The organism is Flindersiella endophytica, from assembly GCF_054779015.1.
The window spans coordinates 155,365-210,311 of sequence record NZ_BAAGYY010000018.1; the positions used below are offsets into that span (position 1 = coordinate 155,365).

Here is a 54,947-nt window from a genome sequence, read left to right on the forward strand (position 1 = left end):
GGGCGCGGCGAAACAACGCCCGTCACGCTGCCGCACCGCTGGGAGGACCAGCCCGGCCGAGCCGCGTACTCCGGCTCCGCGACCTACGAGACCGAGCTCCGGATCGACGCTGGCCAGGCGACCGGCCGCATCCGCCTCGGCTTCGGCGCCGGCCGGACCACCGGCGAAGGCGTCCCGACCCGTACGACCAGGCCCGGGCACTCGTTCGTCGCCGAGCTCACGCCGCCGGTCGGTGTGGTCGCGGAGGTCGCGGTCAACGGCGAGCCGGCCGGCGTGGTCTGGTCGCCGCCGTACGAGATCGACCTGACCGGCCACCTCCGCGAGGGCTCCAACCAGCTGGCGATCACGGTCCACAACACGGCGGCGAACGCCCTGTCCGCCGACACCACGATCGGCGAGGTCGCCGAAGCGGTGACCGCCCAGTACGGCAAGCGCTTCGCGATGCAGCAACTCGACCTGGCCGCCGACACGGTGTCGTCCGGCCTGCTCACCACGCCCGCCCTCATTACCGAGTCAGAGGGCTGAGCTGGACCGGCGCCATCAGGGCGGCACAGATCCCAACGCCGGCTGGTAGCCCTCGGACCACGCGGCCGCAGATGGGACAGGATCAGGCCTCGGCTGTGGCGTCACGGACGCTCGCCTGGGCGCGCTGTCGTCCGGGTCAGGCTGCGGTGCTGACGATCTCTTCTTTCAGGGGCAGCAGTGCTGCCCCGATCTGGCCGATGATCTCGTCCGGTACCGACAACGACTGCAGGGTTGCCACCAGGTGTCCGACCACGCTGTCGAACGCCGCCGGTGTGATGTCGAGGCCGGCGTGGGCCTCGTCCATCGAGCGGCCTCGGTACTCCTGCGGCCCGCCCAGGGCCGTGGCGAAGAACGCGCGCTGGTGGGTCTTCAGCTTGTCGAGCTGGGCGTCGTCGAAGTAGCCCGTCAGCGACGGGTCGGCGAGCACTCTGGCGTAGAAGTCGTCGACGGCGAGTGCCACCGCGTCCGGGCCGCCGATCTGGTCGAAGATGGATCTCATCGTCACCACTCCTTCGCAGGCCGAAAGGTCACGACCATCGTCGGATCGGGGGATTGCTCACCGGTCACCCGGCCGCGAACGCGTCGTAACCCTGCCCCCACAACCGGTCAGCCGGCGTTGTGAGGAGAACGCCGCCGCCCCGGCACCGCGACGAGCGTCAGCACGATCGCGGCCGCCAGCAGGGCGGCGCCGATCCCGAACGCCAGTTGGTAGCCGCCGGTCAACGCGGCGGCCCGCGCCACGCCGGAGGCCAGCAGTAGGTCGGTACGCCCGGTCGCCAGCGTCGCCAGCACGCTGAGGCCGAGTGCGCCGCCCACCTGCTGCGTCGTGTTCAGTACGCCCGACGCGAGCCCCGCGTCGGCGCCCGCGACGTCCGACATCGCCAGCGAGGTCACCGCCGGCAGCGCCAGCCCGGCACCGACGCCGAGTACGACCAGCACCGGCAGCACGTCCGTGAGGTACCGCCCGTCGACCGGCACGCGCGCGAGCCAACCCAGGCCGGCGCCCAGCAGCGCCAGTCCGGCCAGCACCGCGAAGCGCACGCCGAACCGGTTGATCAGCCGCGCCGAGAACCCGAGCGAGAAGATCCCGATCGTCAACGTGATCGGCAGGAACGCCAGGCCCGTCCGCCCCGCGTCGAAGCGCAGCACGTGCTGCACGTACAACGCGACCAGGAACTGGAAGCCGAACATCGCCGCGACCATCAGCGTCTGCACCAGGTTGCCGGCCGAGATCCCACGCGAACGAAACAGCCGCAACGGCAGCAGCGGCTTGGCCGCCCGGGCCTGCCGCAGCACGAAGCCGGCCAGCAACGCGACCGCGCCGAGCCCGAAGCCGAGCGTGTGCGCGGACACCCAGCCGTACGTCGTCGTCTCGACGATCGTGTACACGCCGAGCATCAGCCCACCCGTGACCAGCAGCGCGCCCAGCCCGTCCGCACCCTCGCGCAGCCCGAGCCCGCGGTCGGACGAGAGGTACCAGCCGGCGAGTCCCGCGACCGCGACACCGATCGGCAGGTTGACGTAGAAGATCCAGTGCCAGCTCAGCCACTGAGTGAGCACGCCGCCGGCCAGCGCACCGATCGACGCGCCGGCCGAGCCGACGAACGCGTACACGCCGATCGCCTTGGCCCGTTCCCGTCCGTCCGGGAACAACGCGACGATCATCCCGAGCGCTACCGCCGACACCATCGCGCCGCCGGCGCCCTGCGCGAACCGCGCGGCGATCAGCAGCGCCGGCGTGGTCGCGAGGCCGCACAGCAGCGAGGCCAGCGTGAACACCGCCAACCCGGCGACGAACATCCGCTTGCGCCCCAGCAGGTCGCCGAGCCGGCCGGACAGCAGCAGGAGACCGCCGAACGGGATCAGGTAGGCGTTGACCACCCAGGCCAGGCTGGACTGGTCGAAGCCCAGGTCGGCCTGGATCGAGGGCAGCGCGACGGTCACGATGTTGCCGTCGAGGATCATCATGAGGGAGCCGGCGCACAACAGCAGGAGCGCGATCCAGCGCGAGCGCGGAGTGGCGGCCGCGGCGCGGGCCTGGTCGGAACGTTCGATCTGGTCGATCTGGTCGGTCATGGTCCCTGGTTTCTGGAAGTGCTCTTGGGTGAAGTTTTGTAACAGCGACCATCATCTGTGACTATTGAGCGAGGCGGAAGGAGGCACTTTTATGTCCCAGGGACACACCGATGTGACCGAGCAGGTCAACGAGATCTGCCCGGTTGTGGAAGTTCTGGATCACGTCGCCGGCAAGTGGAGCATCGGTGTGATCGTGGCCGCCGCGCAGGGACCGATCCGGTTCACCGAGCTCGAACGCACGATGGCCGGCATCAGCCGCCGGATGCTGACGCTCACGCTGCGCAAGCTCGAGCGCGACGGCCTGCTGACCCGCACGGTCTACCCCACGGTGCCCCCGAAGGTCGAATACTCCGCCACGCCGATGGCGATGGAGCTGTACGAGTCGCTGGTGTCGCTGACGAACTGGGCCGAGCGCCACCGCGCGGCGATCACGCTGGCACGGGAGGCGTACGACCGGGAGAACGCCGAGCCCGCGCCCGCCTAGATCTCGGCCTTGGTCTCCGCCTCAGCACCTGCGGCGACGGCCGAGGCGAGGTCGGCTATCAGCCCTGACTCCTGCCCGGCGTCCCAGGCCAGCGCGACCTGGCCGGGCGGGATACCCGTCACCGGCACGTACGCCACACCCTGCCGCGGATAGGCCAGCGTCACCGGCTCGGGCAGGAACACCACGCCCTGCCCCGCCCCAGCGCGGACCCGAGGTTCGTATCGAGCATGAACCCGATGGTCAGCGACCGCTCGCCGTCGCCCAGACCGGCACGGCGGACCCGTTCCAGCGTCGCCCGGCCCGCGGTCAGCAGCCGCCGGCCGTCGGCGAGGAAGTGGCGCAGTTTGCGCAGGTCCAGGTCGAGATCCATGCCGCCAGCTCCGTCGATGCTCGTAAGGCATTGATAGCGCCCGAACAAGCCTTGGACACATTCGCCCTGCCGTGGGCATGCTCACGTACATGCGTACCGCCATCGCCACTGGAGTGAACCAGCCGCTGTCCCTGTCGGAGCAGGATGTACCCGAGCCGGGCCCGGGCGAGATCCTGGTCAAGATCACCGCGTGCGGGGTCTGCTTCTCCGACGTCAGCCTGCTGCGCGGGGAGTACCCGTTCGCGCGGTTCCCCGTCATCCCTGGTCACGAGGTCACCGGCGTCGTGGCCGCGCTCGGACCGGACGTGATGTGGCCCGAGGTCGGCACGGCCGTCGGCGCGCAGTTCCTGTACAGCTCATGCGGCCACTGCGACTACTGCGTCCGCGGCGACCAGATCTTGTGTACGTCCAAGCAGGTCACCGGCGTCGTCCACGACGGTGGGTACGCGGAGTACGGCGTCTTCCGCGCCGGCTACCTCACGCCGCTGCCGTCCGGCCTGGACCCGGTGGCGGGCGCGCCGCTGATGTGCGCCGGGCTGACCGCGTTCAACGGGCTGCGCCAGGGCGGCATCCGGGCCGGCTCGCGAGTCGCGGTCATCGGCGCCGGCGGGATCGGGGCGCTGGCCATCCGCTACGCGCTAGCGATGGGCGCGCGGGTGGCGGTCGTCGGGCGGTCCGCGCGCAGCGCCGACCAGGCCAAGCAGCTCGGCGCCGAGCTGTACGTGGCCACCGAGTCGACCGACCCGGCGGCCGCGCTGAAGAACTGGGACGGCGGCGCCGACGTCATCCTCAACTCCGCCCCCTCCACCTCCGCCGCCGCGGCGACGCTCGGTGGGCTGGCGCCGGACGGGACGCTCGTCCTCTGCGGGTACAGCCCGGAGCCGCTCACCCTGCCGACCCAGCCGATGGTGCTGAACCGCCTGCACGTGATGGCCTCTCCGTCAGGCTCCCCCCACGACCTGCGCGACGCGCTGCAGTTCTCCGTAGCGCACGGGATCTTGCCCGAGGTCAGGCCGATCACGCTGGACCAAGCGCCCTCGACCCTCGACGCCATGGCCGCCGGCCGCGGCGGAGGCGTCCGCTCTGTGATCACGTTCACCTGATCGGAGAGTTCGCCGACGAGCGCGGCGGGGATCAGGTAGGTCTGGCGACACGAGAGCCCACGCCATCGGGGCGAGCAGCCAGCGCTCGACAGGTCGTCCATGTTGTCGGAGGCACAGTCCGCGCTGCGATTCCCTCGGAACAGCGGAACCAGTTTCTGGCCACTCGCCCCATCAACAATCGAAGGACAACGGCCTCTATCGCACTCGATCAGGACGGCGTGGCGCACGACAGACCGTGGGAGTAACAGGCGGTCGATGGACGATGCGCACGCCGATCCCGGAGTAGCACCTGCCGTTGCCAGGACCGCACGGGGTCGTCACGTTTGGACAGCGATCGAGAGTTCTGCCGCTTCCTGAGCGACAGAACGTCAGTCCGGCTGGGTGAGCTGGACGTCGCCGGTGCCGGTGGCTGGTGGGGAGAGGAAGGCCAGTAGGCGACCGGCTTCGGCGGTGACCTGGGCGGCGGTTCGCTTGGGGAGCTTGGTGAACGCCTGCACCTGCAGCGTCGCCGGGGTGCGGGTGGTCGGTTTGGTGAAGGACCAGGTGCCGCGGACCAGGCCGTCGACGAGGAAGGTGGGTTTGGGGCCGTCGTTCTTGGTCTTCAGCAGGGCCGCGGACTGCTCTGGCACGACGCGGAGGCGGTTGGCGTGGGAGCGCAGGCAGTTGTCGTACTCAGGCAGGAAGCGCACCGGGGCGGGCTGGTCGGCCGGTGGGCGTGGGGCGTCGGGCAGGTCGAAGAGCTCGGTGCCGTCGGCGGCGGCGAACGTGCGCAGCGACGGCCGCAGGCCCTCGAAGACCTCGCCGAGCTTGGTCAGGCCGCACCAGGCCTGGGCGTCCATGACCGAAGCCGGGCCGTAGGCGGCGAGGTAGCGGAGCACGAGGTCGGCCGGCGACGGAAACGCGGCCGCCGAGCGACCGATCCAGGCTTCGGCAGTGGTCACGACCGGCTGGCCGGACCGGCCCCACAGTCCACGCGGCGGCACCTGGACGCAAGGCAGGAGGTTGCGTACGGCACTCGCCAGCACGCTCGGATCGTGATCGGGCCAGCGCTCGCCGAGCAGGTCGCGCAGCTCGGCGTTGCCGCGCGGGCGTTCGTCCAGCAGCTCGCGGGCCACCACGGTCAGCTTGCCGAGGTCGACCCGCTCGAGCCCTTGCCGGAGACTCGCATTTCCCTGGATCGCGCGGTCGAAGAGCGGCTGCATCAGCGGACGCATCGTCAGGCAGTCGTCGGCGGCGAGCAGGTGGACGGTGCCGCGCAACGCGGCGATCCGGACGACGGAACGGGAGAGCAGCAAGGCGCCCAGCGCATCGGGAGCGAAGCCGGCCAGCCGGGCCCACAGCCCGGTGTAGGGCGCGAGCGGAACCTGCGCCTGCATGCCGTAGAGACGCCGGACGGCGTCGAGCACCGGGAGCTCGGCGCGCGCGAGCAGGTGCTGCCTCGCCAGCAGCGCACGCCCTGCCGCACGGTCGTCGAGCCGGTCAGCGCACACAGAACTCGTTGCCCTCGGGGTCGCGCATCAGCGTGTGGTAGTGGTTGGGCTCCTCGTAGCGGTCGACCACCCGGCCGCCGAGCGCCTCGATCCGCCCGACCTCCGCCTCGACCTCGGTCTTGCGCAGGTCGACCGGCGCCGCCTGGCCGCTGCTCACGTCGAGGTCGAAATGGATGCGGTTCTTGGTGATCTTGCCTTCCGGCACCTTCAGGAAGCACAGCTGCGGAGACCGGCCCTGGGGATCGGAGATCGCGGCGCCGTCGTTCCACTCTTCGGGTGGCACGCCCATGCGTTCGAGCCACTCCTCCCAGCTCGCGAAGCCCGCGGGCGGACCGGCAGGCTGGTAGTGCAGCACGTCGGCCCAGAACGTGGCCAGCTTGCCCGGGTCGGCGCAGTCGAACGTGATCTGGAATCCCATCGCCATGACGGAACCCTAGACGATCTGTTCCAAGGGGTCGCCGGTCAAGCGCGCGGCGGATGGCGCCGCGCTGGCAAGGCGGAGGAGGAGCCAGGAGGGGCCTCCGGCGATCGACGACAACGCAGCCAGCGTGGATGCCAGGCGTCGCGCGTCAGGCGACCCCTTGGAATAGATCGTCTAGACGCGAGCACCGACAGAACGGCTGACCTGCGCGTTCGGCGTGGCCGGACCAGCAAGCCCGATCAGCGCGCCAGCACCCGCTCCGACAACTGGACGAACAGCTCCCGCCGCCGCTCCAGGCTCACCGGCGGCGCCCACATGCCCCGCTCCAGCGCCGCGATCGACGGGTCGAGCGCGAACCGGCTCACCCAGTGCCGGATCCACTTCGGATACGGACAGTACTTACGCTCCGAGGCGAACCACGCCACCAGCGCGTGCCGCAGCATGTCGCCGAACACCTCGTGGAACAACCACCCGTCGCCGTTGCGGGCATAGCGCGCAAGGTCGTCGCCGTACGCCCGAAGGTCGGCCGACAGCACGCTCCTCGAACGCTCGATCAGCGCGTCCGGGAACGCCGCCAGCTCGTCCCGCCAAGCGCCACCGGACCCCGACTCGTCAGACAGCTGAGCGCCGTAGACGAGTCCGGCCACCGCGTACAGCGGCGTCGGCCGTACCACGTGCTCCCAGCCCCGCCCCGACTGCACCTCGTCGATCCAGCGCTTGACGTCGGCCATCGTGAAGTGCGAGACCACGACCTGCCGCGAACCGTTGGTGAACGTATCGCGCACCATGCCGAGCGCCGGGTGGTGCAGCCGGACGGGCAGATCCGTTCCCTGGTGGAGCTCCTTGACGGGCCGCGTCTCCGGGTCGGGAGGCTCGGCCCGGTCCCACACGGCTACCAGGTCCACGCCCGCACGCTCGCTGAATCCCGCGATCGCCGAGCCCTGGCCGTAGGCGAAGGCGAGCTCACCGAGCGCCCGGTATGCGGGAATCACTCGGTAGGCCACCTGGCGCGCGTCGTCCACGCCCCCATCCTCGCCGCTCACGCAGGGTCGGGAACGGCGGACCGGGAAATTGGGTGTCCACTTGCGGCGAGGCATGTTCCGACACCGGCGAAAAGGTGCTAACAGCAGAGGATCAGACTGAGCGCCAGAGCGGGCTCAGGAAGCGATGTCGTGCGCGGGCGCCCCGTCGCTGTCGCGCTCGGCACCGCTGACCGGCAGCTCGAGCACCCGGTTGGCCAGCGTGAGAAACAGCTCGCGACGCCGGCCGAGGCTGACCGGACCCCACATCGCACGTTCGACGTTGGCCAGCGACGTGTCCATACCGAACCGCGTGATCCAGCGGTGAATCCACTTCGGATGCGGACAGTAACGCCGCTCGGCGGCGAACCACGCGACCAGCACGTGCCGCAGCACCTTGTTGAGCAGCTCGTGGAACCCCCAGCCATCACCGCGCTGGACGCAGGACGCGAGGTCCTCGTCGTAGCTCGGCAGCTCGGCCAGCAGCAGCATCCGCGACCGCTCGACCAACGCTTCGGGGAACTCCTCGATCTCCTCCTGCGCGGCGGCCGCACCGCCGTTGTAGTCGCCGATCGTCTTGCCGTAGGCGAAACCCGCGATGGAGTAGAGCGACATCGTGTCGCCGATGTCCTCCCAGCCGCGGCCTTCGTAGACATCGGTGAGCCAGCGGTCGAAGATCTTCATGGTGTAGTGGTGGACGTCGACCTGCTGGGAGCCCATCCAGAACTTGTCGCGGACGTACTCATGGTGGTCGAACTGGGCCGCGCGGGAGTGCCCGCCGTCGTGCAGGGTGCGTACGGCAGCGGCTCGCCGGCCGCCCGAGGGCGGCTCGTCGCCGTCCCAGACCATCGCGATGTCCAGATCGGAGTCGCGGCTGAACCCGGCAACCAGCGAACCCTGCCCATACGCGAACGCCAGACCTCCCACATCGCGGTATGTGGAGGTCACCAGCCTGGCGGTCTCAAGCGCGGGGTCCACGTCCCTATCCTCCACCGGATCGGCGCCGAGCGACACCCCCCGGTCAAACTTCGATGCCTATAAAGCAACGACGCGCGGTGAATCATGCGCGTTCCGTTATCGGGTGATTAAGTTTTACGCCTTCGTGTAGTCAGCAGCCGTTCACGTCGGAGCCTTGTCCCGCTCGCCGGGCGGGCCTAGCGTCGCGAACGACAACACCAGCATTGTGACTTTGTCAGGGAGACATCTGACGATGCGACGTCTGCTTCCCGTTATCCCCCGGCATGGTAGCCGGGCCCGGATGACCTGCCTGTTCCGCTGTGGCAACGCGTGCGACCACCCGGTCCCGAACACCAGCGCCAACCCGTACTTCGGCGACATCGTCGAGACCGCTCTCTCCCGTCGCGCGATGCTCAAGGGTGGCGCGGCCGGTGCCCTCGTCGTCGGCGTCAGTGCGGCCCTGCCGGCCGGCGCGGCCGCCGCTGCTTCGCTGCCGCCGGGATCCGAGCCATCCGCGACGCGTGCTACCGCCGCCTCGGCGGACAAGCACGGCGGGTCCGGCACCCGACCCACCCGGGTCGACCAGCTCGGCTGGGACACCGTGGCACCCAACAAGGACGACAAGCTGACGGTCGCCGAAGGCTTCGACCAGGGCGTCGTCATCTCCTGGGGTGATCCGGTGGTGCCTGGTGCGCCGGACTTCGACTTCGACAACCAGACACTGGCCGCCCAGCTCAGGCAGTTCGGCTACAACAACGACTTCCTCTCGATCCTGCCGCTGCGTCGTGGCCTGGACGGCCGCGAGCGCGCGCTGCTGGTCGCCAACCACGAGTACACCGACGAAGTTCTGATGTTCCGCGGCTGGAAGGACGGCGCGTCCGCGACGCTCGACCAGCTGAAGATCTCGCTCGCCGCGCACGGCCTGTCGGTCGTCGAGATCGAGCGGGTCGGACGCAGCGGTCAGTGGCGCGCCGCGACCAGCGGGCGCCGGCCGTACAACCGCCGGATCACCGGCTTCACCGAGTTCAAGGTCACCGGCCCGGCCGCCGGCCACGCGCTGCTGAAGACCACGGCGGACCCGAGCGGTACGAAGGTGTTCGGCACGCTCAACAACTGCTCCGGCGGCACCACGCCGTGGGGCACCACGCTGCACGGCGAGGAGAACTTCAACCAGTACTTCGAGGTCTCCTCCACGGTCGACCCGGCGTACGAGGCGGCGTTCAAGAGATACGGCATCACCACCACGAAGAACGCCGGCAAGTCGTGGGCCCGGGTCGACGAGCGGTTCGACCTGTCGAAGAACCCGAACGAGGCCAACCGCTTCGGCTGGGTCGTCGAGCTCGATCCGTACGACCCGGCGTCCAAGCCGAGGAAGCGCACGATGCTCGGCCGCTTCAAGCACGAAGGCGCGACGGTCCGGCTCTCGAGCGACGGCCGCGCGGTCGCGTACCTCGGCGACGACGAGCGCTTCGACTACCTCTACAAGTTCGTGTCGGACAAGCGCTTCCGATCGGGTACGTCGAGCTGGGCGCACCGGCACAACCTGACGCTGCTCGACAGCGGCACGCTGTACGTCGCGAAGTTCACCGGCGACGGGCTCGACGACGGGGAGTACGACGGCACCGGCGAGTGGATCGCGCTGACGACCGACAAGAAGTCGTTCGTGCCCGGCATGTCGGTGGCCGAGGTGCTGGTCAACACGCGCCTCGCGGCCGACAAGATGGGCCCGACCAAGATGGACCGGCCCGAGGACGTCGAGCCGAGCCCGCACACCGGCAAGGTCTACATGGCCTGCACCAACAACAGCAACCGGACGGCGGAGCAGGTCGACGAGGCCAACCCGCGGCCGGCCAACAAGCACGGTCACGTCGTCGAGATGACCGAGCACCGGGGCGACGCGGCCGCCACGAAGTTCACGTGGGACCTGCTGCTGGTCTGCGGTGACCCGGCCGACCCGTCGACGTACTTCGGTGGTTACGACAAGTCCAAGGTCAGCCCGATCTCCTGCCCCGACAACGTGGCGTTCGACGGCTCGGGCAACCTCTGGATCTCCACCGACGGCAACGCGCTCGGCTCCAACGACGGGCTGTTCGCGCTGCCGCTGTCGGGCAGCGAGCGCGGGCACGTCAGGCAGTTCCTGACGGTGCCGGTCGGCGCCGAGACCTGCGGCCCGCTGGTCTCCGCCGACAACCGCACGGTGTTCGTCGCGGTCCAGCACCCCGGCGAGATCGACGGCGCCACGCCTGACCAGCCGGCCTCGGTCTGGCCGTTCGGCGACCAGCCGCGGCCGTCGGTCGCCTGCGCCTGGAAGGACTGAGCAGCAGACCTGAGCAGGATTGAGCAGGACCGAGCCGGCACCGATTCCTTTTCGGTGCCGGCTCGAGTCTTCCTATCCAGAGACCGGAAGCTCCGGCTCCTGGATTGGAGATTCACATGCGCAAGCTCACCGCGGGAGTGTTCGTCACACTGGACGGCGTCGTGCAGGATCCGGGCGGATTCGGGGAGCTCGACCGTGGCGGCTGGGCCCTGAACTACTTCGACGAGGCCTCCCGCGAGCAGTCCACACAGCAGCTGCTGGCCGCCGGCACGTTCCTCCTGGGTCGCAAGACGTACGAGATCGTCGAGAAGGCCTGGTCGCACAACGAGGGCCCGTACGCCGAGGCGATGCACCAGCTCCCCAAGGTCGTGATCTCGAGGACACTGCAGGGGGAGCTTCCGTGGAACGCCACCGCCCTGCCCGGCGACGCGGCCGAGACCGTGGCGAAGCTCAAGCAGGAGCCGGGCGGCGACATCGTGATGTACGGCAGCTTCACGCTGATGCGCACCCTGCTCCAGCACGAGCTGATCGACGAACTGCACGTCGGCGTCCATCCGATCGTCGTCGGCGACGGGAAGCGGCTGTTCGACGGCGTACTGCCCGGTACCACCCTGCGCCTGGTCGCCGCCACGCCGACCCCGACGGGCGTCGTCACGCTGACGTACGCGCCGTAAGGTCCGACGGATGGGAGACTTCGCGGCCGACACCGAGCGCTTCCGGCGCGAGCTGCTGGCGCACTGCTACCGCATGCTCGGCTCGGTCGACGACGCCGAAGACGCCGTCCAGGAGGCGTATCTGCGGGCCTGGCGGGCCTACGACGCGTTCGAGGGCAGGTCGTCGGTACGCACGTGGCTCTACCAGATCGCCACCAACGTGTGCCTCTCGGCGCTGTCGCATCGCAGCCGGCGGCTGCTCCCGTCCGGTCTCGGTGCGCCCGCCGACGACCCGCTGGCGCCGATGGTCGCCGCCGACGGCCCGTGGGTACAGCCGATCCCCGACGAGATGCTCGACCCGGCGACGATCGTCGCCGAGCGGGACAGCCTGCGGATCGCGTTGGTCGCCACGCTGCAGGAGCTGCCGGGCCGCCAGCGGGCGGTGTTCCTGCTGCGGGACGTGCTGGGCTGGGCGGCGTCCGATGTCGCGCGCGTGATGAGCACCAGCACGGCAGCCGTCAAGAGCACCTTGCAACGAGCGCGGGCTCGGCTCGAGCAGCTGAATCCCGACCTGGAACGGCTCGCCGAGGAGACCAACGCCGTCGAGCCAAGTGAGCTGACCACGGTCCTGTCGGAGTACATCGCGGCCGTCGAGGAAGCCGATGGGCCCGCCCTCGAACGACTCCTGCGCGTCGACGCCCGGGTCGAGGCGACGCCGTGGCGGACGTGGTTCTCCGGCCGCGCGACCTGCGTGCCGTACCTCACGCAGCAGGTGCTGGGCCGGCCGGGCGACTGGCGGCTGCTGCCCACCGGCGCGAACGGCCAGCCGGCCGCGATCGGCTACCGGCACGGACAGGCGTACGGCATCCTCGTGCTCAGCGTCACCAAGGCCGGCATCGCCCGGATCAACTCGTTCGGCGATCGCGCGCTGGTCGAGCGGTTCGGCTTCCCCGCTTCGCTGTAGAAAGTGCGGGAACAGCGCTCAGAGCCAGCCGGCGTCGCGGGAGATGCGGATGGCGTCGATGCGGTTGCGGGCGCCGACCTTGCTGATCGCGTTCGAGAGGTAGTTGCGGACGGTGGCGTGCGAGAGTGACAGCTGCACAGCGATCTGGTCGGTACGGACGCCGGTGGCGGCCGCCCGCAGTACGTCGGTCTCGCGCGCGGTGAGCGGGCTGCTGCCGGTCTCGAGCGCGGCGGCGATCAGCTCGGGATCGATCACCCGCTCGCCGGCGGCGATCCGGCGGATGCCGTCGGCCAGAGTCTCGGCGGGCGCGTCCTTGACGATGAAGCCGCGGACGTGAACCTTCAACGCACGCAGCAGGTTCCCCGGCTGGCTCAGCCCGGTCAGGACCAGCGTGCGGCACTCCGGCAGCCGCTCGGCGAGCTGCTCGGCGGCCGACAGGCCGTCCAGCCCGGGCATGTCGATGTCGAGCACGGCGACGTCGGGACGCACCTGGAGCGCGGTGTCGAGCACCTGGTCGCCGCGTTCCAGCTCGGCGACGACCTCCATGTCGTCCTCCAGCGACAGCAGGGCGACGAGCGCGCCGCGGATCAGATGCATGTCCTCGGCGATCAGGACCCGGATCACGCGACGGCCTCCCCTGGTATCGATGTCGGTATCGGTATCTCCACGCGCAGCCGGAACCAGTCGCCGGCCACTTCGGAACTCGACGTACCCGAAGCAGCCCGGGCGCGTTCGGCGATGCCGGGCAGGCCGGAGCCGTCGGCGGCGACCTCGCCGCGGATGCCGTCGTTCGAGATCTCCAGCCGGACCACGCCGTCCTGCCGCTCGACCGCGATCGTGCACCGCTGGGCCTCGCTGTGCCGCAACAGGTTCGTCGTCCCCTCGCGGACCGCCCAGGCCAGCGCGGTCTCACCCGAACCCAACGCCGGCAGCGGATCGGCGACCTCCAGCCGGGTATCGACGCCGGCCGCGGCGAGCAGTGCGGCGGCGCCGTCGAGTTCGGTACGCAAGGACACACCGTGCTCGTCGCGGGTGATCGCCTTGATGTCGCGCAAGGCGTCCCGGGCAACGCCGGTCAGGCTCTCGACCTCGGCCCGCGCGGCGGCGGGGTCGCGCGACAGCAACCGCAGCGCCAGGTCGCCCTTCAGCGAGATCGCCGACAGGCTCTGGCCGAGCAGGTCGTGCAGATCCCGCGAGACCCGCAGCCGCTCCTGCCCGACGGCGGCAGTGGCCAGCTCGGTACGCGTCGCGTCGAGCTCGTTCACCGCATGCACCAGCCGCGCGCCGCCGACCAGCGCGCCTCCGTACACGATCGGAATGATCAGGGAGTAGCTCACAAAGATCGCGATCTGCAGGGCGCTGGGATCGTAGGGCTGCCACGCGATCTGGTCGCGGACGACACCGACCACCAGGATGACGACGGCCGCCGCCATGGCGAGCCGTCCACGTAGCAGCATCAGGACCGATGCGAGCGCGAAGACCTGCAGGCCGACCCACGCCTGCCCGAACCACGGTATCGGCGTGTACACAAGCAGCAACAGCGCCACCAGGCTCCACCCCCAGCGGGCCGGGCGGGTCCCGCGTGCGGCGGCGAGGCTGTGGCGCAGTTGCAGCCCGATCGCGATCACGGCGAGCAGGTTCCCTACGACCGGGCTGCGGGTCCCGGTCTCCATGCCAATGCTGACGTAGACGGCCGCCTGCATCGCGAGCGGTACGTGCAGGGCGATCAGGGGCCAGTGCGGATGCCGCAGCAGCCAGCGCGGTGGAACCGGCGTCGGCGAGGCGGTCATGCCGGCACCTCGATCGTCTCCGTGGAGTCGGCGGTGCGCAGCTCCAGCCGGGCCCGCCCGGCATCGGTCGTCAGCGTGATCACGCAGGTGCGGGCCTGCTGGTCGCGCAGCAGCCGGGTGACGATCGTCCGCAGGGCCGCCCGCGGCTGCTGGGCGATCGTGTCGGGAAGGTCTCCGCGCGGCAACTCCAGCCTGGACTCGATGCCCGCGGCGGAGAGCAGGGTCACAGCGGTCTCCAGTTCGGTACGCAGCGAGGTCCGCTGATAGCCGCGGATCCGCTGCCGGGCCTCGGCGAGTGCACTCCGGGAGTCGTCGGTGAGTCCGGCCAGCTCACCGGGCACCAGGTGGTCGCGAGCTCGTTCGCCGCGGGATACGAGGGACTCCAGCGCGCTGCCGAGCGTGTCACGTAGGTCGTCGTCGATCCGGCGTCGCTCGCGCAGAACCGCCTGCTGGGCCAGCGCTTCCTGGGCCGTCCGCAGCCGCTCCAGCGCCGCGGCTAGCCAGACCAGGAGCAGGAGCGCGAGGATGCCGCACAGCACGGTGAAGGAGTACCACGGCGCCTCCACCCACTCCTCTCCCAGAGTATGGGCGACGGGCGCCGCGAGGATCACCAGCCCGGCCGCCGCGACGTACGACCAACGGCTCCGCACCACCAGGACCGTCGTCACGGCCAGCGCGACGTACGTCCGCGGCCAGATGTTTCCCGCCAGCGGGGCGAAGCCGAGGATGACGACCGCCATCGCCGCGAGCGTCCAGCGGCTGAAGGGCGGTTGCCTGGCATGGGTGGTGTACCAGATGTGGCGCAGGTGGAGGGGAAGGTACAGCGCGCACCCGAGCAGGCTCCACCAGCCGGATCCGGGGGCGCTGCTGGGGTAGCCGAAGGCCAGCGCGACCTGCATGAGTGAGAACAGCGCGCTGCAGACGACCGCGCCGGCCGGAGCCAGCCGGACGACGCGATCGGACTTCAAAAACTCCCCCACCTCAGCCGCGACCCTTTCTTGAGTACCGGCTGACCAGGGTAGACGGATCTGGCAAGGAGCGGCGCCGGTCGTCACCCGGGGCTTGACCGGCGCCAGCGAAAGCGTCATGGCGGATCAGCCGCCGAACACCATGTAACGCAACAGCACGTTGTCGGGGCCGTCGAACTGGCGGTGCTCGGCGAGGGCCAGGCCCTGACGGGCTGGGTGAACTGCGGGGTTCCGGCCTCAGTCTCGGTGAGTTCGGGCACCTGAACAGATTGGGCGCCCTCGGCCCGGGCAACTCCGCCCGAACGCTGCTCCGCCGTCGTCACCGCCCAGATGTCCCGCTCGATCCCTGCGCTCCGATGGAGCTCCATCGATCGCGCGGAGATTCCCCGGAACCGGAAGCGCACCAGCGTGCCGGGATGGCGCTCGATCAGCACGCACGGCACCCCGTGGTAGGACAAGAACGCAGCGGTGGACAGACCGTTGAGACTTCCACCGACGATCAAAACGGCTGTATCGACAGGCATTCTCCACCTCCAGGGCTCTCCGCGAACTCCGAGCCGCCTACCCCGGCGTCCTCTACTCATGCGTGGCACGCGAGGAGGGCGGCTCGTCGACAACAACGTGTGTGGCTTGCCGATCAGGTCCGTACGGGGTGGTAGGTGAGGATCACCGCGCCGGTGTCCAGGGGTTTGCATTCGACCAGCTCGAGTACGGCGTAGTCGCCGGTGTCGAACAGCCGGGTTCCCTCACCGAGGACGATCGGGTTCACCCAGACCTGGTACTCGTCGATCAGGTCGTGCCGCATCAGCGTGCGCATGAGCGCGGCGCTGCCGTACATCAGGATCTCGGGCCCGTCGGTCTGCTTCAGGGCCGTGATCTCCTCGACGACATCGCCCCTGATCAGTGTGGCGTTCCACTCCAGCGGTCCGGTGAGGGTCGTCGAGGCTACGAGCTTCGGGATCGTGTTCATCCGCTCGGCGTACTCGCCTTCCTTGATCCGCTGCCAGTGCGCTTTGAAGACCTCGTAGGTCACGCGTCCGCAGAGGAAGAGGCCGCTCGCGCGCAGGTGCGCGAGCGCGTGGTCCTGTGCCTGAGCACCGAAGTACGGGTCGGCCCAGCCGCCTTGGTCGATCTCGCCGAATCCGCCGGGGTCCTGGATGACGCCGTCGAGGCTCACAAGCGTGGAGACACTGAGTCTTCGCATGATGCTCCTTCAAAAGGTTCAGTTCATGAACGTCACGGCGAACGTGCGCACGTCCTCGGGGTTTGTGGAGCCGCAGAAGTTGAGGATGAGCTCCTGAACGCCAGCGGCCTCGTACGCGGCGATCCGCTTCCGGACGGTCTCCGGCGTACCGAGGAGTGCGTACAGCCCGGGATCGTCGGGGTACATCGCGCGGTCGCCCGCCGGGAGCCGCTCCTGTGCCTTCTCATCGCTTTCGGCGAGGATGCACACCGTCGTCGCGGTTCGCCGGATGCTCTGGAATGGGCGGCCGACGGCTTCGCAGTGTTGTTCCAGTACGCCGAATTTGCTTTGAAGGCCCGTGGGGCTCTCGATGAGGTTGCAGGCATCTCCGTACTCGGCGACCAGCTTCAGCGTGACCTTCTCTCCACCGCCGGCGATCAGGATCGGGATGTGGGGTCGCTGGACACCTTTCGGTTGGTTGATCGCGCCGTGGACCCGGTAGTGCCGGCCCTCGAAGGTCGTCTCGTCGCGCGTCCACATGGACTGGATGATCTGCAATGCCTCGCGCAACTGTCGCAGCCGGTCTGGAGCGGAGTGGTACTCGTACCCGTATGCGGTGTACTCCGGCTCGTACCACCCGGCACCGATGCCGAAGGTGAACCGACCGTGTGACAGGACGTCGATGGTGGAGGCCATCTTGGCCTGCAAGGCGGGGTTGCGATAGGCGTTCGCGGTGACCAGCTGGCCGATCCGGACGCGCGTGGTGTCCCGTGCCAGGGCGGCGACGGTCGACCAGCACTCGAAGAGGTACGCCTGGGACGGCGGCACGGTGTGGAGGTGGTCGAGCACCCACACCGTCTCAAAGCCAACCTCGTCGGCGGTGCGAGCGAGCTCGGTCAGGACCTCGTACGCCTCGATCGGATCGCCGAACGAGGCCAACTCCTGCCCGAACCCCATCGGAAGATACAGACTGAATTTCATTCGACAGACGCTCCTCACATGCGATGGCATCTCGATCGCATCCGCGGCGGGTGAGAGCCGTTGGAGCAGGTCTGAGTGCCGCTTGGCCACGTACGCGTTGGTGTGAGCGAGTTCGACGACGACCTTGACCTGGGTCCGGCCGTAGATCTCGCCGAACTCGCGGTGGACGCCCGGCGCCTCCGGGGTTGGTCGCCTGGACCGGCCAGAAGCCCATGAACATCTGGTACGACGTGGCACCCGCCGTCCATTGCCAGCACGAGCGGGTTGCCGTCGGCTGCGGCGCTGTGGCCGTCCAGCGAGACGATGCTGGTAACGATCAGCTTCGCCATGGTCAGGCGGCAGGCCCCGCGGCGGCGATCACCTTGCCGAGGTTGTCGAGCTCGTTGGACCGGCCGGCCACCAGGCGTTCGGTCCACACCTCGTCGTGCATCGGCTCGACGAGCATCGTGACCTGGGTGCCGCCCTCGACCGGACGCAGCTCCACCACGGTGAGGTGGTCGTAGGGCTCCTCGTCCGGAACGAAGTCGATCAGCGAGTTGTAGGACAGCTTGGCCGGCTCCTCGACGTCCACGAACGTCTTGCGCGACTCGGTGCTGAGCGGCATCCCCGCGCTCTCCATGAACGCGACCTGCTCCGGTCCGGTCGCGGTCATGGTGTAGATCAACTCGCCGCCGGGCTGGAGCTCGAGCTTCCCGACCTCGGTCACGAAGCCGTCCGGCGACCACCAGGACCCGATGCCCTCGGGCGTGGTCCACAGCTGCCAGATGTGCTCCGGCGTCGTCGGGTAGGTGCGCTCGAGCCGAACCGTGTTCGTCATCTTGTTCTTTGTCCCTTCGCAAAGCGTGGCTTGCCGATGCCCAAGCCTGTACCAGCGGTAGGACAGCCGGCAGATTCAAATGTCATCGGATGCGCCGTGAGTTTCACGAAGCGAGCGTTGGTGTGTAACCGGTGGGCGTTCGGCTCGTCTTGACCTCGAGGCGATGTGAAGGCGCCTGCGTCGTCGTGCCTGCCCGTAGGGGCAGCTGGGTTCGCCCGTTCGGGTACACGCATGGCCGTTGGTCCAGACGCCGAGGCTGCGGACCATGGTCCCATGTCCGGAGGCCGCGGGAAGGCAGCGCACAACCGGAGTGCGGCGCGGCAGACGGCCGGACCGCCGGCGCCGAAGGCCACCACTCGCAAACCGCAGGCCGGCGGGCTGCTCGGCCTGCAGACGACCGCCGGTAACGCTGCCGTCGCGGGCCTGGTGTCCCTGCAACGCGACGCCACGAACCAGACCATCACACCCGACTACGCGCGCGACCTTTCCGACTCCGAGCTCGACCGTGAGCTGTCCATGCTGGAGCTCAGCCCGGCCGCCCTTCCGGGCGGGTCCGTCATGACCCCGAGCCTGGACAGCAACCGCCGCGTCCTGCGTGGCGAGAAGAACCGCCGCAGGCCGGACGCCGGGACGGTGCCTCCCGGCGGGGACAACGTCGGCAAGCCGGGCGCCACCAGCGCCGACCAGCCCGAGCTCCACCTGCGTACGGCCCCCGACACCAACGACGAGCAGAACGTCATCCGCCGGCTGCCGTTCGACACGAAGGTGCAGGTGCTGAAGAAGTTCCCCGGCAACTGGTACTTCGTCTCGACCAGGTCGGGGGAGATGGGCTACGCCGGCTCGGACCACGTGCGTACGGGTGCACCCGAGCCAGGAGCCAAGCTGCACAAGGTGGAGCCCGGTATCCCGGGCACCGCGATCGCGATCGCCGAGCAGTACTACAAGGACAAAGCGGACGACTGGGGCCAGGACCTGCGCTTCTACGTCAACGTGCTGGCGTTCGTGAACAAGATGCCGGTGCCGGACACCGCCGACGGCTGGAAGCAGGTCCACTTCCAGGCCGGGCAGACGATCTGGATTCCGAGCCAGCCATTTGCCCGTTCGCTCAAGGGCAAGGTGAACTCGGGCTCGATCAGCCACAACGTCGCCGAGGCGATGGGTATCGCCGACGTCCTGGACCGGGTCGGCGAGCTGATGGCCGACTACCAGATGGCGATCGACAAGTCCGGGAAGTACATGGGCGAGGCGATCAAGCGGCACGTCGAGGACACGCTGTGGGGGGTGCTGGAGGGCCTGGCGCAGATGCTGGCCATCGCCGCCGGCATCCTCGCCGTCACCACGGCGATCGGTGCGGCGATCGGCGCACTGGCCGGAGGTGTCACCGCGGCGCCCGGTGCCGCTGCCGGCTTCGAGGTTGGCATGGCGTTGCTGGAGTGGCTGGGCCTCGCGATGCTGGTGTACTGGGTCGGCGAGTCGCTCGTCGCGCTCGGCAGTGCGTTCGGGACGTTCCTCGGGATCGTCTGGAACGCTCGCGGCGACGAGGCGAAGATCGACCAGGCCGCCAGGCAGTACGCCGAGGCTGTCGGGTTGCTGATGGGGAAGCTGCTCGAGGCGCTGTTCATGTACGTCACGGCGAAAGGGCTGCCGGCCGCGCTGAAGTCGTTCCGCGGCAGCCGGCTCGGCCAGGCGATGGGCGAGTCCAGAACCGTGCAGTGGTTGAAGGCCCGGCAACAAGCCGTCGCGACCGGCCAGTCGAAGCTGAAGGGACCCGGCGCCGTCTTCGGCGGCGGGCGCGCGGCCAGCGGTGCCGAGGGCGTACCCGCGAACGTGAACCGGGTCGGCAACACCAACGCGTTCCACCAACTCCCGGCCGACCGGCTTCCGGCCAACCTGCCGGAGGGCCACTTCTGGTCGCGCTCGTCGGCCGGCGAGTGGGTGATCCTGCGCGAGCCGAACGCTCCGGCGGCCGCGCTGGAGCTCGCGGTCTACTCCGACGGCACGACCGTCAACTACGTGATCCGCAACAACGGGCGCACCATCGCCGCGGACGCGCTCACCCGCCAGGGCGGCACGCACCAGGGTGGGACCCGGCTTCCGGAGGACCTGGAAGGCGTCGGCGCCAACAATCCGTACCGCGAACCGGGCACGAACACCACCTGGGACAAGAGCCACGGCGTCGACTTCGCCGACACGCTCGAAGGGCCAGGCGTGCGCAACTCGACGACCGACCCGATGAACTTCACGCCCGGCGCGGCATGGTGGAACCGTGGACCGCGCAACATCCTCGTCCAGCAGATCCGGGCCGTGGGGGGTGGCTACCGCGAGATGCCGATCTACGACGCGACCCCGCGGGTCACCGCGAACGGGACGCCGATCCCTCGCGAGTACATCTTCGTCGAGACCAACCGGGCAGGCGTGCCACAACGGGCCTGGCGGATCCCGAACGACGCGTCGATGACAAACCGCTCGCTTAACGCGCTGAACGGCCTCGACATCCCGCTGAACCAGGTGCCGCAGGCCATGCTGCGTGCCGACGCGCCACTGGCCTCCGACGCCTCGGGCGTGACGTACCTGCCTGGCATCATCGTCGGACGACGCGGGGACGACGAGGGAGCGCGATGAGCTGGCTCTTTGACGTACTCGACGAGCTCGGCCTGGCGTACGCGACCCGGACGACGCCACGAGGTGTGCCGTACGCCGCGTTCCGCACGAGCGACGGGGAGACAGCGCCGCTCAACCTCAGCGTGCTGAGCGAGAACGAGACGCTCCGGCTGACGGCACACGACTCGGTACCCCTCGCGCTGAGTTTCGACGACCTGCTGGAGGTCAACCGCCGGCTGCCGCTTGCCCGGGCGTACCTCTCCCCGGAGGACGGGTCGGTCGAGATCGCGCTGAGCTGCTACCTCGGAACCGGCGCGCTCGCAGCCGACCAGCTGGGGTTCCTGCTCGGGCATCTGCGCGAGTCACGAGCGGTGGTGTCGAAGCGATCGGCCTCGGCCGGCGGTCTCCCGTTGATCGGCCGAGCCGGCTTGGACGTCGCCGCCGAACTGCCCAGCTTCGACGCGGACCTCGGCATCGACCAGCTGCGCTATCACCTGACCACGAGCCTCGACGACGCCGGCTGGATCGTGGTCCGGGCGGGCTACCTGCCGGTCCGGCTGGTGCCGTTCGCGCGAGAGGCGTTGGCCACCGTGCAACGCCTGCAGGTGTGGACGGTGGCGGGACGCTACACCGTCGGCCCCGGCGGCGAGCTGAGCGCCGAGGTGGCGACGCCGTTGCTGAGCGGGCAGCAGGCCGGCGAGGCGATCGCGTGGTCGGCGAGGCAGGCTGAGCTCATGCTGCACGTGGCTGCCAGGCACCTCGGGCTGGGCTAGGGGTGCCTTCCGTTCCGGCCTATGACGTGATCGGCTCGCCGGTGCGGATGACGCCCTCGGAGGCGACGGCGAGGTTCATGCCGAAGACCATGTCCTTGCCGAACAGGCGGCGCCGGGCGAGCATCTTCAACGGCTGGCGGCCGCGGCGCTCACCCGTGATCTGGTCGGTCGTGGTGACGACGCACCGGCCGCACGGCTTGGTGGAGTAGAGCTCGGCATCGGGCAGACGCAGGCGCTCCCAACCGTCCTCGGCCCAGGCGCCGGCGCCGGACACGACGAGGTTGGGGCGGAAGCGGCTCATCGGCAGCGGTTCGTCGCCGGCCTCGGCCAGCCAGTCGTTCAGGCTGTCGAGCGAGGCGGTGTTGGTGACGAGCAGTGGGAAACCGTCGGAGAACGCGGCCGGCGTGCCGTACGTGCTGTGGGGTGGCCTGCGATAGGGATCGTCGAGCCAGACCAGGCGTACGGCGGCGTGGAGGTAGTCGGAGAACCACTCGTGGCCCTCCGGGTCGGCCTCGACCGCCTCGAGCTCGCTGCCCCACACGCGGACGGGAACCAGCCTGGACGCTGCCGGCTCGGGCTCCTTGACCGCCAGCGGCTCCATGCCTTCGGCGCGTGCCTCGACGCCGCCGTCGGTGAGCCCGGCCACGATGCGGGCGAGCTCGGGCCGCTCGCGCTGGCTGAGGTATCGGCCGGTCTCGTCGACCACCATCCACCGCCGGTCGCCGGTGCATCCCCACGGCTCGACGTCGACCTGCTCGACGGGGACCGCCCGGCAGCCCTTGATCGGATAGATGTGCAGGGAGCTCACGTACACACGCTCCAGGGTACGTTGGCCGGGTGAGCGTCGTCGCTGGGTTGCTGCTGGCCGCGGGGGGCGGAAGCCGGATGGGCCGGCCGAAGGCGCTGGTCCCGTTCGCGGGTGAGCTGCTGGTCGAGCGCGGCACTCGGCTGCTGCTCGACGGCGGCTGCGATCCGGTGCACGTGGTGCTGGGGGCTTCGTACGACTCGGCCGCCGCGGCGGTTCGTGGCCGCGAGGTTGTGGTCGTACGAAACGAGGACTGGGAGTCCGGGATGGGCTCGTCGCTGCGGGCCGGCCTGGCCTCGATGCCTGCCCGCGTCGACGCGGTGGTGGTCGCGCTGGTCGACCAGCCGCTGGTCGGCGCCGAAGCCGTCCGCCGGCTGCGTGCGGCCACCGGCTTCCCGGCAGCGGTCGCGACGTACGGCGGACGGCCGAGGAACCCCGTCCTGCTCAGCCGTTCGGTCTGGACCGACGTTCTCGACGCCGCCACGGGCGACCAGGGAGCACGCGCCTGGCTACGGGCCCACCCGGATCACGTCCACTCTGTCCCCTGCGACGACACCGGCTCCCCCGACGACCTCGACACCCCGGACGACCTGGAGCGCCATGGCTGACGACGGGCACCTGGTCGTCGTCGCGGCGGCCGTCGTCCGCGATCGGCGGTTGCTGGTGGTGAGCAAGAGCGCCGCGCCGGAGATGTTCTATCTGCCAGGCGGCAAGCCCGATCCCGGCGAGACGCCCGAGCAGACCCTGCGCAGGGAGCTGCTCGAGGAGCTCGGCGCCAAGACCACCCGGATCGAGCCGTTCGCGGTCGTGGAGGAGGTCGCGGCGCTCGAACGGGTGCCGATGCGGATGACCGTCTACCTGGCCGACCTCGACCGCGGCCCCAAGCCCGCGGCGGAGATCGCGGACCTGGCGTGGATCGGCGGGCCCTCCGACGTACCAGGGCAGCTGGCTCCTGCCGTACACCACCACGTCATGCCACGGCTGACGCGAGCCGGCCTGCTCGGGCCGGGCTAAGCCGTCCGGGTGACCACCAGATCGCACAAGTCGGCGAGGGATTGTCGCGCGGGAACGTCGGGCAAGGTGCTCAGCACCTTCCGCGCGTCATCGGCCCATTCGCGGACGACCGCGCGGGCCTCGGCCATCGCCGGGTGGGCGCGCAGCAACCGCAGCGCCTCCGCGTGCAGCGCGTCGTCCTCCAGCGGACCCGCCAGCAGCTCCAGCAGCCGTGCATCCGCCGGATCGGTCGACCGCCGCGCCAGCAGCACCGGCAACGTCGGCACACCTTCGCGCAGGTCGGTGCCGGCCTCCTTGCCGAGGTCCTCCCCCGACGACGCGATGTCGATCACGTCGTCGGAGAGCTGGAACGCGATCCCGATCTTCTCCCCGAACTCCGTGACCGTCGCCTGCACCGAGGCAGGCGCCCCCGACAGCCGTGCACCCAGCCGAGCCGACGTCGCGATCAGCGAGCCCGTCTTGTCGGCCAGCACATCGAGGTAGTACTTCAAGGCGTCGACCCCGTCCGGCACCGGCAGCGTCTCCTTCAACTGCCCCTCCACCAGCCGGGCGAACGTCTGCGACTGGATCCGCACCGCTTCCAGGCCCAGGTCGACCATCAGGTCCGACGCCCGCGCGAAGAGGAAGTCACCGGTCAGGATCGCCACAGAGTTGTTCCAACGGGCGTTGGCCGATTGCGCACCGCGTCGCGTGGGCGCCTCGTCCATCACGTCGTCGTGGTAGAGCGTCGCGAGGTGGGTGAGCTCCATGACGACCGCACAGGTGACGACCTCGGACGCGAGGGGGTCACCGAACTCCGCCGCCAGCAGCACCAGCGCCGGCCGGAACCGCTTGCCGCCGGCGATGATCAGGTGCTGCGCGGCCGTCGTGACGAAGCCGTCGCTGCTCTCCACCACGGTGGTGAGCCGGCGCTCGACCTCGGCCAGCGACGTGCGCAGCCGTTCGTCGAGCGCCGCATCCACCGGAGGAAACACGATCGCGGTGTTGGCCATGTCGCTCGTGCCCCCTCTCCGTTCCGAATCCGCCCGAACCGGACGGTGCTAGCCGACGAGCTGCGCGGCTGTCGCCGCGAGCTTGAGCACCGGCTCAGGATACAAACCGAGGACGACCGTCGCCGCAACGCCGACCGCCACCGTGAGCGAGGTCAGCACGCTCGGCACCGCGATGCTCGGCCCTTCCGGCGTCGGCTCGGAGAAGAACATCAGCACGATCACGCGGATGTAGAAGAACGCCGCGATCACCGACGCCAGTACGCCGACCAGCACCAGCGGCCACGCGCCGCCCTGCCAGGCGGCCGAGAACACCGCCCACTTGCCCATGAAACCGCTGGTCAGCGGAATACCGGCGAACGCCAGCAGGAACAGCGTCATCACCGCGCCCAGCAGCGGCGAGCGCCGCCCGAGCCCCGCCCAGCGCGAGAGGTGCGTGGCCTCGCCGGAGGCGTCGCGCACCAGCGTCACCGCCGCGAACGCGCCGACCGTCGCGAAGCCGTACGTCGCGAGGTAGAACAGCACAGCGGAGGTGTTGACCGAGATCGAGTCGCGCAGCCCGACGAACCCGACCAGCAGGAAGCCGGCGTGTGCGATCGAGGAGTACGCCAGCATCCGCTTGATGTCGGTCTGGGTGAGCGCCAGGATCGCGCCGACCAGCATCGTGATGATCGCGACGACCCAGATCATCGGCTGCCAGTCCCACCGGCTCGCGCCGAGCGCGACGTAGAAGACCCGCAGCAGCGCACCGATCGCGGCGATCTTGGTGCAGGCCGCCATGAAGCCGGTGATCGCGGTCGGAGCTCCCTGGTAGACGTCCGGAGTCCACAGGTGGAACGGCGCCGCGCCGATCTTGAACAGCAGGCCGACCGCCAGCAACGCCGTTCCGGCGAGCAGCAGCCCGTCGACGCCCGGCTCCGTGTCGAGCGCGGCGGCGATGCCGGTGAAGCTGATCGAGCCGGCGAAGCCGTACAGCAGCGCCGCGCCGTAGAGGAAGAACGCCGAGGAGAACGCGCCGAGCAGGAAGTACTTCAGCGCGGCTTCCTGCGACAGCAGCCGGCGCCGGCGGGCCAGGCCGCACAGGAGGTACAACGGGAGCGACAGCACCTCGAGCCCGACGAACATCGTCAGCAGGTCGTTTGCCGCCGGGAACAGCAGCATGCCGCCGATCGCGAACATCAGCAGCGGGAAGACCTCAGTCTGCTCCAGCCGCTTGGCCTGCGACTCCCGCTCGGCTTCCGAGCCGGGCAGCGCCGCCGCCTGCGCGGTGAACGCCAGCACGCCACCGTCGACCCGTCGCTCGGCGACCACCAGCACCGACATCAGCCCGAAGACCAGGATGATGCCCCACAGGAACAGCGAGAAGCCGTCGATCGCGACCGAGCCCCCGAGCGCCAGCACCTCGCTCCCCCACAGCCGGATCGTCTGTACGAGCGCGGCCGCCAGTGCGAGGAACGCCAGCGGCACCTGGACGGCGTACCGCAGCCGACGAGGCACGAACGCCTCGACCAGGACGCCGACGATGGCGACCCCGAACACGATCAACATCGGCGCGATCAGCGCGTACTCGATGTGTGGAGCGGTGAAGTCGTTCACAGTGTCCATCTGGGGTCTACCTTGAACTTTCTTCAGCAACCGGGACGACAGGCTTGGGGTCGGTCACCCCGACGGTCTGCATCGTGTCTTGCACCGCCGGCGAGATGACGTCGAGCACCGGCTTGGGGAACAGCCCCAGGCCGAGCAACAGCACCACCAGCGGCGCGATCGCGACGACCTCACGCGGGCGCAGGTCCTTGACCTGCTTCACCGACTCGACGGTCGGCCCGGTCATCGTGCGCTGGTAGACGATCAGCATGTAAAGGGCGGCGAGAATGACCGCGCAGGTCGCGATGATCGCCTGGACCCGCAGCTCCGGCCGCGCGAACGTGCCGGCCAGCGCGAGGAACTCGCTGACGAACGGCGACAGGCCGGGCAGCGAGAGCCCGGCCAGGCAGGCGAACAGGAACGCGCCGGACAGCTTCGGCGCCACCTGGTCGACGCCACCGAAGTCGCTGATCTTCGCCGAACCGCGCCTGGAGATGAGGTAGCCCGCGATCAGGAACAGCGCGGCCGTCGACAGCCCGTGGCTCACCATGTAGAACGTCGAGCCGGTCTGGGCCGTGCTGGTCATCGCGAAGATGCCGAGCACCATGATCCCGAAGTGGGAGATCGACGTATACGCGATCAGCCGCTTCAGGTCGCCCTTCAGCACGCCCTGGCCGATCGCCAGCGCGGCACCGTAGACGACCGAGATCACCGCGAGAATGACCACGGCCGGCGTTGCCCACTGAGAGGCCTCCGGGAACAGCTGCAGGCAGAACCGGATCATGCCGAACGTGCCGATCTTGTCGAGGATCGACACCAGCAGGACGGCCGTGCCCGGTGTCGCCTCGCGGGCGGTGTCCGGCAGCCAGGTGTGCACCGGGACCATCGGCGCCTTGATCGCGAACGCGACGAAGAACGCGATGAACAGCCAGCGCTGCGTGGTCGGGTCGATGTCGAGCTTGGTCAGGTCGGCGAGCAGGAACGACGGCTTGCCGTCGGTCTGGCTGTAGGACACGGCGTAGAGCCCGATGACGCCGGCCAGCATGACCAGGCCACCGACGAGGCTGTAGATCAGGAACTTGACCGCGGCGTACGCCCGGCCCGCACCGCCGTACGACCCGATCAGGAAGTACAGCGGGATCAGCGTGGCCTCGAACAGGATGTAGAAGAGGAACACGTCGGTCGCGACGAACACGCCGAGCGCCAGCGTCTCGAGCGCCAGCACCAGCGCGAAGTACGTCTTGACGCTCCGCTTGCCGCCCTCGGCCTCGTTCCAGCCGGCCAGCATCACGACGGGCACCAGCAGCGCGGTCAGCAGGAACAGCACCAGCCCGATGCCGTCGACACCCACCGCGTAGTGCACACCGAACTGCGGGATCCAGGACGCGTCGTCCTCGAACTGCATGCCGGCCTCGGGGATGTAGCCCACGCCGACGATCGCCGCCAGCACCAGCGTCGCGAGCGCGAACACGAACGCGACCTGCTTGCCCAGCTTGTCCTTCCCCTTCGGGATGAACGCCAGCACCAGTGCGCCGACCGCCGGGAGCAGCGCGGTCACCGTCAACCAAGGCAGCATCACTTGTCACTCCGTTCCGGGGTGTTTCTCACGACAGCCTCACTGCGAGCATCGCGACGACGACGAAGGCTGCGCCTCCGAGGATCGCCAGGGCGTACGAGCGGACGAAACCTGTCTGCATGCGGCGCAGCCGGTCGGACATGCCGCCGGTGAACGCCGCCAAGCCGTTGACCACACCGTCGACGCCCTTGTCGTCGACCGAGACCAGCACCCTGACCGTCTCCTCGCCGGGCTTCATCAGCACGACCTCGTTGAAGTCGTCGCCGAACAGGTCACGGCGGGCCGCGATGGTGATCGGCGAGCCCTTGGGCGCGGTCTCCGGGATGTCGCGGTCGCGACCGAACAGCAGCCACCCGATCAGGATGCCGACGACGACGACCGCGAGCGTCATGCCGGTCATCAGCAGGAGCGACAGCGGCGGCTCGACGTGCTCGCCGTGGACGACCGGCTCCAGCCAGACGGCGATCGCGTTGCTGACCAGCAGCAGTCCACCGGCCGCGGACAGCACCGCCAGCAGAATCAGCGGGATCGTCATGACGCTCGGCGACTCGTGCGGGTCCACGTCCTTCTCCCACCGCTTCTTGCCGAAGAACGTCATGAACATCAGGCGGGTCATGTAGAACGCGGTGATGCCGGCACCGAGCAGTGCGCAGATCCCGATCCACGTGTTGTGCGAGAACGCGGCCTCGATGATCTTGTCCTTGCTCCAGAAGCCGGCGAACGGCGGGATGCCGATGATCGCGAGGTAGCCGATCGCGAACGTGACGAACGTGATCGGCATGGCCTTGCGGATCGCGCCGTAGCGGCGCATGTCGACGTTGTCGTTCATGCCGTGCATGACCGAGCCGGCGCCGAGGAACATGTTGGCCTTGAAGAAGCCGTGCGTCAGCAGGTGGAAGATCGCGAAGCCGTAGCCGATCGGGCCGATGCCCGCGGCGAGCATCATGTAGCCGATCTGGCTCATCGTCGAACCGGCCAGCGCCTTCTTGATGTCGTCCTTCGCGCAACCGATGATCGCGCCCATCAGCAGCGTGATCGTGCCGACCAGGACGACGGCGGTGCTGGCGACCTCGGTCTCGGCGTAGATCGCGTTCGACCGGGTGACGAGATAGACCCCGGCGGTCACCATCGTCGCCGCGTGGATCAGCGCCGACACCGGGGTCGGGCCCTCCATCGCGTCCAGCAGCCAGGACTGCAGCGGGAACTGCGCGGACTTACCGCAGGCGCCGAGCAGCAGGAGCAGGCCGATCGCGGTGACGATGCCCTGGCTCGCTTCGCCGATGCCGCCGAACACGCCGGAGAACGACGTGGTGCCGAACGTCGCCAGCATCAGCATGGCCGCCAGCAGGAAGCCGACGTCACCGACACGGTTGACGACGAACGCCTTCTTGGCCGCGGTGGCCGCGGAGTGCTTGTGCTGCCAGAACCCGATCAGCAGGTACGACGCGAGACCCACGCCCTCCCAGCCGACGAACATCACCAGGAAGTCGTTGGCGAGGACCAGCGTCAGCATCGCCGCGACGAACAGGTTGAGGTAGCCGAAGAACCGGCGCCGGCGCGCGTCGTGCGCCATGTAGCCGATGGAGTAGATGTGGATCAGGCTGCCGACACCCGTGATCAGCAGCACGAAGCTGACCGAGAGCTGGTCGAGCTGCAAGCCCGCGGAGACGTGGTAGCCCGGCAGCGGGATCCAGTCGAAGAGGCTCTGCTCGACCCCGCGGTGCTCGGGATCCTGGCCCAGCATCTGGAAGAACATCGCGGCGCCGAGCACGAACGACGCGAGCGGTGTCAGGCACCCCAGCAGGTGGCCCCACTTGTCGGCGAACCGTCCGGTCAGCAGCAGGATCGCGGCCGAGATGGCGGGCAGCGCGATCACCAGCCACAGCAGGGCGGAGACTCCAGACGCCGCGGCCACAGTGTTCTCCTGTGCGAAAGTCACGGTGCTCACGTCTTTCCGTCAGAACTTCAGCAGGCTCGCGTCGTCGACCGAGGCCGAGCGGCGCGTGCGGAAGATGGTCACGATGATGGCGAGCCCGATCACGACCTCGGCCGCGGCGACCACCATCACGAAGAACGCCACGATCTGGCCGTCGAGCGTGCCGACCTGCCGGGCGAAGGACACGAACGCGAGGTTCGCGGCGTTCAGCATCAGCTCGATGCACATGAACACGACGATCGCGTTGCGCCGGACCAGCACGCCGAGCGCACCGATCGTGAACAGCAGCGCCGAGAGAACGACGAACGGTTCCGCGCTCACTTACCCTCCCTCGGGCCGTACGTCCGGGTCTCGGTCGACGAGTCCTCACCGAGCGAGCGCTCGATCTCGGGCACGTCGTCGGCGTAGCGCTCCGGCTGCCGGGTGGTGCCGCGGGCGACCAGCACCCTCGACACCGAGCCGGGGGCGGCCGTGCCGTCGGGCAACAGCGCCGGCGTGTCGACCGCGTTGTGGCGGGCGAACGTGCCGGGTGTCGGCTGCTGGCCGGGGTGCTTGCCGGTCTCGGCGTAGTCCTTGAACCGCTTCTCCGCGAACTCGGCCTGCGTGGTCTTCCGCGTGAGCCGCTCGCGGTGGGCCAGCACCATCGCGCCGACCGCCGCCGTGATCAGCAGCGCGCTGGTGACCTCGAAGACGAAGACGTACTTGGAGAAGAGCAGTCGCGCGATCGCCGGGATGTTGCCGTCGGGTGCGGCGGCGTCGAAGCCGACCGGTTTGCTCAGCGTGATCTGGCCGAGCGCGACCATGATCAGCACCCCGAACACGACGGCCGCCGCGATCGCCCACCAGCGCTGGCCGCGCAGGGTCTCGACCAGCGAGTCGGACGCGTCGACGCCGACCAGCATCAGCACGAACAGGAACAGCATCAGGATCGCGCCGGTGTAGACGATGATCTGCACCGCGAACAGGAACGGCGCGTCCTGGCTGGCGTACAGCACCGCGAGCGACATCATCACGCCCGCGAGCAGCAGCGCGCTGTGCACTGCCTTACGCGAGATGATCATGCCGAGCGCGAACAGGACCGCGAGCGGTCCGAGGATCCAGAAGGCCACGCTCATTTGGCCGCCTCACTCGGTTCGGTCAGCTGCGCCGTTCCCTCTTCTTGGCCCGTTCGGTCGGACCAGCCCGGCAACCCCGTGCCGCGGTAATAGTCCTTCTCGTCGTCGCCGAGCCACATCGCGTGTGGCGGCGCCTCCATGCCGGGCAGCAGCGGCGCCAGCAGGTCCTGCTTCTCATAGATCAGGTCGGCGCGGTTGTCGTCGGCGAGCTCGTACTCGTTGGTCATCGTGAGCGCCCGGGTCGGGCAGGCCTCGATGCACAGACCGCAGAGAATGCAGCGGAGGTAGTTGATCTGGTAGACCTTGCCGTAGCGCTCACCAGGCGAGAAGCGGCCGGCACCGGCGAACTCTCCCTCGTCGGAGTTGCTCTCACCCTCGACGTAGATCGCGTCCGCGGGACAGGCCCAGGCGCACAGCTCACACCCGATGCACTTCTCCAGCCCGTCAGGGTGCCGGTTGAGCTGATGCCGGCCGTGGAACCTCGGTGCGGTCGGCTTCTTCTCGAAGGGGTACTGCTCGGTGAAGGTCTTCTTGAACATCGTCCGGAACGTGACGCCGAATCCGGCGACCGGCGCAAATAGCTTCTTCAAGCCACCTGGCTCGTCCCTCGAACTAGCCACGGGACTCCTCCTGGCTGTTTGTCTCCGAAGCGGACGCTTCTTCTGGGGCCTTCGTGGCGGTAGCCGTAGCCAGCTGCGGCTCCCGCCAGTCCGGTAGCTCCTGGCCTGGCATCGGCGGGACAGGGTAGCCACCCGCGAACGGGTCGAACTCCTCGGGCTCGCCTGCCTTCGCCTTCTCCTGGTCCTCGCGTTTGGCCGCGATGTTGTCGTAGACGATCGAGGCGAGCAGGACGACCACCACGATCGCCGCGATCGTGAAGAAGAACTGCCGCTGCATCTGGGCGTTCAGCATGGCGCGGGCGGTGGCGACGAACAGCGTCCACACCAGCGCGATCGGGATCAGCCACTTCCAGCCGAGCTTCATGAACTGGTCGTAGCGCATCCGCGGCAGGGTTCCGCGCAGCCAGATGAACACGAACATGATGCAGACGACCTTGCCGAAGAACCACACGACCGGGAGCCAGCCCTCGTTGGCGCCGTCCCAGATCGAGATCGGCCAGGGGGCCCGCCAGCCGCCGAGGAACAGCGTGGTCGCGACCGAGGAGACGGTGACCATGTTGATGTACTCGGCGAGGTAGAACGCGGCGTAGTTCATCGAGGAGTACTCCGTGCCGAACCCGGCGACCAGCTCGCCCTCGGCCTCGGGCAGGTCGAACGGCGCCCGGTTGGTCTCACCGACCATCGAGACCAGGTAGATCAGGAACGACGGGAGCAGCACGATGGCGTACCAGCTCGGCAGGTGCAGCGTGACGCCGCCGAACACCGCCGAGCCGCCGGACGCCTGGCTCTCGACGATCTGCGAGGTCGACATCGAGCCGGAGTAGAGGAACACCGCGACGAACGACAGCGACATCGCGACCTCGTACGAGATCATCTGCGCCGACGACCGCAGCCCACCCAGCAGAGGGTAGGTCGAGCCGGACGACCACCCGCCGAGGACGATGCCGTAGATGCCGATCGAGGCCACCGCCAGCACGAACAGGACGCCGACCGGAAGGTCGGCGAGCTGCAGCGGCGTGCGGTGCCCGAAGATGCTGACCTCCGGCCCGAACGGAATCACCGCGAACGTCAGGCAGGCCATCGTCACCACGAGGAACGGCGCCAGCAGGAACACGACCTTGTCGGCCTGCTTGGGGATGAAGCCTTCCTTCAGCGACAGCTTGATGCCGTCGGCCAGGCTCTGCAGCAGACCGAACGGCCCGTGCACGTTGGGGCCGATCCGGTGCTGCATCTTGGCGACCACGCGGCGTTCGAACCAAATGTTGAACAGCGTGAGCAGCACCAGCAGGACGACGATGACGACGGCCTTGATCAGGATGATCCACCACGGGTCCTTGCCGAACGCCGACAGGTCGTCAGCGGCCAGCAAGGTGGTGGTTGCGGCAGTCATGCGGCACCTCCGATGGACACGATCGCGCCGGCGTCGACGCCGAGCACTTCGCGAATTCTGGAACCTGCGGAGTTGGTGGGCAGCCACACCACGCCGTCGGGCAGGTCGGCCACCTCGAGCGGGAGCACCACCTGGCCGCGGTCGGTCGAGACCGAGACCGCCTGGCCCTCCTCGAGTCCGAGACCACCGGCGGTGGCCGCCGACAGCCGTGCGAACGCCGGGCGGGCCGTGGCCGCGAGGTTCGGGTCGCCGTCCTGCAGCCGGCCGTTGTCGACCAGCTGGTGCCAGGTCGCGAGCACGACCTGGCCGGAGCCGGGAGCCTGCGGCACGCTGGGCGCGACCGCCGGACGCTCGACCCGGGCGCCGTCCCAGGCGCCGAGCTCGGCGAACTCGTGCCGGGCCGACGCGACGGTGTTGAAGCCGAGCGGCTTGCCGATCTCGTCGGCGATGCCGGCCAGCACCCAGAGGTCGGACTTGGTGCCGTACTCCGTGAGCGCCGCCTCGAACGACCGGATCCGGCCCTCCCAGTTGACGAACGTGCCGGGCTTCTCGGCCACGACCGCGACCGGGAACACCACGTCGGCCAGCTCGCTGACCTCGCTGGCGCGCTGCTCGAGGCTCACCACGAACGGCGTGCGCTCGACAGCCGCGCGGGCCAGCTTCGGGTCGGGCAGGTCGGCCAGCTCGACGCCGCCGACGATCAGCGCGTCGACGTCGCCCTGGCGGGCAGCCCGCAGGATCCGGGTCAGGTCGCGGCCAGGAGCCGCCGGCAGGTCGCCGGCTTCCCACGCGGCACCGACGTCGACCCGGGCGGCCGCGTCGGTGACCGGACGTCCGCCGGGCAGCAGGCCCGGGAGGCAGCCGGCGTCGAGCGCACCGCGCTCACCGGCCCGGCCCGGCACCCAGGCGACCCGGGCACCGGTGGCTTCGGCCAGCTTGAGCACGGAGGAGAACGCGCCCTTGCTCGCCGCCAGCCGGCCACCGGCCAGGATCACCGACGGCCCGTCGCGCAGCTCGACCGAGCAGACCCGGCCGTTGCCGTCGAGACCGCTCTCGCGGCCGCCGACCGCGAGCGCGTCGAGCACCTCGGCCTCGGTGCCCGGCGCGGCCCGCAGCAGCGTGCCGCCGAGCTTGGTCAGGCCCTTGGTGGTGTACGGCGCGATCGACCAGACCTGCGTGGGGTTCTTGGCGTTGGCCGCCTTGCGCAGGCGGAGGAAGACGATGCCTGCCTCTTCCTCGGGCTCCAGGCCGACCAGCAGGACCGACTTGGCGTTCTCGAGGTCGCGGTAGGTGACGCCGAGCCCGGTGCCGGCGACCGCGGCGGCGAGGAACTGCTCCTCTTCCTCCGAGTGCGGCCGGGCGCGGAAGTCGATGTCGTTGGTGCCGAGCACGACCCGCGCGAACTTGGCGTAGGCGTAGGCGTCCTCGGCTGTGATCCGGCCGCCGGTCAGTACGGCCGCGCTGCCGTCGGAGCCGCGGGCGCCGGCCAGGCCCTCGGCCGTGACCTGGAACGCCTCCGACCAGGAAGCGTTGCGCAGCTCGCCGGTCTCGCTGTCGCGGACCAGCGGGTTGGTGATGCGGTCCTTCTGCGTGGCGTACCGGAACGCGAAGCGGTCCTTGTCGCTGATCCACTCCTCGTTGACCTCGGGGTCGTCGCCGGCGAGCCGGCGCATCACCTTGCCGCGTCGGTGGTCGACGCGGATCGCCGCACCGCACGCGTCGTGCTCGGCGATGCCCGGCGTCGACACCAGATCGAACGGACGGGAGCGGAAGCGGTACTGCGCACTGGTGAGCGCGCCGACCGGGCAGATCTGGATCGTGTTGCCGGAGAAGTAGCTCTGGAACGGCTCGTTCTCGTAGATGCCGACCTGCTGCAGCGCACCGCGCTCGAGCAGCTCGATGAACGGGTCACCGGCCACCTGCTGGGAGAACCGCGTGCAGCGCGCGCAGAGCACGCAGCGCTCGCGGTCGAGCAGCACCTGTTTGGAGACCTCGACCGGCTTCTGGTACTCCCGCTTCTTGGCATCGAACCGCGACTCGCCACGGCCGTTGGACATCGCCTGGTTCTGCAGCGGGCACTCGCCGCCCTTGTCGCAGACCGGGCAGTCGAGCGGGTGGTTGATCAGCAGGAACTCCATGATTCCCTGCTGCGCCTTGTCGGCCACCGTCGACGTCAGCTGCGTCTTGACGACCATGCCCTCGGCGACCTCGATCGTGCAGGACGCCTGCGGCTTGGGGAAGCCGCGGCCGTTGCCGGCATCGGTGATCTCGACCAGGCACTGGCGGCAGGCGCCAACGGGGTCGAGCAGCGGGTGGTCGCAGAAGCGCGGGATCTGGATCCCGACCGTCTCCGCGGCCCGGATCAGCAACGTGCCCTTCGGCACGCTCACCTGCACGTCGTCGATGGTGAGCGTGACGAGGTCGGTTGCCTGCTCGGCCTTTACGACCGCCTCTTTGGGGTCAGTCATGCGGAAACTCCTGCAGTCTCTTGACTCGTTGCAAAGAGTGTGGAGGCATTCGGGTCGAACGGGCAGCCGCCGTTCTCGAAGTGCGCGAGGTACTCGTCGCGGAAGTACTTGATCGACGAGGTGATCGGCGCGACCCCACCGTCGGCGAGCGCGCAGAACGACCGGCCGGCGATGTTGTCGCTCAGGTCGAGCAGCAGGTCGAGGTCTTCCTCGCTGCCGTCGCCGTTCTCCAGGCGCTCGAGCTTCTGCACCAGCCACCAGAAGCCCTCGCGGCAGGGCGTGCACTTGCCGCAGGACTCATGCTTGTAGAACTCTGTCCAGCGCAGCACCGCGCGCAGCACGCAGACCGAGTCGTCGAAGCACTGCAGCGCGCGCGTGCCGAGAATGGAGCCCGCGGCCACGACGCCTTCGTGGTCGAGCGGAACGTCGAGGTGGTCCTTGGTGAGCATGGGCGTCGAGGAGCCGCCAGGCGTCCAGAACTTCAGCTCGTGGCCGTCGCGCATGCCGCCCGCGAGGTTGAGCAGCTCGCGCAGCGTTGTGCCCATCGGCGCTTCGTACTGTCCGGGCCGCTTGACGTGACCGGACAGGGAGTAGATCACCGGGCCCTTGCTCTTCTCGGTGCCCATCGAGGCGTACCACTCGGCACCGTGCCGCAGGATGCCCGGCACGCTCGCGATCGACTCGACGTTGTTGATCACCGTCGGGCTGGCGTAGAGGCCTTCCACGGCAGGGAAGGGTGGGCGCAGCCTCGGCTGGCCGCGGCGGCCCTCGAGCGAGTCGAGCAGCGCGGTTTCCTCACCGCAGATGTAGGCGCCGGCGCCGGCGTGCACCACGACGTCGAGGTCGTAGCCCGAGCCGAGCACATCCTTGCCGATGTAGCCCGCGGCATACGCGTCGGCGACCGCCTGCTGCAGGCGGCGGATGACGTGCAGCACCTCGCCGCGTACGTAGATGAACGCCATCCGGGCCCGGATGGCGAACGAGGAGATGATCACGCCTTCGACCAGCGTGTGTGGACTGGCCAGGAGGAGCGGGATGTCCTTGCAGGTGCCCGGCTCCGACTCGTCGGCGTTGACCACGAGGTAGCGCGGCTTCTCACCCAGCGGCGGCAGGAAGCCCCACTTCATGCCGGTCGGGAAGCCCGCGCCTCCTCGACCGCGCAACACGGAGTCCTTGACCAGCTGGACGATCGCGTCGGGCTCCATGCCGACCGCACGCTTCAGCTGCCGGTAGCCGCCCTGGTCGGTGTAGGCGTCGATCGTCCACGAACGCTCGTCGCCCCAGTTCTTCGTGAGATTGGGCGTCAGCGGATCGGTCACTGCTTGTCTCCTCCGTCCGGCGCCGACCAGCCGTTCTCCCTGGCCAGCTCGAGACCCACGAGCGACGCGGGACCCGCGGACGGGCCCTCGTCGGCGCGGCCGTCGTTGAAGCCGGCGAGCACGCGTTCGGCCTGCCGCCAGGTGCAGATCCGCGCGCCGCGGGACGCCTGCACTTCCTTGCCACCGCGCAGCTCGTCTACCAGCTGACGCGCCTTGTCCGGAGTCATGTTGTCCATGAGCTCCCAGTTGACGGTCATCATCGGCGCGAAGTCGCAGGCGGCGTTGCACTCGATGTGCTCGAGCGTGATCTTGCCGTCCTCGGTGGTCTCGTCGTTGCCGACACCGAGGTGTTCCTTCAGGCTCGCGAAGATCTGGTCGCCGCCCATCACCGCGCACAGCGTGTTGGTGCACACGCCGACGTGGTAGTCGCCGACCGGACGCCGCTTGTACATGGTGTAGAACGTGGCGACCGCCGCGACTTCGGCGGCGGTGAGGTCGAGCAGCTCGGCACAGGCTTCGATGCCTTCGTTGCTGACGTACCCCGCCTCACTCTGCACCAGGTGCAGCATCGGCAGCAGCGCCGACCGCTTCTGCGGATAGCGCGCGATGATCTGGCGCATCTCTTCCCGGGTCTGCTCCGAGATAGCGGATGCGTCCCTGCTCGTGTTCTTTTCGAAGGCTGGCCGGTCGTTGCTCACCGGTCGACACCACCCATCACGGGGTCGATGCTGGCAACCGCGACGATCACATCGGCGACCATAGCGCCTTCGCACATCGCGGCCGCGGACTGCAGGTTGACGAACGACGGGTCGCGGAAGTGCGCCCGGAACGGCCGCGTGCCGCCGTCGGACACCGCGTGGCAGCCGAGCTCACCGCGCGGCGACTCCACCGCGAAGTAGGCCTGGCCGGCCGGGACCCGGAAGCCCTCGGTCACCAGCTTGAAGTGGTGGATGAGCGCCTCCATGGACTCGCCCATGATGTGGCGGATGTGCTCGAGCGAGTTGCCCATGCCGTCGGGTCCGACCGCGAGCTGGCTCGGCCAGGCGATCTTCTTGTCGGCGACCATCACCGGGCCTGGCGTCTTCTCCAGCCGCTCGATGCACTGCTCGACGATCTTCACCGACTCCCACATCTCGTTCAGCCGGATGCGGAAGCGGCCGTACGCGTCGGGCGTGTCCCAGGTCTGGACCTCGAAGTCGTAGGTCTCGTAACCCCAGTAGGGCTGCGTCTTGCGCAGGTCCCAGGGGTAGCCGGTGGCCCGCAGCGGCGGGCCGCTGACGCCGAGCGCCATGCAGCCGGCCAGGTCGAGGACACCGACGTCGCACAGCCGGCCCTTGAAGATCGGGTTGGCGTTGCAGAAGTCGGCGTACTCCGGGAGGTACTTGCGCATCCACTTGACCCAGTCCTTGAGCTGGGTCAGCGCGTTATCGGGGATGTCCTGGGAGACACCGCCCGGCCGGAAGTAGGCGCTGTTCATGCGCAGGCCGGTGATCAGCTCGAACAGGTCGAGCGTCTTCTCCCGCTCACGGAAGCCGATCGTCATGACGGTGAGCGCGCCGATCTCCATGCCGCCGGTCGCGATCGCGACCAGGTGGGAGGAGACGCGGTTGAGCTCCATCATCATCACGCGCAGGATCTTCGCCCGCTCGGTGATCTGGTCCTCGATGCCCAGCAGCTTCTCGACGGCGCCGACGTAGGCCGCCTCGTTGTAGAACGGGCTGAGGTAGTCCATCCGCGTGCAGAACGTGACACCCTGCGTCCAGCTCCGGTATTCCATGTTCTTCTCGATACCGGTGTGGAGGTAGCCGATCCCGGCTCGCAGGTCCTTCACGGTCTCGCCGTCGAGCTCGAGGATGAGCCGGAGCACGCCGTGCGTCGACGGGTGCTGCGGGCCCATGTTGACGATGATCGTTTCGTCCTCGGACTCCGCGGCGGCCGCCGAGATCTCGTCCCAGTCCTGGCCGGTGACGTTGTAAACCGCGCCTTGCGTGGTCTCGCGTACGCCGGCGTAGGGGTCCTGCTCGGTCTCCGCGGCGCTTCCGGGGCTCGCTGTGTTTTCAGCGTTTTCAGCCTGTGTGGTCATCAGTTGTAGCTCCTCCGCGTGTCGGGAGGCGGAATCGTCGCGCCCTTGTACTCAACCGGGATGCCGCCGAGCGGGTAGTCCTTGCGCTGCGGGTGACCAGGCCAGTCGTCCGGCATCTGGATCCGGGTCAGCGCGGGGTGACCGTCGTAGATGATCCCGAAGAAGTCGTAGGCCTCCCGCTCGTGCCAGTCGGCGGTTGGGTAGACGCCCACGACCGAGGGCATGTGCGGGTCGGCGTCGGGTGCGGTGACCTCGAGCCGGATCCGCCGGTTGTGCGTCATCGAGAGCAGGTGGTAGACGGTGTGCAGCTCGCGTCCCTCGTCGCCGGGGTAGTGCACGCCGGAGACGCTGCTGCAGAACTCGAACCGCAGGCCCGGGTCGTCGCGCAACGTCTTGGCGACGGTGACGATGTGCTCGCGGCGTACGTAGAGCGAGAGCTCGCCACGGTCGACGACGACCTTCTCGATGGCGTAGTCCCAGCTCTCGTCCTCCGGCAGGACTTCGGCGAGCCGGTCGGTCACCTCGTCGAACCAGCTGCCGTACGGAGGCTCGGTGCCACCCGGCATCGCGACCCGCCGCTGCAGCCGGCCGTAGCCGGAGGTGTCACCCGTACCGCTGACGCCGAACGCGCCCCGGCGTTGGGCGATCACCTCGGGCTGTCCGGCGTCCCGCTTCTCCGGGAGGAGCTCCTCCGAGGACGAGGCGTCGGTCACCTCCTGCGGGTGTTTCTCGTCGCTCATGCGAGCAGGCCCTTCATGTCCGACGTCGGCGCGGCGGTGAGCGCCGACTCCTCGCGCTCCTGGAACTCCTTGCGGAGGTTCGGGCCGAGCTTGCCGTGCTGGATCTTGTCGTGCAGCTTGAGGATCGCGTCGATCAGCATCTCCGGGCGGGGCGGGCAGCCCGGGAGGTACATGTCGACCGGCACCACGTGGTCGACGCCCTGCACGATCGCGTAGTTGTTGAACATGCCGCCGCTGCTCGCGCAGACGCCCATCGCCAGCACCCACTTCGGGTGCGGCATCTGGTCGTAGATCTGGCGGAGTACGGGCGCCATCTTCTGGCTCACCCGGCCGGCGACGATCATCAGGTCCGCCTGCCGCGGTGACGCCCGGAACACCTCCATGCCGAACCGGCCGGAGTCGTAGCGCGGTGCGCCGAACGTCATCATCTCGATGGCGCAGCACGCCAGGCCGAACGTGGCCGGCCACAACGACGCCTTGCGGAAGTAACCGACGACACCTTCAACGGTGCTCAGCAGCACACCCGACGGCAGTTTTTCCTCTAGTCCCATTCGAGACCTCCTCGACGCCACACGTAGGCGTACGCGACGAACACGGTGACGATGAACAGCGCCATCTCCACCAACCCGAACAGCGCCATCTGGTCGAAGGTGACGGCCCAGGGGTACAGGAAGATGATTTCGATGTCGAAGACGATGAACAGCATCGCGACGATGTAGTACTTGACTGGGAACCGCCCGCCGCCCGCCGGCTGTGGTGTCGGCTCGATGCCGCACTCGTACGAGTCGAGCTTCGCGCGGTTGTAACGCCGTGGTCCGACGAGGAACGACGGAATCCACGACGTGATGACGCCGAACGCTCCCGCGACCAGGAGGAGCACGAGGATCGGCACATACAACTCCATGAATCCTCCTCTAGGCCGCCGGAGCGACCTTGCACATCGCGTTGATGATCCGGTCCATCGCGTCGCCTCCGCGCGGATCTGTCAGGTTGGCCAGCATTTTCAGTACGAAGCGCATGAGCACGGGGTGGGGCAGGCCGTGACGGGTGGCGAGCTTCATCACGTGCGGGTTGCCGATCGCCTTCACGAACATCCGGCCGAGCGTGTAGTAGCCGCCGTAGGTCTGCTTCAGCGTCCGGGGGTAGCCGAGGAGTGCGCGCTCTCTCGCTGTGCCCGGCCCGCGTGCCAGCGCCTGCGCGATGACGTCGGCGGCCAGGACGCCGGACTCCATGGCGTACGCGATCCCTTCACCGTTCATCGGGTTGACCATGCCGCCGGCGTCACCCACCAGCAGCAGGCCATCACGATAGTGGGGCTGGCGGTTGAAACCCATCGGCAACGCCGCGCCACGCACAGGGCCGACCTGGTTTTCTTCCCGGTAGCCCCACTCCTCGGGCGTACCGGCGAGCCAGGCCTTCAGCAGGGAGCGGTAGTCGGCGTTGGCGAAGCCCTTGCTGGTGTTGAGCAGCCCCAGACCGACGTTGGAGGTGCCGTCGCCCATGCCGAAGATCCAGCCGTAGCCGGGCAGCAGGTTGGCGCGGCCGGCCGGACCGTCCCAGAGCTCGAGCCAGGACTCCAGCCAGTCGTCGTCGTGCCGGGGGCTGGTGAAGTAGGTCCTGACGGCGACGCCCATCGGCCGGTCCTCGCGCCGGTTGAGGCCGAGGGAGACGGAGAGCCGGCTGGAGTTCCCGTCAGCGGCGACGATCAGCGGGGCTCGGTAGTCCTTGGGCTCGGCCTGCTTGTCGTTCGTCGGCTTGACGGTGACGCCCTCGACGCGGCCAGTGCGTTCGTTCCGAATCGCTCCGGTGACGGTCGACTGCTCACGCAGGATCGCGCCGGCCTTCTCTGCCTGGCGGGCGAGCGTCTCGTCGAAGTCGGTGCGCTTGCGGACCAGGCCGTAGCCGGGGTACTCGGCCAGATCCGGCCAGGGCAACTCCAGGCGCATGCCGCCGCCGTAGATCCGCAGGCCCTTGTTCTGCAGCCAGCCGGCTTCCTCGGAGACGTCGATCCCCATCGCGACCAGCTCTTTGACCGCACGGGGCGTCAAGCCGTCGCCGCAGACCTTCTCCCGCGGGAAGGCGGTTTTCTCGAACAGCAGAACCTGCAGTCCGGCCCGGGCCAAGTGGTAGGCCGTGGTGGCACCGCTTGGTCCAGCACCGACGATGATGACGTCGGCGTCCTGGTCAGCGCTCCTGCGCACTTCGGTCCTCAGGCATCTGTGGTGTTTCGGGACCGGCTCCGGATCCAGCTCACGTGCGCGGGTCGCTCCCGGTCAGCGCTGGTCGGGTGCGGCTTGGACGTTGGATCCGGTGTCTGTACCCCATGTGTCTTCGGTCGCTAGTGAACTCGTGCTGTGACTTTGTGAACGCCTTCACTAGTCCACGCTGTACACAGTCTATTGCGTACGTCGAGCGGTTGGCTGGAGCCCCCATCCCCTTGCTACGCAGGCGATTTACGCATGATTAACCTTGCGAAAAACGGTGTTCTCGAGGAAGCGTCAGATGCTGGACGATCCATTCGATTACCGGGTCACACAATCCGGCCAGGTCCTGATCAGCAGGGGTGGCCGCCAGGTGGCGACGGTGGCGGGAGCCCGGGCCGCCCGCCTGATCGCGACCCTCGAGTCGGCAGCATCGAGTGGAGATGAGGACGCGGTTCAGCTGGCGCTGGCCAAGGTGACCGGCAACTACAAACGCGGCAACGAACGCCGATAACGGTCAGATCCAGCCGGGCCTGGCCATCCGCACGCAGCACCGGCCCGAGGCGCACAGCGGCAAGCCGCGGACAGGAGACACCGACTCGACACGCCGCTGCTCCCTGGTGACGCCGGCCGGCGACCGCCCAGCCACGGAGTAGCCATGGCTTCAGCGGGGTCCTCGCCGCCACGCCGCCCGCGCCCGTCGGAACTCTTGCTCCTCGACGCCCGCGCTCCTCGCTCACCGCGCGGGCCCGCCGGGGCGGGCGGAGCGGTGGTTAAGCAGAGCGGGCGAGGGTGAGGACGGTGGCGAGGTCGACCGGGACGGTGCCGCCGTGGGCGTCGATGGTGTCGGTGAGGGTGGCGAGCAGCGGTTCGACCCGGGCGGGGTCGAGGATGCGATAGACCGAGAACGTGCTGATCAGCGACAGCCAGCGCTGCGTGGGGTACGGGACGACCGTGTGGAACTCCTCGATACGGATATCGGTGAACAGGCCGCTGTCGTTCAGCTCGCCCGAGAACCACCTGCCCTCCGTCCGGGGCGGGGGTTCGGTCGCGGGGCGGACGAGCTCGGGCTCCATCCGCTCGTACACCTCGCGCAGCGCGGCACGCAGGTCGTCGTCGGCGAGGGTGTACTGGTGGCCGAACAGCGCGATGGCTCCGCCCGGCGCGAGCGCGGCGTGGCCCAGCGCGCACCGTCGTTCGGGGTCGACCCAGTGCCAGGCCTGCGCGCTGTACAGCAGGTCCACTCCGCCGGCAGGCGGCGAGTAGTCCTCGAACCCGCCGATCGCGACCTCGACCGAGGGCACGTCTGCGAACCGTGCGGCAAGCACGTCAGCCATCTGCCGGTCAGGCTCGACGCAGACGATCGGCACACCGCGGGCGGCGAACGCTGCCGTCGCCTTGCCCGTGCCCGCGCCAACCTCCACAGACCGCTCTGGCACCCGCCCGAGGTAGTCGAACACCGACTGGACGAGCTCGTCGGTATATCCCGCGCGTACATCGTCATACTGCTCGGCTACCTCGCCGAAGACCCGTGCCCGCTCAACCATGCGCCAAAGGTTAACCAGCCCGCGGCTGCCGATCGGTGTGCAACCACCAGGCCCGCGTCACCGGCTCGGCGGCGTCCGGCCGCGACACCCCCTCGCGCTCCGTCAGGACCTGTCGCACCGACCGGCAACCCATCGCCCGCACGGCGTCCGGCCTGGCTCCGAGCACCGCGATCGACTCGAGCTCCAGGAGCTCCGCGCGCAACCCCCGCAAGCCGGCCATCACCTCCCGCAGCTCCGCGTTCGACAGATCCCGCAGAGGCATGGAGCCGATCGCGTCCAGCTCGGCACTGATTCGGGCAAGTTCGGTAGATTCGCTCATGTGTTCGACAATAGTCCAGGCCACCGACACTCGGGTGGCAAGCGGCTCGGGCCGCCCGCCCACGCGCACCCGCATAGGATGGCCGCGCGATGGAACTTCAGCAGATCGGCGCCCAGCACCACAAGGTCAAGCAGGCGCTGTCGATCATCAAGAACGCGGGCCCCAACCCCCGCCGGCTCGTTGTCGCCGAAGGGTTGTGGGCGCACGAGCGGCTGCTCGAGGTCGACGCGCCGATCGACACGTTCTTCTGGTGCCCGGAGGCCGGCTACTCCGACGAGATCACCGAGCTCGCCGAGCGGCTGGCCCACCACGCCCGGCTCGCGTTCCGGGTCAGCGAGAAGACCCTCGCCCGCCTCGCCGAACGCGAGCGCCCCGACGGCCTGGTCTCGATCACGCAGATCCCGGTCTGGGAGCCAGACCAGCTCACTCTCCCCGACAACGCGCTGGTCGCGGTCGCCGACGGGGTGGAGATCCCCGGCAACCTCGGCACGCTCATCCGCACCCTCGATGCCTGCGCCGCCGACGCGCTGATCCTGACCAATCGCAAGGCGCGGCTCACCCATCCGAAGGTGTTCCGGGCCAGCAAGGGCATGATCCTGACCATCCCCGTACTCGACTTCGACGACACGTCCGAGGCCGTCGGCTGGCTCGAGGCCAACGAGTTCGAGGTCTACCTCGCCGACACGGCCGCCGCGAAGAACTATCGCGACTACGACTACCGCGACTCGCGCACCGCGTTCGTCCTCGGCAGCGAGCGGTTCGGCATCTCACCGGTGTGGCGCGAGGCCGGTTTTCCCGGCGTGTTCCTTCCGATGCTCGGCCGTGCCGACTCCCTGAACGTGTCGATCTCGGCATCCGTCCTGCTGTTCGAGGCCCGCGCCCAGAAGCAGAACTGGTAGCAGCCTCAGAGGTCGAGCTCGTCGACGCTGTCGAGGTTCCACGCGTGTTCGTGGCCTACGAACCGGAAGCCCACGTTGTAGTAGAGCCCGTTCTCCCTGGCCAGGTCGTCGCTGGTACGCAACACCGCCGCCCACGCACCCTGCAGCCGGGCTTCGGCGCAGGCCGCCCGCACGATCGCGGAGGCGGCGCCCTGGCCACGCGCGGCCGGCAGCGTGGCGACGGTCCAGACGTTGGCCACGCCGTCGACGAGGAGGATGCTTCCGGTCGAGACCGTCTGCCCGTTCTGGCCGACCGCGAGGTAGGTCATCGTGCCGGGCGCGTGGAAGAAGTCGACGTTGTCCTCGCCCGCGTCGGCGTCGGCCTCGCCCTGCCCGACATAGACCTGGCGGGCGACCGAACGTAGCCTGGCGAGGTCCTCGGCGGTCCGCGCGACGGATGCGGTGAGCCCTTCGGGCAGTTCGGCCGAGGCGTCGATGGACCGCAGGTCGTACGCCATCATCGCGTGCGGGCCCGTCGTCTCCCGGCCGGCGGCCCGCTCCCGCAACCAGGCAACGGTGCCGGCGTCGAAGCTCGCGGCGACGCCTCGGAGGTACAGGTGCCCGCCCGGCGGCCGCACCTTGCTGGCCCGGATCGCGCGCAACACCTCCACGAGCGGGACTCCGCTGCCCGGAACGAGCCGGACCTCGTAACGATGGCCGCCGTTGGCAGCGGGAGGTCCCCACAGGCACATCGCGCCCGGAACGTCCTCCACGCGGACGGGCACCTTCGGCCGGGAGAGGCTCCCGAGCAGGCGCAGTCCGCGCAGCTCGGCGTCGAAGACCAGAACGTCGTCCAACCTCATTCGCCACAGCATTCCATCCGGAAGGCGGTACGTCAGCCGTCGAACGGATTCGAACCGGCGTTGACGGCACCTCCGGATACGGCCTACGTTCGACGATAAGGAAAAGGTTTTCCACCGCAAGGACGTGCCGGCCACCCGAGCAGCAGAGGTGTGCCCCATGCCCGTACGACCCGTCCGTGCCGCCCTGGCCGCCGCCCTGCTGACCGCGTGCGCGGTGACGGCCGGCCCGGCCACGACCGCTCAGGCCGCGAACAGCACGCTCACCGTCAACGTCGCCGCGCCGTTCCGGCCGGTGACGCATATCGCGTCCGGCGGCCTGTACGCGCTCGCCGAGAACGACCGGCCGCCCGACAGCCTGCTCTACCCGCTCCACCTGCGTAACGTCGTCCAGCCCGCGCCCGGCGTCCAGCAGCGCCCGAACGGCCAGCCGCCCGGCGGCGACTCGCTGCGGGTCGCGCAGCAGGCGATCCGCGCCGGCGCCGGCATGGTGATCCGGATGCCCGACATCTACCCGACGTTCCCCTATCAGTGGGTGAGCTGGAGCGACTGGCTCGCCAAGGTCGACGCCCAGGTCAGCGCGCGGCTGGCGGCCACGTCGGTCACCAACGTCGAGGGCTGGGAACTCTGGAACGAGCCGGACTTCACCTGGAACACCGCCGCGGCCGGCGACTTCAACGCCGGCTGGGTGCGTACGTTCCAGCGCGTGCGCTCGCGCGACACCGTCACGCCGATCGTGGGCCCGAGCATCACCGGTTGGCGGCCCGACTGGATGCGGTCGTTCCTCACCAACGCGCGCAACAACAACGCGCTGCCCGACGTCATCTGCTGGCACGAGCTCAACCACACCGCACCGCAGATCGCCGCGAACGTGGCCGCGTACCGCGCGCTGGAACGCGAGCTCGGCATCAGCCCCCGGCCGATCTCGATCAACGAGTACGCCTGGACCGACGAGGTCTACGTGCCGGGGCTCGAGACGTCGTACGTCGCGAAGCTGGAGCGGGCCGGCGTGGAGATGGCGAACCGCGCGTTCTGGAACGAGTACGGCACGGTGAACGGCCTCGTCGTCAACAACAGCCAGCCGACCGCGCACTGGTGGCTTTACAAGTGGTACGGCGACCTGGCCGGCTCGATGGTGACCACGACGCCGCAGACGCAGACCGCGCTGGACGGGTTCGCGGCCCACGACCCCTACCGGCGCAGCGTCGGCGTGGTGTTCGGCAACGAGTCCGGCACCAACGCGGTGCGGCTGACGGGTCTCGGCGCGCTCGGCTCGTCCGTACGCGTGCGATTGGAGTCGGTGCCCGACACCGACCGGTTCACCGCGGTGGGCGCGCCGACGCTGATCTCCGACACCACGCGGACGGTCTCGGGTGGCGAGCTGACCGTCAGCGTGCCGAACATGAACGCGCGGTACGGCTACCACCTGACGGTCGAGTCGACGGCCGGCGCGCCTGCCGCGTCGCGGTTCGAAGCCGAGAACGCGTCGGTGTTCCGGGCGCAGCGCAGGTCCGGCAGTGGTGCGTCGAACGGGTGGTACGTCGGCGGGATCAACAACAGCGGCGACTTCCGTACCGACAGCTACGTCGACTTCGTGGTCAACGTGCCGGCGGCCCGCTCGTACACGATGACGATCCGGTACGCCAACGGCACCGGCGCGACGTCGACGCAGGGACTGGCGTACAACGGCGGCGGCTGGTCGACGGTCAGCTACCCGCCGACGCCGGGCTGGGGGCAGTTCGCCTCGGTCACGGCGACGGTCAGCCTGCGCGCCGGCTACAACACCATCCGGCTCGCGAAGGGATCGCCGTTCTTCGCCGGCGGGACGGGGTACGCCGAGCTGGACTACATCCAGCTGGCCTGAGCGGCTACGGCTTGTACGCCCGGTGCATCGCCACGATCCCGCCGGACAGGTTGCGCCAGCCCACGCGGCTCCACCCCGCGCCCGCGATCAGCGCCGCCAGCTCACGCTGGGCCGGCCACACCTGGATCGACTCGGCGAGGTAGACGTACGACTCCGGATTGGAGGAGATCCGGCGCGCGACCGCCGGCAGCGCGCGCATGAGGTACTCGATGTAGACCTTGCGGAACGGCCCGAACGTCGGCCGGCTGAACTCGCACACCAGCAACCGGCCACCCGGCCGGGTCACCCGCAGCATCTCCTGCAGCGCCTGGTCGACGTCCTGTACGTTGCGCAGCCCGAACGAGATCGTCACCGCGTCGAACGCGTCGTCGGCGAACGGGAGCCGCAGGGCGTCGGCCGCGACGTAGGGCAGGCCGGGGCGGTCGTGCTTGCCGACCCGCAGCATGCCGAGCGAGAAGTCGGCCGGCACGACGTACGCGCCGTCGTGCTCCAGTTGCTCGCTCGAAACACCTGTGCCCGCGGCCAGGTCGAGCACCCGCTCGCCGAACCTCGGGTCGAGCGCGCGCAGCACCTGGCGGCGCCACAACCGGTCCTGGCCGAGCGACAGCACATCGTTGACCAGGTCGTAGCGGCGGGCGACGTCGTCGAACATCGCGGCGACCTCGCCGGGCGCCTTGTCCAGGGTGGCTCTGCTCACGTGGCCAATTTCTCACGCCCTGCTCGCGATATCCGGCACCGGCCCTGCCTAAGGCCCCGCCTCGCAAATATCGTCTGACTCGCGACGCCCCGCATCCACGCTGCCGGCACCGCAGACCTTGCGAGTATGCCCGACACGAGCTTCGGCCCGCGGCACCGGCAGCGCGGCGCGGATGCGCCGCGAGCTTAACCAACGCTCTTTGGGAGACAGGGCCTAATCTGGGTTGTCGTGACGAGATCACCCGCTGCTGCGGCCGCGGAACCGGCGGGTTCGCCGGACGTGCCGCGCCTGGTCGTACGTACGACCGAGCTGTCCGACATCGAGATCCTCGACCTGCTGCCCCAGGGCCAGCCGCTGGTGTGGGTACGCCGGGGCGACGGCCTCGTCGGCCATGGCGAGGCCGTGCGCCTGGAGCTGTCCGGCCCCAACCGGTTCGCCGACGCGGTCGCCTGGTGGGCGGAGGTCTCCGCCACCGCGGCCGTCCGCGACGAGGTTTCGCAGCCCGGCTCGGGGCTGGTCGCGTTCGGTTCGTTCGCGTTCGCCGACGAGCCCGGTACGTCAATGGTGATCGTGCCCGAGACCGTGATCGGGCGCCGCGACGATCGATGCTGGCTGACCACGGTCTCCACCGAGCCGGCGCTGCCTCGGCCGCCCTCGATCGAAGAGCTGCGCTCCGACTCGCCGGCCCGCCGGCCGCGGGGCGTGGCGTTCGCCGACGGCGCGGTGACCGGTCCGGCGTACGTCGCCGCGGTCGCCGAGGCGGTCCGCCGGATCGACGAGGGCGAGCTCGACAAGGTGGTCGTCGCGCGCGACCTGCTCGCCGACGCCGAGGAGCCGTACGACCTGCGCTGGCTGCTCAACCGGCTGGCCGAGCGCTACCCCGCGTGCTGGACGTACTCCGTCGCCGGCCTGTTCGGCGCGACGCCCGAGCTGCTCGTCCGGCTGGAGAACGGGCTGGTCAGCTCGCGCGTACTGGCCGGCACGATCCGCCGCAGCGACGACGACGCGCACGACCTGCAGCTGGCGGCGTCGCTGGCGCGGTCGAGCAAGGAGCTGGAGGAGCACGAGTACGCCGTCCGTTCGGTCGCCGATGCGCTGATGCCGCACTGCTCGAGCATGAACGTCCCGGAGTCGCCGTTCGTCCTTCACCTGCCGAACGTCATGCACCTCGCGACCGACGTGACCGGCGTGATGTCGGACGCGGCGACCTCGCTCGACCTGGCCGCCGCGCTGCACCCGTCCGCCGCCGTGTGCGGCTCGCCGACGCGCGCGGCCCAGGCGATGATCGCGGAGCTGGAGGGCATGGATCGCGGCCGCTACGCCGGTCCGACCGGCTGGATGGATGCCGCGGGCAACGGTGAGTGGGGGCTCTCGCTGCGCTGCGCTCAGGTCGACAGCGACGATCCGGCGCGGATGCGGTTGTTCGCAGGCTGCGGCATCGTCGTCGACTCCGTTCCGGAAGCCGAGCTGGCCGAAACCCAGGCCAAGCTGATCCCGATCCGCGACGCGCTGGAAGGCTGAACCGGCCGGGCCAGGGTCAGGGCCAGGCCGCGGCGTGAGCAAGGCCTGTTGCGCCCGGGCCAAAGTGGCGACAGTTTTGGCGACAATCGCGGCGCCAAGATCGTCTACAAATATGTCGACGAAATCGTCGCCAATCGCGCGCCAGTCGATTGGCGACAGGATCGTCTACACAATCGCAACGCCACCCGGTCCAGCGAGCCTTGGCGACAGGATTGTCGCCAACCTTGGCCGCAATCCTGACTGGCGACCGTTTTGTAGACAAAGTTGGCGACAGGATTGTCGACGATCTTGTGGACAAGGTTGGCAACGAGGTTGTCTACGGAATCGTCGCACTTCGCCATGGCAGGCTCGCCGGTGTAGAGGCAGGCAAGCGGCTGCAGGTACGGGCGCACATCCAAGACCCCAAGCCCGACGGCTCAGAACCAGCCGTTGTCGCGGGCCAGACGTACTGCTTCGGAACGGCCGGGTACGCCGAGCTTGGTGACGATCGCGGCGAGGTGGTTGCGGACCGTCCCCGGCGAGAGGTGTACCTGGCGCGCGATCACCGAGACCGGGGTGTCGTGCTCGGCAGCGCGCAGCACGTCGAGCTCACGCGCGGTCAACGGGCAGTCCGGCGTACTCAACGCCTCTGCCGCCAGCGACGGGTCGACGTAGCGCGCTCCCCCGTGCACCCGGCGGATCACATCGGCCAGCGCGCCACCCGGCGAGCCCTTCGGCAGGAACCCCTTCGCGCCGGCGGACAGCGCGCGCTGCAGGTGGGCCGGCCGGCCCTTGCCGGTGAGGATCACGACCGCGCAGGCCGGCAGCGCCCGGGCCAGCTCCTTGGCCACCTCCAGCCCGGTCAGGGCAGGCATCTCCAAATCGACGACCGCGACGTCCGGCCGGTGCGCGAGCGCGGCCTCCACAGCGCGCCGACCATCCGCCGCCTGCGCTACGACCTCGAGGTCTTCTTCGAGATCGAGCAACGCGGCGAGCGCCACCCGGATCAGATCCTCGTCGTCGGCCAGCAGGACACGGATCACCGCGCCACCGCCCACAGACTCGCCGCCGCCGCGAAGGCGCCAGCACACAGCACACCGGTCCGAGACACACCGCCACCGGCACGCGGCACATCGGTCATCGCGCCACCACCGGCCGCGCGACCTGCCGACAATGTGAACTCGCCGGCCGCACCAACAGCCCGCACAACGCCGGTCATCGCGCCATCACCGCGCCCACGCGGCTTGCCACCAGCATGAAGCCGGCGGCCGCAACCGCACCGGTCATCGGGCCACCCGCACCCGCGCAACGTGCCGCCAGCACAGACTCGCCGGCCGCACCACCAGCCCGCACAACGCCGGTCATCGCGCCATCACCGGGCGCGCGGTCGCCTCCAGGGTGAAGACGCCGTCCTCGCTGCGCGTGCGCAGCACGCCGCCGGCTTCGGCCAGGCGGTCGGCCAGGCCGCGCAGCCCGGAGCTGTACCGGTCGGGGCCTGCACTCGTCACGCCGTCGTTCGCCACTGTCATTCGTACCTCGCCTTGGTCCCACGCCACGTCGATCGTGCACCAGCTTGCCCGGCTGTGCCGCAGCACGTTGGTACTCGCCTCCCGCAGCACCGGCACCAGCTGTGCCGCGAGCTCCGGCGGCGGCTCGGCCTCCGGCTCGGCAACCGTGCAGCGTACGCCCGACGACCGCAGGATCTCCTGGACGGCGGCGAGCTGCTCGCGCAGCGAGATCGTCCGATACCCGTGGACGACCTCGCGCAGCTCGGTGAGCGCCGACGCGGCCAGGTGCTGAACGTCGGCGGCCTCCCGGCCTGCCCGTGCGGCGTCCACGGGCGCCAGCCGCGCCGCCAGCTCCGCCTTCAGCGCGATCACCGAGAGGTTGTGCCCCAGCAGGTCGTGTACGTCGCGGGCGAACCGCAGCCGCTCCTCCGCCGCCGCCAGCTGGGCCTGCGCCCGGCGGCCCTGCTCGGCCTGCACCAGCAGGTCCCAGAACCACACCTGCAGCGCGTTGAACGCCGCCACGCCCGCCCCGATACCGCCCGCGATGATCAGGGAGTCGCGTACCGAGCCGCCGGTCCACACCGCCACGCCCACGGCGACGGCCAGCGTCGCGAAACACGCCGCGACCAGCCGCCAGCGCCGGAACAGCAGCGGTGCCGTGCCCACGATCGACGCACCGAACCACGCCCAGGTCGCCCACCGCCCGGCGGCCAGCGGCCCGGCCAGCCCGATCGACGCGACCACCGTCGCCCCGAAGGCCCAGAACAGCCGGCCTCGGGAACGAGACGTCAACCACGGCGTGACGGCGGCGTACAGCACGCCCGACTGGCCCACCGCGAACAGCAGGATGCCGAGCCCGCCAAGCCAGATCCACAGCTCCCTGGTCTCGCGGAACAGCCCGACGCCCGGCATGATCAGGCTCGTCCACGCGGTGATCGTGAGCGAGACGAGCGTCACGAACCGCACGCGCTGCAGCCGTTGCTCGGGCCGCGGCTGGGTTTCCTCGCTCACCATGCGGTGATCGTATGCGCCCGCGGCGCCCGCACGACCCATGCGATCCGCACGGCCAGGCCATGCGATCCGCAGGGCGAAGGGAGGAGCCGCGAGGGTACGGATTGCGCGGCCGCGACCCAAGCCTTGGCTACATGACAAACCCACCTTCTGCCGGTACGAGCCGGCGCCGCTCCCCCGCCAGGCGTCCCGTCCTCCGGTTCGGCTTGCACTACTTCGAGATGGTCGTCGCGATGGTCGTCGGCATGCTGGTGTTCGAGCCGGTCTGGGAGACGCTGGCCTCCGTAATCGGTCCCGGCGCCGTTGCCCTGCTCGACCGAGTCGACGCCGGCGCGCTCGTGATGGCGACGAACATGACGCTCGGCATGGCGATCTGGATGCGCGTCCGCGGCCACGGCTGGGCCGCCGTCGCCGAGATGGGCACGGCGATGTACGTGCCGTTCATCCTGCTGCTCGTGCCGTACTGGTTCGGCCTGCTTCCGGGTGAGGTGGTCACCACGGGCGGGCACGTACTGATGCTGCCGGCGATGCTGATCGCCATGCTGCTGCGGCTGGACGAGTACAGCGGCAAGCACCAGCACGCCGCCGCCGATGCCGGCCGCTCGACCGGGTTCCTGGCCGCCGTCGCGCGGCGCTGGCCGACCTGGCTGGCGCTGGTGGTGACGATCGACAACTGGGCCGACCCGATGGTGCCGCCCGCGATCGCGATGCTGTTGCTGCCCTCGGCGTACCTGCTGTTCGGCGTTGCCCGCAAGGCGTTCCGCGACCGGCGGATGCTGGTGCTGCAGATCGCCGGGATGGTGGGGTACGTCGCGCTGGTCGCGGTCGCGCTGTCGGTGCAACCGGACGTTGCCCGCTACCTGATCGCGGCCGGCTGGCTGGCGCACGCCGCATGGGACGGCTGGCACTTCGTGGTCAACAAGGTGGTGCCGCGCGCCTGGTCGGAATGGTGCGGCGTCGTCGACCTGGTGATCGGGCTCACGATTATCTTCTTCCTGTGAGCCTTCCACTGCCGGATGGGCGAAGCACCCGGGTCGCCGGGGTCTTCGCCCATCCTGACGACGAGACCTTCTTCGCCGGCGCGACGTTCGCCACGTACGCCGCTCTCGGGTGCGAGGTGCGGCTGGCGACGCTGACCGGCGGTGAGGTGTTCGGGCCTGTGCAGGTGGAGAGATACGACCGTGCGTGTGCTGCCCTGGGCGCTTCCGGCACGCAGCTGCGGCCCGGACTCTGGCAGGACCTCGGCCGGTCCGGTGCTTCGAACTCGCTGGCCGCCGCGCCGCTCGAGGAGGTGGTGGCGGCCGTCGCGGAGTTCGTGGCCGCGTTCGAGCCGCACGTGCTGATCACCAACGACGCAAGCGGTGTGACCGGCCATCCCGATCACGTACGGGCGCACGAGGCCGTCCTGGCCGCTGCCGGCGGCCGAGTGCCGATCGTCCTGGCCGGCTGCCTGCGCGCCACCGACGTCTCGGCGGCCGTCGAACGGCTCGGCGCGCTCGCGCCCGGCCAGCCGATCGGGTCCGGCGGCGTCAGCGGAGTGGACGAAGCCGACGTACTGGAGCTGGATCCGGCCACGCAGGCAAGGGAATCCAGGGCGGCGGCGCTGGACGGCTACTACCCCGGGCTCGGCTCGCGACCGCTGGAGGACCTTGTCGATCCGGCTGGCCGCGTGGGCGACGGAGTAGTGCTGCGCGCGGTCGCCGACGCGGCCCGGCACCGGGAGTACTTCCGTGCGTTCTAACCGTCGCCGAGCAGGGCCAGGTTGAACGCGGCCCGGTTGTCGCACCACCAGGGGAGCAGCCGGCTGCTTGCCACGAAGGCGAAGTCGGCCGAAGTGTCGCCGCGGTCGTACCGCATGTCCAGCGGCCAGAGGCCGGTGAGGTTGTGCCACAAACGCACGTCGGCAGCGGCAGCCAGCTCGTCGTCGGTCAGGTCGATGACCGAGCGGTAGCCGGCGGCATAGGCCGAGACGCGTTCCAGATCCGGCGGCTCGTCCCCACGCGCGAACATGAACGATGCCGAGCGGACCAGCTCGTTGGCCAGCAGGTGGACGCGCAGCCGGTCCCAGTCGATGACGGCCTGGACGGAGCCGTTCGCCCACAGCAGGTTGTTGTCGTGGAAGTCGCCGTGCGTCCAGCCGTACGGGCCGAGCTCGCGCTCGGGCGGCATCGCCGGCATCCAACGGCGCAGGAGGTCTCGGCGCTCGGGAAGGCGCTCACGCACATAGGCGTCGAAGTCGTCCGGCTCGGCGAGCGCGTCGATCTGGGCAAGGTAACGCTCGATCTCGGCGAACGTCCGCGCCGGATCCGGCACCGTCGTCCTGGCGTTGCGTGGCGTCGGCGGCAGCAGGACGGCAAGAGCCAGCTGCAACTCCCCCAGCAGGACGCCGATCCGGCGGCACTGCTCTCGGCTCAGCTGAAGACAGTCCGGGTGCTCGCCCTCCGCCCACGTGACAACGGAGAACAGGTCGTCTCCCAGACGCAGCACGCTGTCGCCCGTCTCCGTGCGAAGCGGCCGCGCGATCGGAAATCCCTTGTCGGCAAGAGCCGTCGTGATCGTATGCTGCCGCGCCATCGTCTCTGCGTCACTGTCGAGCACGTGCTTGACCGCGTACGAGCCAGTGGCGGTGTCGACGCGCCAGCTCCGGTTCATCGCACCGACCGGCAGGAACGTGCTGCGCCGGAGCTCGCCCAGGCCGTACGCGCTGACAACGCCGGCCAGTTGCTCGACACCCATTCGGGCAAGCCTACGATCGAGCCGTGCACCAGACACGGAAGGCTCGCCTGGCTACCGGGATAACCGTTCCGTACATCGAGCAAGGCGATCCCGGCGGCAGCCCCGTTGTGCTGCTGCACGCCTGGGCCGAGTCGTCAGCGTCGTTCGACCGGCTGCTGCCGTTGCTGCCCGCCGGCCTTCGCCTGCTGGCGCCCGACCTGCGTGGGCACGGCCACGCCGACCGGCCGGCCGATGGGTACACGCTCGCCGAGATCGCCACCGACGTCGAGGCGTTCCTGGACGCGGCGAGCGTACGCTCGGCCGTCCTGCTGGGCTCGTCGAGCGGTGGGTACGTCGCGCAGCAGGTCGCGGTGAGCGCACCGGATCGCGTTGCCGGACTGGTGCTCGTCGGGGCGCCGCGCAGCCTTCAGGGCCGGCCGCCGTTCGCGGAGGAGGTGGAGCGTCTCACCGACCCGGTGGATCGAGCGTGGGTGCGGGACTCACTCGCCTGGTTCCCGGTCTTTCACGAGGTGCCGGCGTGGTACGTCGAGGACCGGATCGACGATGGAGCGCAAATGCCCGCGCACGTCTGGCGCGCGAGCCTGGCCGGGTTGTGCGCCGCCGTACCCCCGACCGAGGCCGGAACGATCACCGCTCCAACGATCGTCATCTGGGGCGGCCGCGACGACCTGCTTCCCCGGGAGGACGCGGAGCGG

57 protein-coding genes (2 of these 57 only partly in view) are annotated in these 54,947 nt (G+C 69.5%); 17 read left to right on the forward strand and 40 right to left on the reverse strand.

The annotated features are described in order from the left end of the window. Positions 1 to 525: the 3' portion of a glycosyl hydrolase family 2 protein gene (locus ACYVF6_RS19800; protein WP_460523381.1), read on the forward strand. 2,043 nt of this gene lie to the left of the window's left edge; 525 of the gene's 2,568 nt are visible here — the last part of the coding sequence; the start codon falls outside the window, past its left edge; the stop codon is at positions 523 to 525. Between the two features lie 136 nt (positions 526 to 661). On the opposite strand, the gene ACYVF6_RS19805 is transcribed toward ACYVF6_RS19800, so the two are convergent. Both ACYVF6_RS19805 and ACYVF6_RS19810 read right to left on the reverse strand, forming a co-directional pair. Further along, positions 662 to 1,024: a group I truncated hemoglobin gene (locus tag ACYVF6_RS19805; protein ID WP_460523383.1), complete on the reverse strand. Its 363-nt coding sequence runs from the start codon at positions 1,022 to 1,024 to the stop codon at positions 662 to 664. A gap of 107 nt (positions 1,025 to 1,131) precedes the next feature. After that, positions 1,132 to 2,601 carry an MFS transporter gene (locus ACYVF6_RS19810; RefSeq protein WP_460523385.1) on the reverse strand — a complete coding sequence of 490 codons (1,470 nt, stop codon included), beginning with the start codon at positions 2,599 to 2,601 and terminating at the stop codon, positions 1,132 to 1,134. Positions 2,602 to 2,692: 91 nt separating this feature from the next. Between ACYVF6_RS19810 and ACYVF6_RS19815 the strand changes: the two genes are divergently transcribed. Then, the gene (locus ACYVF6_RS19815) at positions 2,693 to 3,085 is read left to right on the forward strand and encodes a winged helix-turn-helix transcriptional regulator (RefSeq protein WP_460523387.1); all 393 of its coding nucleotides are present in this window, start codon (positions 2,693 to 2,695) and stop codon (positions 3,083 to 3,085) included. On the opposite strand, the gene ACYVF6_RS19820 is transcribed toward ACYVF6_RS19815, so the two are convergent. Both ACYVF6_RS19820 and ACYVF6_RS19825 read right to left on the reverse strand, forming a co-directional pair. Further along, positions 3,082 to 3,267 (reverse strand): hypothetical protein, encoded by a 186-nt coding sequence (locus ACYVF6_RS19820; RefSeq protein WP_460523389.1) that lies wholly within the window; start codon positions 3,265 to 3,267, stop codon positions 3,082 to 3,084. The two genes, ACYVF6_RS19815 and ACYVF6_RS19820, sit on opposite strands and share 4 nt — an antisense overlap. Beyond that, positions 3,246 to 3,455 carry a hypothetical protein gene (locus ACYVF6_RS19825; protein WP_460523391.1) on the reverse strand — a complete coding sequence of 70 codons (210 nt, stop codon included), beginning with the start codon at positions 3,453 to 3,455 and terminating at the stop codon, positions 3,246 to 3,248. The genes ACYVF6_RS19820 and ACYVF6_RS19825 overlap by 22 nt, the downstream gene beginning before the upstream one ends. Before the next feature lie 89 nt (positions 3,456 to 3,544). On the opposite strand from ACYVF6_RS19825, the gene ACYVF6_RS19830 reads away from it, so the two are divergent. Then, positions 3,545 to 4,558: an alcohol dehydrogenase catalytic domain-containing protein gene (locus ACYVF6_RS19830; RefSeq protein ID WP_460523393.1), complete on the forward strand. Its 1,014-nt coding sequence runs from the start codon at positions 3,545 to 3,547 to the stop codon at positions 4,556 to 4,558. Positions 4,559 to 4,926: 368 nt separating this feature from the next. Here ACYVF6_RS19830 and ACYVF6_RS19835 read toward each other — a convergent pair whose 3' ends face one another. The 4 genes from ACYVF6_RS19835 to ACYVF6_RS19850 form a co-directional block, all read right to left on the reverse strand. Continuing rightward, positions 4,927 to 6,048, reverse strand: a complete 1,122-nt coding sequence (locus ACYVF6_RS19835) for a winged helix DNA-binding domain-containing protein (RefSeq protein WP_460523395.1) — start codon at positions 6,046 to 6,048, stop codon at positions 4,927 to 4,929. Then, on the reverse strand, positions 6,038 to 6,472 hold the full coding sequence (locus ACYVF6_RS19840) for a VOC family protein (RefSeq protein WP_460523397.1): 435 nt from the start codon (positions 6,470 to 6,472) through the stop codon (positions 6,038 to 6,040). The genes ACYVF6_RS19835 and ACYVF6_RS19840 overlap by 11 nt, the downstream gene beginning before the upstream one ends. Before the next feature lie 236 nt (positions 6,473 to 6,708). Further along, positions 6,709 to 7,491, reverse strand: coding sequence for a DUF4037 domain-containing protein (locus ACYVF6_RS19845; protein ID WP_460523399.1), 783 nt, complete (start codon positions 7,489 to 7,491; stop codon positions 6,709 to 6,711). A gap of 135 nt (positions 7,492 to 7,626) precedes the next feature. Further along, a complete protein-coding gene (locus ACYVF6_RS19850) occupies positions 7,627 to 8,466 on the reverse strand; it encodes a DUF4037 domain-containing protein (protein WP_460523401.1) in 840 nt (279 codons plus the stop codon). Positions 8,467 to 8,698: 232 nt separating this feature from the next. On the opposite strand from ACYVF6_RS19850, the gene ACYVF6_RS19855 reads away from it, so the two are divergent. The 3 genes from ACYVF6_RS19855 to ACYVF6_RS19865 all read left to right on the forward strand — a co-directional run bounded on the left by ACYVF6_RS19855 (position 8,699) and on the right by ACYVF6_RS19865 (position 12,379). Next, entirely contained in the window at positions 8,699 to 10,762 is a 2,064-nt protein-coding gene (locus ACYVF6_RS19855; RefSeq protein WP_460523403.1) for a PhoX family protein, read from the forward strand. Positions 10,763 to 10,878: 116 nt separating this feature from the next. Continuing rightward, positions 10,879 to 11,436, forward strand: a complete 558-nt coding sequence (locus ACYVF6_RS19860) for a dihydrofolate reductase family protein (protein WP_460523405.1) — start codon at positions 10,879 to 10,881, stop codon at positions 11,434 to 11,436. 10 nt (positions 11,437 to 11,446) lie between these two features. Further along, positions 11,447 to 12,379 carry a sigma-70 family RNA polymerase sigma factor family protein gene (locus ACYVF6_RS19865; protein ID WP_460523407.1) on the forward strand — a complete coding sequence of 311 codons (933 nt, stop codon included), beginning with the start codon at positions 11,447 to 11,449 and terminating at the stop codon, positions 12,377 to 12,379. Positions 12,380 to 12,397: 18 nt separating this feature from the next. Here ACYVF6_RS19865 and ACYVF6_RS19870 read toward each other — a convergent pair whose 3' ends face one another. From ACYVF6_RS19870 to ACYVF6_RS19900, 7 genes are all read right to left on the reverse strand, one after another. Continuing rightward, entirely contained in the window at positions 12,398 to 13,003 is a 606-nt protein-coding gene (locus ACYVF6_RS19870; protein WP_460523409.1) for a response regulator transcription factor, read from the reverse strand. Continuing rightward, a complete protein-coding gene (locus ACYVF6_RS19875; RefSeq protein ID WP_460523411.1) occupies positions 13,000 to 14,169 on the reverse strand; it encodes a sensor histidine kinase in 1,170 nt (389 codons plus the stop codon). Before ACYVF6_RS19875 ends, ACYVF6_RS19870 begins: the two co-directional genes overlap by 4 nt. After that, the gene (locus tag ACYVF6_RS19880; protein WP_460523413.1) at positions 14,166 to 15,137 is read right to left on the reverse strand and encodes a hypothetical protein; all 972 of its coding nucleotides are present in this window, start codon (positions 15,135 to 15,137) and stop codon (positions 14,166 to 14,168) included. Before ACYVF6_RS19880 ends, ACYVF6_RS19875 begins: the two co-directional genes overlap by 4 nt. 116 nt (positions 15,138 to 15,253) lie before the next feature. Next, positions 15,254 to 15,832: an FAD-dependent monooxygenase gene (locus ACYVF6_RS19885; RefSeq protein ID WP_460523415.1), complete on the reverse strand. Its 579-nt coding sequence runs from the start codon at positions 15,830 to 15,832 to the stop codon at positions 15,254 to 15,256. Continuing rightward, positions 15,775 to 16,341 (reverse strand): dihydrofolate reductase family protein, encoded by a 567-nt coding sequence (locus ACYVF6_RS19890; protein WP_460523417.1) that lies wholly within the window; start codon positions 16,339 to 16,341, stop codon positions 15,775 to 15,777. The genes ACYVF6_RS19885 and ACYVF6_RS19890 overlap by 58 nt, the downstream gene beginning before the upstream one ends. 18 nt (positions 16,342 to 16,359) lie before the next feature. After that, positions 16,360 to 17,301: an LLM class F420-dependent oxidoreductase gene (locus ACYVF6_RS19895; protein WP_460523419.1), complete on the reverse strand. Its 942-nt coding sequence runs from the start codon at positions 17,299 to 17,301 to the stop codon at positions 16,360 to 16,362. Positions 17,302 to 17,632: 331 nt separating this feature from the next. Continuing rightward, positions 17,633 to 18,118: an SRPBCC family protein gene (locus ACYVF6_RS19900; protein ID WP_460523421.1), complete on the reverse strand. Its 486-nt coding sequence runs from the start codon at positions 18,116 to 18,118 to the stop codon at positions 17,633 to 17,635. Positions 18,119 to 18,391: 273 nt separating this feature from the next. Here ACYVF6_RS19900 and ACYVF6_RS19905 point away from each other — a divergent pair, with 273 nt between their 5' ends. Both ACYVF6_RS19905 and ACYVF6_RS19910 read left to right on the forward strand, forming a co-directional pair. After that, on the forward strand, positions 18,392 to 20,740 hold the full coding sequence (locus tag ACYVF6_RS19905) for an SH3 domain-containing protein (RefSeq protein WP_460523423.1): 2,349 nt from the start codon (positions 18,392 to 18,394) through the stop codon (positions 20,738 to 20,740). Continuing rightward, positions 20,737 to 21,492, forward strand: a complete 756-nt coding sequence (locus ACYVF6_RS19910; RefSeq protein ID WP_460523426.1) for a hypothetical protein — start codon at positions 20,737 to 20,739, stop codon at positions 21,490 to 21,492. The genes ACYVF6_RS19905 and ACYVF6_RS19910 overlap by 4 nt, the downstream gene beginning before the upstream one ends. Before the next feature lie 19 nt (positions 21,493 to 21,511). Here ACYVF6_RS19910 and ACYVF6_RS19915 read toward each other — a convergent pair whose 3' ends face one another. After that, entirely contained in the window at positions 21,512 to 22,306 is a 795-nt protein-coding gene (locus tag ACYVF6_RS19915) for an MOSC domain-containing protein (RefSeq protein ID WP_460523428.1), read from the reverse strand. A 23-nt stretch (positions 22,307 to 22,329) separates the two neighbouring features. Here ACYVF6_RS19915 and ACYVF6_RS19920 point away from each other — a divergent pair, with 23 nt between their 5' ends. Both ACYVF6_RS19920 and ACYVF6_RS19925 read left to right on the forward strand, forming a co-directional pair. After that, the gene (locus ACYVF6_RS19920; RefSeq protein WP_460523429.1) at positions 22,330 to 22,905 is read left to right on the forward strand and encodes a nucleotidyltransferase family protein; all 576 of its coding nucleotides are present in this window, start codon (positions 22,330 to 22,332) and stop codon (positions 22,903 to 22,905) included. Then, a complete protein-coding gene (locus ACYVF6_RS19925; RefSeq protein WP_460523431.1) occupies positions 22,898 to 23,311 on the forward strand; it encodes an NUDIX hydrolase in 414 nt (137 codons plus the stop codon). Before ACYVF6_RS19920 ends, ACYVF6_RS19925 begins: the two co-directional genes overlap by 8 nt. Here ACYVF6_RS19925 and ACYVF6_RS19930 read toward each other — a convergent pair. Genes ACYVF6_RS19930 through ACYVF6_RS20005 form a run of 16 tightly spaced genes read right to left on the reverse strand, consistent with a single transcriptional unit; the run spans position 23,308 to position 41,332 of the window. Further along, positions 23,308 to 24,303: a polyprenyl synthetase family protein gene (locus ACYVF6_RS19930; protein WP_460523433.1), complete on the reverse strand. Its 996-nt coding sequence runs from the start codon at positions 24,301 to 24,303 to the stop codon at positions 23,308 to 23,310. The genes ACYVF6_RS19925 and ACYVF6_RS19930 overlap by 4 nt on opposite strands. Before the next feature lie 48 nt (positions 24,304 to 24,351). After that, entirely contained in the window at positions 24,352 to 25,905 is a 1,554-nt protein-coding gene (nuoN, locus tag ACYVF6_RS19935; RefSeq protein WP_460523435.1) for an NADH-quinone oxidoreductase subunit N, read from the reverse strand. A 7-nt stretch (positions 25,906 to 25,912) separates the two neighbouring features. Continuing rightward, positions 25,913 to 27,463 (reverse strand): NADH-quinone oxidoreductase subunit M, encoded by a 1,551-nt coding sequence (locus ACYVF6_RS19940; protein ID WP_460523437.1) that lies wholly within the window; start codon positions 27,461 to 27,463, stop codon positions 25,913 to 25,915. A 25-nt stretch (positions 27,464 to 27,488) separates the two neighbouring features. Beyond that, a complete protein-coding gene (gene nuoL / locus ACYVF6_RS19945; protein WP_460523698.1) occupies positions 27,489 to 29,399 on the reverse strand; it encodes an NADH-quinone oxidoreductase subunit L in 1,911 nt (636 codons plus the stop codon). Positions 29,400 to 29,417: 18 nt separating this feature from the next. Further along, positions 29,418 to 29,717, reverse strand: a complete 300-nt coding sequence (gene nuoK, locus ACYVF6_RS19950) for an NADH-quinone/ubiquinone oxidoreductase subunit 4L family protein (protein WP_460523439.1) — start codon at positions 29,715 to 29,717, stop codon at positions 29,418 to 29,420. Next, positions 29,714 to 30,511, reverse strand: coding sequence for an NADH-quinone oxidoreductase subunit J (locus tag ACYVF6_RS19955; protein ID WP_460523441.1), 798 nt, complete (start codon positions 30,509 to 30,511; stop codon positions 29,714 to 29,716). Before ACYVF6_RS19955 ends, nuoK begins: the two co-directional genes overlap by 4 nt. Then, positions 30,508 to 31,131 carry a NuoI/complex I 23 kDa subunit family protein gene (nuoI, locus tag ACYVF6_RS19960; protein WP_460523443.1) on the reverse strand — a complete coding sequence of 208 codons (624 nt, stop codon included), beginning with the start codon at positions 31,129 to 31,131 and terminating at the stop codon, positions 30,508 to 30,510. Before nuoI ends, ACYVF6_RS19955 begins: the two co-directional genes overlap by 4 nt. Further along, complete coding sequence (nuoH, locus tag ACYVF6_RS19965) at positions 31,124 to 32,521, reverse strand: complex I subunit 1/NuoH family protein (protein WP_460523445.1); 1,398 nt, start codon at positions 32,519 to 32,521, stop codon at positions 31,124 to 31,126. Before nuoH ends, nuoI begins: the two co-directional genes overlap by 8 nt. Next, entirely contained in the window at positions 32,518 to 34,989 is a 2,472-nt protein-coding gene (locus tag ACYVF6_RS19970) for an NADH-quinone oxidoreductase subunit G (protein ID WP_460523447.1), read from the reverse strand. The genes nuoH and ACYVF6_RS19970 overlap by 4 nt, the downstream gene beginning before the upstream one ends. Beyond that, entirely contained in the window at positions 34,986 to 36,308 is a 1,323-nt protein-coding gene (nuoF, locus tag ACYVF6_RS19975) for a complex I 51 kDa subunit family protein (protein WP_460523449.1), read from the reverse strand. Before nuoF ends, ACYVF6_RS19970 begins: the two co-directional genes overlap by 4 nt. After that, positions 36,305 to 37,006, reverse strand: coding sequence for an NADH-quinone oxidoreductase subunit NuoE (nuoE, locus tag ACYVF6_RS19980; RefSeq protein WP_460523451.1), 702 nt, complete (start codon positions 37,004 to 37,006; stop codon positions 36,305 to 36,307). The genes nuoF and nuoE overlap by 4 nt, the downstream gene beginning before the upstream one ends. Next, a complete protein-coding gene (locus ACYVF6_RS19985; RefSeq protein WP_460523453.1) occupies positions 37,003 to 38,391 on the reverse strand; it encodes an NADH-quinone oxidoreductase subunit D in 1,389 nt (462 codons plus the stop codon). The genes nuoE and ACYVF6_RS19985 overlap by 4 nt, the downstream gene beginning before the upstream one ends. After that, the gene (locus tag ACYVF6_RS19990; RefSeq protein WP_460523456.1) at positions 38,391 to 39,131 is read right to left on the reverse strand and encodes an NADH-quinone oxidoreductase subunit C; all 741 of its coding nucleotides are present in this window, start codon (positions 39,129 to 39,131) and stop codon (positions 38,391 to 38,393) included. The genes ACYVF6_RS19985 and ACYVF6_RS19990 overlap by 1 nt, the downstream gene beginning before the upstream one ends. Then, on the reverse strand, positions 39,128 to 39,682 hold the full coding sequence (locus tag ACYVF6_RS19995; protein WP_460523458.1) for a NuoB/complex I 20 kDa subunit family protein: 555 nt from the start codon (positions 39,680 to 39,682) through the stop codon (positions 39,128 to 39,130). The genes ACYVF6_RS19990 and ACYVF6_RS19995 overlap by 4 nt, the downstream gene beginning before the upstream one ends. After that, entirely contained in the window at positions 39,673 to 40,035 is a 363-nt protein-coding gene (locus ACYVF6_RS20000; protein WP_460523460.1) for an NADH-quinone oxidoreductase subunit A, read from the reverse strand. Before ACYVF6_RS20000 ends, ACYVF6_RS19995 begins: the two co-directional genes overlap by 10 nt. 10 nt (positions 40,036 to 40,045) lie before the next feature. Beyond that, the gene (locus ACYVF6_RS20005) at positions 40,046 to 41,332 is read right to left on the reverse strand and encodes a geranylgeranyl reductase family protein (RefSeq protein WP_460523462.1); all 1,287 of its coding nucleotides are present in this window, start codon (positions 41,330 to 41,332) and stop codon (positions 40,046 to 40,048) included. A 301-nt stretch (positions 41,333 to 41,633) separates the two neighbouring features. Here ACYVF6_RS20005 and ACYVF6_RS20010 point away from each other — a divergent pair, with 301 nt between their 5' ends. After that, positions 41,634 to 41,846, forward strand: coding sequence for a hypothetical protein (locus tag ACYVF6_RS20010; protein WP_460523464.1), 213 nt, complete (start codon positions 41,634 to 41,636; stop codon positions 41,844 to 41,846). A gap of 259 nt (positions 41,847 to 42,105) precedes the next feature. Here ACYVF6_RS20010 and ACYVF6_RS20015 read toward each other — a convergent pair whose 3' ends face one another. Together ACYVF6_RS20015 and ACYVF6_RS20020 are read right to left on the reverse strand one after the other, a co-directional pair. Next, positions 42,106 to 42,879, reverse strand: a complete 774-nt coding sequence (locus ACYVF6_RS20015) for a class I SAM-dependent methyltransferase (RefSeq protein WP_460523466.1) — start codon at positions 42,877 to 42,879, stop codon at positions 42,106 to 42,108. Between the two features lie 10 nt (positions 42,880 to 42,889). Further along, entirely contained in the window at positions 42,890 to 43,198 is a 309-nt protein-coding gene (locus ACYVF6_RS20020) for a hypothetical protein (RefSeq protein ID WP_460523468.1), read from the reverse strand. A gap of 89 nt (positions 43,199 to 43,287) precedes the next feature. Between ACYVF6_RS20020 and ACYVF6_RS20025 the strand changes: the two genes are divergently transcribed. After that, positions 43,288 to 44,097 (forward strand): TrmH family RNA methyltransferase, encoded by an 810-nt coding sequence (locus tag ACYVF6_RS20025; protein ID WP_460523470.1) that lies wholly within the window; start codon positions 43,288 to 43,290, stop codon positions 44,095 to 44,097. A gap of 5 nt (positions 44,098 to 44,102) precedes the next feature. On the opposite strand, the gene ACYVF6_RS20030 is transcribed toward ACYVF6_RS20025, so the two are convergent. Then, positions 44,103 to 44,939, reverse strand: a complete 837-nt coding sequence (locus ACYVF6_RS20030; RefSeq protein ID WP_460523472.1) for a GNAT family N-acetyltransferase — start codon at positions 44,937 to 44,939, stop codon at positions 44,103 to 44,105. Positions 44,940 to 45,096: 157 nt separating this feature from the next. On the opposite strand from ACYVF6_RS20030, the gene ACYVF6_RS20035 reads away from it, so the two are divergent. Next, on the forward strand, positions 45,097 to 46,800 hold the full coding sequence (locus tag ACYVF6_RS20035; protein WP_460523474.1) for a carbohydrate-binding protein: 1,704 nt from the start codon (positions 45,097 to 45,099) through the stop codon (positions 46,798 to 46,800). Positions 46,801 to 46,804: 4 nt separating this feature from the next. Here ACYVF6_RS20035 and ACYVF6_RS20040 read toward each other — a convergent pair whose 3' ends face one another. Next, the gene (locus ACYVF6_RS20040) at positions 46,805 to 47,497 is read right to left on the reverse strand and encodes a class I SAM-dependent methyltransferase (RefSeq protein WP_460523476.1); all 693 of its coding nucleotides are present in this window, start codon (positions 47,495 to 47,497) and stop codon (positions 46,805 to 46,807) included. Positions 47,498 to 47,725: 228 nt separating this feature from the next. On the opposite strand from ACYVF6_RS20040, the gene ACYVF6_RS20045 reads away from it, so the two are divergent. Further along, positions 47,726 to 49,018 (forward strand): isochorismate synthase, encoded by a 1,293-nt coding sequence (locus ACYVF6_RS20045; protein WP_460523478.1) that lies wholly within the window; start codon positions 47,726 to 47,728, stop codon positions 49,016 to 49,018. 416 nt (positions 49,019 to 49,434) lie between these two features. On the opposite strand, the gene ACYVF6_RS20050 is transcribed toward ACYVF6_RS20045, so the two are convergent. The 3 genes from ACYVF6_RS20050 to ACYVF6_RS20060 form a co-directional block, all read right to left on the reverse strand. Further along, positions 49,435 to 50,040: a response regulator gene (locus tag ACYVF6_RS20050; RefSeq protein WP_460523480.1), complete on the reverse strand. Its 606-nt coding sequence runs from the start codon at positions 50,038 to 50,040 to the stop codon at positions 49,435 to 49,437. A gap of 172 nt (positions 50,041 to 50,212) precedes the next feature. Continuing rightward, positions 50,213 to 50,362, reverse strand: a complete 150-nt coding sequence (locus ACYVF6_RS20055; protein ID WP_460523482.1) for a hypothetical protein — start codon at positions 50,360 to 50,362, stop codon at positions 50,213 to 50,215. Continuing rightward, positions 50,359 to 51,519, reverse strand: coding sequence for a sensor histidine kinase (locus ACYVF6_RS20060; protein ID WP_460523485.1), 1,161 nt, complete (start codon positions 51,517 to 51,519; stop codon positions 50,359 to 50,361). The genes ACYVF6_RS20055 and ACYVF6_RS20060 overlap by 4 nt, the downstream gene beginning before the upstream one ends. 131 nt (positions 51,520 to 51,650) lie before the next feature. On the opposite strand from ACYVF6_RS20060, the gene ACYVF6_RS20065 reads away from it, so the two are divergent. After that, complete coding sequence (locus ACYVF6_RS20065; protein ID WP_460523487.1) at positions 51,651 to 52,517, forward strand: hypothetical protein; 867 nt, start codon at positions 51,651 to 51,653, stop codon at positions 52,515 to 52,517. Then, on the forward strand, positions 52,514 to 53,257 hold the full coding sequence (locus tag ACYVF6_RS20070) for a PIG-L deacetylase family protein (protein WP_460523489.1): 744 nt from the start codon (positions 52,514 to 52,516) through the stop codon (positions 53,255 to 53,257). Before ACYVF6_RS20065 ends, ACYVF6_RS20070 begins: the two co-directional genes overlap by 4 nt. On the opposite strand, the gene ACYVF6_RS20075 is transcribed toward ACYVF6_RS20070, so the two are convergent. Continuing rightward, positions 53,254 to 54,252 (reverse strand): phosphotransferase enzyme family protein, encoded by a 999-nt coding sequence (locus ACYVF6_RS20075; protein ID WP_460523491.1) that lies wholly within the window; start codon positions 54,250 to 54,252, stop codon positions 53,254 to 53,256. The two genes, ACYVF6_RS20070 and ACYVF6_RS20075, sit on opposite strands and share 4 nt — an antisense overlap. A gap of 23 nt (positions 54,253 to 54,275) precedes the next feature. Here ACYVF6_RS20075 and ACYVF6_RS20080 point away from each other — a divergent pair, with 23 nt between their 5' ends. Continuing rightward, on the forward strand, positions 54,276 to 54,947 hold the 5' portion of the coding sequence (locus tag ACYVF6_RS20080; RefSeq protein ID WP_460523493.1) for an alpha/beta fold hydrolase. 129 nt of this gene lie beyond the right edge of the window; 672 of the gene's 801 nt are visible here — the first part of the coding sequence; the start codon lies at positions 54,276 to 54,278; the stop codon falls past the right edge of the window.

Bases quoted from the DNA above. Each gene is read 5' to 3' on its own strand.
- ACYVF6_RS19805 (WP_460523383.1), bottom strand. From the start codon at position 1,024: ATGAGATCCATCTTCGACCAGATCGGCGGCCCGGACGCGGTGGCACTC.
- ACYVF6_RS19810 (WP_460523385.1), bottom strand. From the start codon at position 2,601: ATGACCGACCAGATCGACCAGATCGAACGTTCCGACCAGGCCCGCGCC.
- ACYVF6_RS19815 (WP_460523387.1), top strand. From the start codon at position 2,693: ATGTCCCAGGGACACACCGATGTGACCGAGCAGGTCAACGAGATCTGC.
- ACYVF6_RS19825 (WP_460523391.1), bottom strand. From the start codon at position 3,455: ATGGATCTCGACCTGGACCTGCGCAAACTGCGCCACTTCCTCGCCGAC.
- ACYVF6_RS19830 (WP_460523393.1), top strand. From the start codon at position 3,545: ATGCGTACCGCCATCGCCACTGGAGTGAACCAGCCGCTGTCCCTGTCG.
- ACYVF6_RS19840 (WP_460523397.1), bottom strand. From the start codon at position 6,472: ATGGCGATGGGATTCCAGATCACGTTCGACTGCGCCGACCCGGGCAAG.
- ACYVF6_RS19855 (WP_460523403.1), top strand. From the start codon at position 8,699: ATGCGACGTCTGCTTCCCGTTATCCCCCGGCATGGTAGCCGGGCCCGG.
- ACYVF6_RS19860 (WP_460523405.1), top strand. From the start codon at position 10,879: ATGCGCAAGCTCACCGCGGGAGTGTTCGTCACACTGGACGGCGTCGTG.
- ACYVF6_RS19865 (WP_460523407.1), top strand. From the start codon at position 11,447: ATGGGAGACTTCGCGGCCGACACCGAGCGCTTCCGGCGCGAGCTGCTG.
- ACYVF6_RS19875 (WP_460523411.1), bottom strand. From the start codon at position 14,169: ATGACCGCCTCGCCGACGCCGGTTCCACCGCGCTGGCTGCTGCGGCAT.
- ACYVF6_RS19885 (WP_460523415.1), bottom strand. From the start codon at position 15,832: ATGCAAACCCCTGGACACCGGCGCGGTGATCCTCACCTACCACCCCGT.
- ACYVF6_RS19890 (WP_460523417.1), bottom strand. From the start codon at position 16,341: ATGCGAAGACTCAGTGTCTCCACGCTTGTGAGCCTCGACGGCGTCATC.
- ACYVF6_RS19895 (WP_460523419.1), bottom strand. From the start codon at position 17,301: ATGAAATTCAGTCTGTATCTTCCGATGGGGTTCGGGCAGGAGTTGGCC.
- ACYVF6_RS19900 (WP_460523421.1), bottom strand. From the start codon at position 18,118: ATGACGAACACGGTTCGGCTCGAGCGCACCTACCCGACGACGCCGGAG.
- ACYVF6_RS19905 (WP_460523423.1), top strand. From the start codon at position 18,392: ATGTCCGGAGGCCGCGGGAAGGCAGCGCACAACCGGAGTGCGGCGCGG.
- ACYVF6_RS19910 (WP_460523426.1), top strand. From the start codon at position 20,737: ATGAGCTGGCTCTTTGACGTACTCGACGAGCTCGGCCTGGCGTACGCG.
- ACYVF6_RS19925 (WP_460523431.1), top strand. From the start codon at position 22,898: ATGGCTGACGACGGGCACCTGGTCGTCGTCGCGGCGGCCGTCGTCCGC.
- ACYVF6_RS19930 (WP_460523433.1), bottom strand. From the start codon at position 24,303: ATGGCCAACACCGCGATCGTGTTTCCTCCGGTGGATGCGGCGCTCGAC.
- nuoN (WP_460523435.1), bottom strand. From the start codon at position 25,905: ATGGACACTGTGAACGACTTCACCGCTCCACACATCGAGTACGCGCTG.
- ACYVF6_RS19955 (WP_460523441.1), bottom strand. From the start codon at position 30,511: ATGAGCGTGGCCTTCTGGATCCTCGGACCGCTCGCGGTCCTGTTCGCG.
- nuoH (WP_460523445.1), bottom strand. From the start codon at position 32,521: ATGACTGCCGCAACCACCACCTTGCTGGCCGCTGACGACCTGTCGGCG.
- ACYVF6_RS19970 (WP_460523447.1), bottom strand. From the start codon at position 34,989: ATGACTGACCCCAAAGAGGCGGTCGTAAAGGCCGAGCAGGCAACCGAC.
- ACYVF6_RS19985 (WP_460523453.1), bottom strand. From the start codon at position 38,391: ATGACCACACAGGCTGAAAACGCTGAAAACACAGCGAGCCCCGGAAGC.
- ACYVF6_RS19990 (WP_460523456.1), bottom strand. From the start codon at position 39,131: ATGAGCGACGAGAAACACCCGCAGGAGGTGACCGACGCCTCGTCCTCG.
- ACYVF6_RS19995 (WP_460523458.1), bottom strand. From the start codon at position 39,682: ATGGGACTAGAGGAAAAACTGCCGTCGGGTGTGCTGCTGAGCACCGTT.
- ACYVF6_RS20000 (WP_460523460.1), bottom strand. From the start codon at position 40,035: ATGGAGTTGTATGTGCCGATCCTCGTGCTCCTCCTGGTCGCGGGAGCG.
- ACYVF6_RS20010 (WP_460523464.1), top strand. From the start codon at position 41,634: ATGCTGGACGATCCATTCGATTACCGGGTCACACAATCCGGCCAGGTC.
- ACYVF6_RS20015 (WP_460523466.1), bottom strand. From the start codon at position 42,879: ATGGTTGAGCGGGCACGGGTCTTCGGCGAGGTAGCCGAGCAGTATGAC.
- ACYVF6_RS20020 (WP_460523468.1), bottom strand. From the start codon at position 43,198: ATGAGCGAATCTACCGAACTTGCCCGAATCAGTGCCGAGCTGGACGCG.
- ACYVF6_RS20025 (WP_460523470.1), top strand. From the start codon at position 43,288: ATGGAACTTCAGCAGATCGGCGCCCAGCACCACAAGGTCAAGCAGGCG.
- ACYVF6_RS20030 (WP_460523472.1), bottom strand. From the start codon at position 44,939: ATGAGGTTGGACGACGTTCTGGTCTTCGACGCCGAGCTGCGCGGACTG.
- ACYVF6_RS20035 (WP_460523474.1), top strand. From the start codon at position 45,097: ATGCCCGTACGACCCGTCCGTGCCGCCCTGGCCGCCGCCCTGCTGACC.
- ACYVF6_RS20055 (WP_460523482.1), bottom strand. From the start codon at position 50,362: ATGACCGGCGTTGTGCGGGCTGGTGGTGCGGCCGGCGAGTCTGTGCTG.
- ACYVF6_RS20060 (WP_460523485.1), bottom strand. From the start codon at position 51,519: ATGGTGAGCGAGGAAACCCAGCCGCGGCCCGAGCAACGGCTGCAGCGC.
- ACYVF6_RS20065 (WP_460523487.1), top strand. From the start codon at position 51,651: ATGACAAACCCACCTTCTGCCGGTACGAGCCGGCGCCGCTCCCCCGCC.
- ACYVF6_RS20075 (WP_460523491.1), bottom strand. From the start codon at position 54,252: ATGGGTGTCGAGCAACTGGCCGGCGTTGTCAGCGCGTACGGCCTGGGC.